Below are 57,671 nucleotides of genomic sequence, written 5' to 3' on the forward strand. Positions count from 1 at the left end.
CTGACTTTCCAGCAGTCGCAGGCTTTGAACCGCGACCTGGGCAACCGCCTGGCGGCCCTGGGCACCCAGGCGCATGACGGCACCGGGTTATGGGTCAGCGCCATCGGCGCTTCAGGCACCTTGCGCGAGAGCGGTTATGCCAGCGGCGACACCTCCTTGTGGGGCGGGCAGTTCGGCGTCGACACCCGGCTCGGTGCCGCCACCATCGTTGGCGCGGCGCTGGCGTATGCGGACAGCAAGGCCAGCTTCGACCGGCTGGGCGGCCAGTCCAAGGGGCACAGCACCGGCGTTTCCCTGTATGGCCGCCATGCATTTGGTGCGGACGGCTGGTATGTAGCGGGACGGGCCGGCGCAGCCAGCATCGACAGCACGGTGACGCGCAGCGCGGTGATCGGCAATAGCGAGCAGAACCTGGGGACCAGCCACAGCGACAGCCTGTGGTCGGCTTATGCGGAAGGCGGTTATGTGCTGCCGTTATCGAGCGACATGCGGCTGACGCCCTACGCTGGCCTGACCTACGACCGTCTCAAGCGCGGCGGCTTTACCGAAAGCGGCGGCGTGTTCGGCTTGACGGCGGAGAGCCAGGCTTACAAACAGACGGCGGGTTTGCTGGGTGTGCGGGGCGACAGCAGTTTCCAATGGGCTGGCGGCTTGAGCGTGCTGCAGGCCTACGCGGCGTGGCAGCATGCGTTCAGCGACGGCAGCCTGGATTTCGGGGCGGCGTATGTGGGAGCGCCGGCGGCGCGTTTCACGGTGCAGGGGATCGGTTTGGCGCGCAGTTCGGGCTGGGCCGGTCTGGGCTTGAGTACGGCGGTCGATAGCCGTTGGGGCTGGTACTTGAACTACGATGCGCAGCTGGGCAGCGGCGGCTTGCGCAACAGTGTGCTGGCGCTGGGGCTGCGCTTCAGGCTTGATTGAGATTGCTGGACTGCGCCCGACGGCAAATGCGGTCGGGCGCAGCGTGTGTTTTACTCCGCCTGCACTGGCGTCAATACTTCGCGGCTGCCATTGGTCGCCACCGAAGAAACAATCCCCGCCGACTCCATCTGCTCCACCAGCCGCGCCGCGCGATTGTAGCCGACGCGGAATTGCCGCTGCACCGATGAAATCGAAGCGCGCCGGGTACGCACCACAAAAGCCACCGCTTCGTCGTAAAGCGGATCGGCTTCGACATCCTGGGTGTCGCCCAGCAGGTCCGCGCTGGCGCCTTCGGCAGGCACGCCGGCCAGGATCGCTTCTTCATATTCCGGCTCGCCGAATTGTTTCAGGTGCTCGACCACGCGGTGCACTTCGGCATCCGAGACAAACGCGCCGTGCACGCGTTGCGGATAACCCGATCCCGGCGGCAGGAACAGCATGTCGCCGTGGCCGAGCAAGGCTTCGGCGCCCATCTGGTCGAGGATGGTCCTGGAATCGATTTTGGACGATACCTGGAACGCGACCCGGGTCGGGATGTTGGCCTTGATCAGCCCGGTGATCACATCCACCGAAGGGCGCTGCGTCGCCAGGATCAGGTGGATGCCGGCGGCGCGGGCTTTTTGCGCCAGGCGCGCGATCAGCTCCTCGATCTTCTTGCCGGTCACCATCATCAGGTCCGCCAGCTCGTCGATGATGACGACGATCAGCGGCAGGGTGGATAGCGGTTCCGGCGCATCAGGGGTGAGCGAGAACGGATTGCTGACTTTCTTGCCGCGCATTTCGCCGTCGCGGATTTTCTGGTTGAAGCCGGCCAGGTTGCGCACCCCGAGCGCGGACATCAGGCGGTAGCGCTTGTCCATCTCGGCCACGCACCAGGTCAACGCATTCGACGCCAGCTTCATGTCGGTGACCACCGGCGCCAGCAGGTGCGGAATGCCTTCGTATACCGACAGTTCCAGCATCTTTGGATCGATCATGATCAGCCGCACTTCTTCCGGCGTGGCTTTGTACAGCAGCGACAGGATCATCGCATTGATCGCCACCGACTTGCCAGAGCCGGTAGTGCCGGCCACCAGCATGTGCGGCGCGCGGGCCAGGTCGGCGACTACCGGAGTGCCGGTAATGTCCTTGCCCAAGGCCAGCGTCAGGTGCGATGCTGAATCCTGGTAGGCCGGCGACTCCAGTATTTCCGACAGCCGGATCATCTGCCGCTTCGGATTGGGCAACTCAAGTCCCATGCAGGTCTTGCCTGGAATGGTTTCCACCACCCGGATCGATGTCAGTCCCAGCGCGCGCGACAAGTCTTTCATCAGGCCGACGATCTGGCTGCCGCGCACGCCCAGCGCCGGCTCCACCTCGAAGCGGGTAATCACCGGCCCGGCGTCGGCGCCCAGCACTGTCACCGGCACCTTGAATTCTTTCAGGCGCTGCTCGATCAGCAAGCCGGTTTCCGCCAGGCGTTCAAGCGGAATGTCGACCTGCTCGTTGACAGCCGGGTCCAGCAAGTCGAGTCCCGGCAAATCAATGCGCAGCTGATGCAGCGGATGAAATGAAAAATCCTCTTCGTTGCTGCCGGCAGGCGGTGCGGAGGCTACGTTCGATACCAGCGGAGCTGGTGCAACTTGCTGAACTGCCGCCCTGTCTGCGGCAGCGTAGGCTGGCGCGGTTTCCGGCGGCACGGGCTGCGCCGGCCGAAGCTGCGGGTTTGTCGGAACAGGATCAGGCAGGACGGCTTCCTGACGGATGATATTGATCGGGGCAATCGGCTCGGCAACCGCAGGTACGGGCGTCGTTGCCAGGGGCGGCGCCGGCGCACGCGCCGGTGAGGAATTTGCCGGTTCGGCCACGGATGCGCCGGACTGCGCTTCGACAGCATGCACATGCTGGTTGACCGGCTTGGGCGCCGCCGGCATCGGGGCTTGTACGGCGATGGGTGCGCGGGCCGGCGCAACAGGAGCGGGGCGGGTGCTGATTGTGGTGGTCAGCGGCGCGGTGCGATGCTGGCCGCGTTCTGCCTGGCGCGTATGCATCGCGTCTTTGCGCGCGTTGCTTGCGGCCCGCACTGTGTCGGCACGCGCGCGCATTGCCGGAGTCGGGATGATTTGTTCGACCGTGGCCCATTCCGCCATGCTTCTGGAGCTGGTTTTCATGTCAGCCGGCTTGGCAAGGGGCTTCTGTTGCTTGCCAAAGATTTCAGCCAGCTCGGAGCTGGAAGGCAATTGCCAGGATTTTCTGCTGCGCGGCGGGATGGCAATGCTTTCGCGCGGCCGCGCCTGCCTGGATACGGATTGGACCGGTGCGGCGGCAGCGCTGATACGCGGCTTGCGCGGCTCGGGCGACGTTTCCGATTGCTGTTTTTTAACCGGGAAGATCCGCTGCAGCAGAGGCAAGGCGACGATTGGTTTCAGCCATGCGCTGCCAAACAGCCACGATAACGCCAGGGCGCCGAGCGCCGCCAGCGCCAGCACGCCGCCGGCTGTGCCCAGCACGCTCATGAAGCCATGGGCCAAGGCATAACCCAGCCGGTCGCCGTCGGGCGGCGTCGATTCGCGCGTGCGCATGACGGCTTCCAGGGCGCTGCTGCTGCAGAGTATCAGGAGCGTGCCTAGCCACAGGCGGATGGAGCCCGGGCCGCGCAACGGATTCGTGCCTGTCCGGCGCGCCTTGAGCACACGTAAAACCATAGGGACAAGCCACAGCAAGGACCATCCGAACCAACTGAAAACTGCTATATGCATACTCAAATTCAACGAAAAATCGACGTCCGGAAATCTAGATGTTTGCGCAAATCATGATGCGGCAGGGCAGGCCTCGCGATTTGCCCGGAGCAAAGAAGGCCTGATCGCGTTTGTGGGACGCCCTTAAATGAAAGTAGGTGATATTAACCGAAAAGCATCAGGCTTTCCCGCCCGGTTTGCCATCCGCGGCTCCGGGTTTCCATGGCCAATTTCACAACAATGTTACAACTGCCGGCGCCAAGGTTTGTAACTTTCCCGCAATCCCTTTGTAACAAATTTTTTCAGCCTTGAAGCGGCGAATCCAGGGCGAATGCTGCAAAGCACAACAAATGCCGGCAAATTACGCGATCGAACTACTATTTCAGTGTATTTATTTATTCGATATTGTGCTTTTACGACATTTCTGGCGTTTTTTGACAACACGCTGTCGTAAATTTGTAACGCAATATGACTATTTGTAACTCGGCCGAATTATTTGTAACAAAAAATATTATGTTTAGGATAGATTAACACCGCAATGTCTTGGTGCATGGCAATAGCCCGTACCGGAAGACATTGCGTTGCCGTTGTCCGCGATGCATACAAGCGAAACGAATGACGGCAATCCCTGGGGAGCCAGATGATGAAAAAGCCGTCGGGTACGTCGGTGGATTCTTAGGTTTGTCTGTCTGTACGGAATCGTGGCAGAGGTCAAAACGCAAGTTACGTCGTCCACAAGGCGATTTAATCAGTCTGGTTTGATTACACAAATAATTAAATTCTCAACTCTAAAATTATCGATAGGGAGTGTTGCTTATGATCAGGGAACGGAAGTTGCCACAGTTGCTGCGCCAGGTGTTTTTTACCGGCGGCGTCGCGATGGGTATCGGGCTGATGGCCCAGGCTGCGCAGGCGCAGGAGACAAACGACGACAAACCGATGGGACGGGTTGAAATCACAGGTTCCAACATCAAGCGTACCCAGCAGGAAGGCGCTGCATCGACGCAGATCCTGACCCGCAAGGATATCCAGCAATCAGGCAAGACATCGGTAGCCGATGTGGTTCGCAGCCTGTCAGCCGACAACAACGGCTCCATCAGCGGCTCATTCACCAACGGCTTCGCCGGCAGCGCCTCGGGCGTCTCGCTGCGCGGGCTGTCAGTCAACTCCACCCTGGTCCTGATCAACGGCCGCCGCACCGCGCCTTATGGCCTGGGCGATGACGGACAACGCAGCTTTGTCGACCTGAACACGATTCCGCTGGGCGCGGTAGACCGCATCGAAGTGTTGAAAGACGGCGCATCCGCGATCTACGGTTCCGATGCGATCGCCGGCGTGGTCAACATCATCTTGCGTGAAACCTACCAGGGTAAAACCATTTCCGGGACGCTGGGCACATCAGGCCACGGCGACGGCACCTTGCGGACGGCGTCGGGAACCTTCGGTTTCGGCGACCTGGATACCGACAAGTACAACTATTTCTTCAGCATCGACGCCAAGCAAAGCAACGCGATCTGGCAAAAAGACCGGCCGGAATACCTTGGCACGGCAGATGCCCGTCCATGGGGCGGCCGCGACCAACGCGCCGGCGGCACCACCAGCAGTAATACCGGCGGCAGCAGCATGGTCGGCACCGTACGTCCGGTCACCGCCGGCGGCGCTACCATTCCTGGCCGAGGCATCCAGAACCTCCCTGGCTGCACCAGCATCGATCGCAGCACCTCGATCAATTCCGGCGGCGGCTGCCTGTGGGATCCGATCAAGGGCGGCTACCAGGCGATTCAGCCGGAAACCCAGAACATCAACCTGTTCGGCCGCGGCACCCTGAAGATCGACAATGACATGCAAGCCTATACCGAACTTGGCTTGTTCAATTCTCAAGCGAAGACGATCACCACGCCGTCCGGCCTGACCAGTGCCGGTTTCGACCTGGTCAACAACCGCGTGATCAACACCGGCACAGGCCCCGGCCAGCTGTTGCTGCCTATCGGCCATCCGGACAATCCGTTTCCCGCCAACCGGGCTCGCCCACGCTGGGTCGATCCGAATCGTCCGCGTGCTTCCGACCTGGACACCACCGTCACCCGCCTGCTGGTTGGCGTGAAGGGTACGAGCTTCGGCTGGGATTACGACAGCGGCATCTTGTACGCACAGAGCAAGACTGAACGTACCCAGAACGGCTACTACCGCGCCAGCAACCTGCAGACGGCGATCAACAACGGTTCTTTCCGCATCGGCCAGGCCGGCGCGCTGAACAGCGCCGACACGCTGGCTTTCGTTTCGCCGGAACTGAAAAACTCGGCGACCACCAAGCTTGCCTTGTGGGATTTCAAGGGAACGCGCGAGTTCGGCCAGCTGCCGGGCGGACCGATCGGCATCGCGGTCGGCGGTGAATTCCGCCACGAATCCACCGACAGCGAAGCAACACCATTCACCGACATCAACGATATCGTCGGCCTCGGTTATGCTGCTGCCAAAGCTTCGCGCAACATCAGTTCCCTGTACACCGAATTGGCGCTGCCGGTCCTCAAGCAGCTGGAATTCCAGCTCGCCTTGCGTACCGACCAGTATTCCGATTTCGGCAACTCCACCACACCGAAGATCGGCTTCAAGTTCACACCGATCCAGCAACTGGCTATCCGCGGTACGTATGCGGAAGGGTTCCGGGCGCCAGGGCCGGCAGAAAGCGGCACCAGTGCGGTTTCGGCTTTCACCACCTTCGCGCGCGACCCGCTGCGTTGCCCTGTGACCGGCCTTTCCGCGGATTGCGCGGATGGCAAGAACGTCGGCGCGGTAACGGTCGGCAACAAGAACCTGAAACCGGAAAAATCGCAGAGCTACAGCCTGGGCTTCATCCTGGAACCGATCAAGAACACCAGCGTTTCGGTGGACTACTGGCGTATCGTCCGCAAGAATGAAATCACTGGCTCTGACGCTGCGTCGATCATTGCAGACCCATCGAAATTCCCTGATGCGACTGTAGTGCGGGGCGAACCGACTTCGGACTTCCCTGGCCTGGCCGGTCCTATCCTGCTGGTCAAGGCGCCGTATATCAATGCCGGCCAGACCCGCACCAGCGGCGTCGATATCGACCTGCGCAGCCGCTTCGACCTGAACTCCTACGGCCGCATGACTGCGGGCCTGACGGTTTCGCAAATGTTCGAGTTCAAGCGGACTACCAATGGCGTGACACAGAACTTCGTCGGCACGCACGGCGATACCAACCTGTCCGGCAACGGCGGCACGCCGCGTACCCGTGCTTCGGCTTCGCTGGCATGGGACCGTGGCCCGTTCAACCTGACTACTTCGGTCAACTATGTCAGCGGTATCGAGGACAAGAACGAAGCAGGCGGCGAATGCCTGGATGTCAATCCAGTCACCGGAGCTCCTTTGAAGAACTGCCGCATCGCATCGTTCACCACAGTCGACCTGTTCGGTCGCTGGAACGTCAGCAAGCAATGGGAAGTGACCGCAGCGATCGCCAACATATTCGATCGCCTGGCGCCGCTTGACGTGCAAACCTACGGCCGTATCAACTACAACCCGTCGCTGCACCAGTCGGGCGCGGTCGGCCGCTACTTCACTTTGGGTGCTCGCTACACCTTCTAAGCCTGGCAGCTAACTGATCGAAGCAAAAAACGCCAAGGAGGTTCGCTTCCCTGGCGTTTTTTTTCGGCCATCGATTGGCTTGCAAACATTTCTGAAGAACCGGATTTCCCGGGATCTTGCTGGCCGTCCTTGCGGCTGCCGGCAGGGCGCCGGCATGACTACAGCGGTCCGCAGGCAATGCTGCGGCCACACCCTGACTGGCAAGGATGACGACATGGATGAGAAAATTTCATCGCGCATGACTTCAGTTGAACCCGAGCGGCAAACAACCACGAATGCATGGATCAGCTTCGCCGCGGACCCGGCGCAGAAGGAGCGTTGCCTGGCCCGCCTGCGTGACGCCCAGCTCGGTCCCGACAACCAGCCGTCCGACTGCGCCGCCGGCGGCAAGCATCGCTTTACCGAGGAGCTAGGCATACCGGGAACGCTAGCCGTGATCATCGATGTGTTGTGCTGGCTGCGCCAGGCGGATGGAAAAACCAGCGCGCGTGAGCAGGCCATCGCATTGCTGGAAGCCATCCCGGTGGGCGCCGACCTCGGCGCCGTTCCCTATCGTTACGCACATTGGCTGCTGCATGACCGGCAATGGGGCATTACGCGCTATTGCCAGGCAGAGCCCTTGCTGGCGCTGGCGGCGCAAATGAAAGCGTTGCACGACAAGGAGCTTGCCGGCCTGGCGGCCGACGACGGCGAATGGCGCGCGCTTGGAGCGGGAGCCGTCGGCGCTGCCGGAGAAGCAGAAGAAGGAGACAGCCAGTACCTGGAGAACCTGCTTGGCTGCGTCGCCACTCCGTTGAGCCGGATCGATGCCGAGCAGATGGGGAAGTTGTGCGGAGGCGCTGCGTATTTTGCCGGAGAGCAGGCCAAGGACAGTTACTGGACAGACAGCGAACAACGCCAGCTGGACAGCCTGTATGACGATTTTCGGGCCAGCGTGGAGCAAACGCTTGGGCCGCGCCCGCCGGTACAGCAGGCTGCCGAGCTGAACGCCTGGCTCAGGCAAGAGCAGGCCATGGACACCGCATGGGAGAAGAAGATGCGGCGCCAGCAGCGGCTGCTATGGCGGCGCTGGGATGCGTGGGGAGAAAAGCAGGCGTCGCTGTATGCGGCGTTTAATGAGGTTGCCGTTGGCTTCTTGCTGGCGCAGTTCAAGCTGGCGCCGCGCAAGACGGTGTTTGCGCCCAGCCAGCAATTGCATTAGGCCGGTCGCCGGTTATCGGCAGGCCTGGAGCACGTGGTGCGCTCCAAGCCCATCGGTTTAGTGCGGGAAAGCGACGAGGCGCGCCTGTATCGATGAGGACAGGCTGAGCTCGAAGCGGCCGCCGCTTGGCAAGCCGCTGATATCGAACGACGCGCTGCCGTTCTGCAGTCCGCTGCCGAGCACGGTTTTAGCGCCGGCAGGCGAGACATACATCAATGACAGGAATGGCTCCAGCGCCGCGTTCCAGGTGATCGCCAGGCGTCCGCCCTGGACGGTCCAGGTGGCCGACGACGCCATCGCCTGGGTATTGGCGGCGGCTGCCTGGCTGGCGATTTTCAGGTTTTGCGCTTGCTTCGGCTGCTGCATGGTCTGCAGCTGGCCGTTGCGCAAGATTTCGATCGATGCAATCTCGCCGGGATTGGGCAGGCTGACCCAGAAATGGCTGGTCTCGCCGGCGGCATCGGCCACACCGACGGGTTCGAACGGCAGCTGGTAAGTCTGGCCGCTGCTGGTGTGCAGGCGCAACGCATAGATCGACCTGGCGGTCGCCGTATCGATTTCCACCTTGGCGGCGGAGGCGGCGGCCGGATGCAGCAGCACGCCTTGCGCAGTCAATTCTCCAGAGATGGTCAGGTAACCGTCCGGCGCCGCGACGCTGGCGGCCGCATTCAGGACCAGGGGCTGCGGGATGGCAGCGGTGCGCGATTCGGCAAACTGCTGGGCCCTGACGTAGCTGAAATCGGAGAACCATGTGCCGCCGCAGTAACCCATGACGTCTTTCATCTGGTTGTTGCTTGGCGTGAGCGGAGCGCTCAATACGCCCACCTGGGTGTCGCTGCTGTATGGACTGTTGTAGACCGCCAGCGAACTCAGGTCGGCTGTGGTGTTAGGGTAGGCCGGATCCGGGCTGGAAGCGCCGCCGCACGGAGCATGGCTCAGCGAATGGTTATGCCCCATTTCGTGCACCATGATAGCCTGCCATTGCGGCCATTTGTTATCGAACGGATCGCCCTGGCCGGCGCTGCTGGTCCAGTCCAGGCCAATCGCGGCGACCGCCGAACTGCTGCCCTGCGTGCGCACTCCGACATAACCCAGGCCTGCGATGAATGAAGAAGGGATCGGGCTGTACATCGGCACAAAGCCGTAATAGAAAGCGTTCGGGTCTTCATTCTTGCGCGCGGTTTCGAGTTGATTCAGTGCGCTCGACCAATCCATTGCAGTGGTGCTGGCGGCGCCGCTGACCACCAGCGGAGCGCGTTTTTGCACAACGATATTGCCGTACGCGTAAGGATAGACGCGCGCCAGCGCCGTCTGCACGTCCGCCAACGCCGGCGGCAAGACGCCGGTGGCGCTGCCGACCGTAAGCGGCACCAGCACCAGGCGCAGGCTGGCAGGCGCGCCGACGGTGGGCGATACGTCCTGGCTGGCCGGGCTGCTGTTGACGCCTGCCGCAACCTTGATGCTGATCTTGACGCCCGGCTGTACCCAGGCTGCGGGCAGGACCGCGTTGAAGCTGTTGTTCAAGCTGTAGTCGTCTTTCGCGGTAGGCAGGTTGGCCGGGCCGTTCATCGCCAGCACGCCCAATGCCGCGCCGGTACTGGTGCTGGCCGACAAATTCACTGACGGGCTCTTGGCGCCGGCTGCCGGTGCGAGCACCGTGGCGCGCACCAGCACAGGACGGCCCGGGGTCAGGCGCAGGGTCGGATCGGTGGAGCTCTTGTCGAACACGTGCGCAAAGTCGACGCTGCTGATCCAGAGCCCGACGCTGCCGGTGCTATCGATGGTGCCGGCATTGACGGCCGCCTGGCCGGGCGCTGTCAGCGTCACGGCGCCGCTGGTGCCAAGGCTCACCTGCAACACCAGCTGCGTGGCGCTGCGGCTGACAATGACAGCATTTGAAGCGCCGACTTTGGCGGCGCTCACGCTATCCAGGTTTGTTCCGGCCACGGTCAGCACAACCGTGCCTGCGCTGGCGGCGCTGAGCAACGAGGTCGCGGTGACTGTCGGCGCCACAGTGAATGCCGTGGCGCTGCGCACTTCCTGGTAACGATCGACCACTGTCAGCAGGCCGGACGCGGCGCCAGGCGGCACTGTAAACGTGACAGCGCTGTTGGAGACAGCCGATGCCGATGCAACAGTGCCATTGGCAAAGCGGACACTGGTCACCGCCGCCAGGCCGCTGCCGCTGATCGTCACGCTGCTGCCCACGATCCCGAGCTGCGGCAACATCGCAACAATCGATGCCTGCTGATAGCCGTTGATCTGGTAGGCGCTGTTGACCGGAGCGCCGCCGACGACCAGCGTCAGCGTCCCGGAAATCGCCTGGGCCGGCATAGTGAGGGTAGCGGCAGTGCTGGAGCTGGCGACGACCGCCAGATTGACGCCAGCTACCTGATAGGCGCTAACCCGGTCAAGGTTCTTGCCCTGAATCGTGAAATTGCTGCCGGCAACGACATTCGTGGCCGATACGCTGGTTACCAGCGGCGACGGCAGGCTGGAGGTGAAGCTGGCCGACGACTGTACCGAGAACCCTGCGCCCGACAGGGTAATGACTCCGCTGACGGCGCCATCAGGAACAGTGATTGCAATTTGCGTGTCGCTGACGATAGAGAAGGTGACCGCGGTCGAGCCGATGGTGACGGTGCTGACTTTCTGAAAGCCGGTGCCGTTGACGATCAGGGTAGCGCCTGCGGCTGCGCTCGAGGCAGACAGCGCGTTGATGCTGACCGCCGATGCCGCAACCGAGGACGGCCCGGTGGCGGCGCTGTCGCCCGATCCGCCGCCACCGCCGCAGCCGGACTGGCTGAGCATGGCGCCGATTAAAACCAGGGCAAGAAGACTTTTATTGATTTTCATTGCAACACACTGCCTTTGAGCTAAAGGGGTAGGACGGTTCAACTACTAGGGATGCCATGGCTCGCGGTGATGCGGGGGGAGCAAATATTGGCTTATGGAAATATCGGACGTGATTGTAGTTGGGAAAGAGGTTGGCCGTAAAGGGCTGCGGGTCAGGAAGCGGGGGAGGGAGTGATTTTTGCGAGACAGGGGGCGGGGAGCTTGCCGGGAATGACTTCGGATATCGTTGCTGGAGTTTGAATGGGAGACAGAGAGGACGTTGATAAAAACAAAAAGGCTCTCATGGTTGAGAACCTTTTTTCCTGCTGCGTTACTGGTGACGCCTCACTAGAGTCGAACCAGGAGCTGACTTCACAAACTCGATATCGTTTTGTGTGCCGTGCCTACAGTTTCCTGGTTGAGACTCGATGGCGAAAAATGGCGCGGAAGAGGCGGATCACTTGAAAAAACAAAAGGGCTCACATTACTGTGAGCCCTTTTGTAAGAATACGCAGAACTTCTTCCCACGATTTGGAGTTGCGTAATCGTGGTCCTAGTTCATTTACACCGTCATAAAGTTGCTTATGGCCGACGTCGAATCGGTTTGTCGTAATGACGATATGGCGTCGTTTGATTTTATCGCTTGGCAGTTCGGTTGACTGCAAGTTTAGTCGTCTCTCTTTCTGCAATTTTAAGCGGTCTCGGAAACGGGAGCGGCTGCTGCAATAGCGACGAAATGAACCCGTTGATCGTCGTGTCACCGCCTCCAAGATTGTTAAACACGCCGACCACTCTTGGCGTTATTAACGTCTTGGGGTCATATATTTTTGCTTTAATTGACGCAAGCGCGAGTATTGCATTTTGAATGGTGGATTCGCTAATTTCACCGGGCATTGGAATCAAACCGGAGATTTCTGGACCACTTACTCCTAGCGTCTGTATGACCAACGTGCCTGAAACTTGCCCCGCCTTAGCGGCCACCCCTAAAGCAAAAAGACTGCCGAGATCGAGGTCGGCCGATACGTTCTTGACCAGAATGTTTGCAGTAAGACGCAGGCCCACGCCGATATAGACTGGCACGACGACGTCAGCCTTTGATGCCTCTGACTCTGGAAGTAGCTTTGCGGTTCGGACTCCGTTATTGTTTGACACCGCGACACCGAAGGAATCGGTCCCGAATTTAATATAATCCAGAATTACCACATAGTTCTTACCTGACGCTCCAATTTTTGCGGGGCCGAAAGTAATTGCACCGTCCAAGGAGACCGTACCAACAGCGATTCGTATTGTTTCATCCGGCAGAGCGTCTAGAACCTTGGATTTCGGAATACGGAGATCTATAGGCAACGGGTCTAAAGGATGATAGCCATAATTGGTGCTGCTCTTTTGATCTTCCTGGGCGCTGTTTGCATTTTTCTTGTCCTTTGGAGGAGCCGCAGAACTAGTAGGAATCTTATCGCCCTGGTTGTCCGATGGGAGAGGGAACGATGTACACCCGCTAACGGCAAACACTACAACAAGCAGAAATAAAGCTCGCATTTCTATCCTCCCCGAGGTGATTGGATATAACGACTAACTTATAAAAGTTATTATTAAATTGATACCAATAAGAAAAATAGCTAAAACGTCATAGTGTTGTTTATACCAAGGTAACATGTTTCATTGGGGAAATGTTTTTTGTAATCGCTATCCAAAGACCGCTCGGAAGTTCTATTGCCGCTGATAGAGGCCAGGATGCGACTGCCCCTGTATTCCGCTAGATGCTTGCCCCTAATGGCGGAGAGAGTAAGGGAGGCTAGAGGATTGCGTAACCAGACCTTGATGCGATTGTTCTCGCTGGGAGCGCCTTTCTTTCTGGGCGTCACCTCCGCCGAATATCGGATAAGTGCGCTGCTGAGGGGCAATCTACCGGCCTCCCTTAGGGCATCCCCCAAACCTTGAAGCAGCAATTGCTCACGCTTGGAAGCCCTGAGGACCGCATCTGCCTTTGATTTGAATGTGCGTACTGCCTCGGGATAGCCTTTGATACGGACCCGCGCTTGATACTGCGAAGGGCCGCGTTTACGGATTTGTGCCATGCTAAAAGTCTCCTGGTTGGAGACCCAATGGCGCAAAAATGGCGCGGAAGTGGGCAAAACTGATAAAAACAAAAGGGCCCACATCGCTGTGAGCCCTTTATTTTCTTCGGTATTACTGGTGGGCCCCCCCAGAGTCGAACTGGGCACCAACGGATTATGAGTCCGCTGCTCTAACCAAGCATGAGCTAGGGGCCCAATTCCTTAGGGCGCTGCAGTGTCGTGCTCGTGGTCTTTGCGGATATCCGCTCAACCGCACTGCAGCATCTTAAAATCAATCCCGTATTATAGAAAAATACGTGGGCGAAAGGTAAAGGAATTATCGTGGATCATTCAAAAAAACACCGAATGATCCACGAATAATCTTAATTACCTTCGAGGAAGCTCTTCAGCTTGTCGGAGCGGGAAGGGTGGCGCAGCTTGCGCAGCGCTTTCGCTTCTATCTGGCGGATCCGCTCACGCGTCACGTCGAACTGCTTGCCGACTTCTTCCAGGGTGTGGTCGGTCGACATTTCGATGCCGAAACGCATCCGCAATACCTTCGCTTCGCGCGGGGTCAGCGAGTCCAGGATGTCCTTCACCACGCCGCGCATCGATGCATGCAGGGCAGCGTCGGCCGGGGCCAGGGTGTTGTTGTCCTCGATGAAATCGCCCAGGTGCGAATCGTCGTCGTCGCCTATCGGTGTTTCCATCGAAATCGGCTCTTTCGCGATCTTCATGATCTTGCGGATTTTATCTTCCGGCATTTCCATCTTGATCGCGAGCGTTGCCGGATCCGGCTCGGCGCCGGTTTCCTGCAGGATCTGGCGCGAGATGCGGTTCATCTTGTTGATCGTTTCGATCATGTGCACCGGGATACGGATGGTGCGCGCCTGGTCGGCGATCGAACGGGTGATGGCCTGGCGGATCCACCATGTCGCGTAGGTCGAGAATTTGTAGCCGCGGCGGTATTCGAATTTGTCGACGGCTTTCATCAGGCCGATATTGCCTTCCTGGATCAGGTCCAGGAATTGCAAACCGCGGTTGGTGTATTTTTTCGCGATCGAGATCACCAGCCGCAAGTTGGCTTCGGTCATTTCACGCTTGGCCATGCGGGCTTTTTTCTCGCCCGCGCCCATCTTCTTGTTGATGCCGCGCAGGTCAGGCAAAGGCAGCACGACGCGCGCCTGCAAGTCGATCAGGCGTTGCTGCAGCTCTTTCACCGCAGGCACGTTACGGCTGAGCACGGTGCTGTAGGCGTGGTTGCCGCTGACTTCGCCGTCGACCCAGTCGAGGTTGGTTTCGTTGCCTGGGAAAACCTTGATGAAATGCGGGCGCGGCATGCCGCACTTGTTCACCGCGACGTCAAGGATCTGGCGTTCGATCTGGCGCACTTCATCGACCTGGCCACGCAGGGTGTCGCACAATTTCTCGACGACCTTGGCGGTGAAGCGGATTCCCAGCAGTTCGTTCGAGATGATCTCTTGCGCCTTGACGTAAGGCTTGGAGTTGTAGCCTTCTTTTTCGAACGCCTTGCGCATCTTGTCGAACTGGGTCGAGATGGTCTCGAACTTGCCGAGCGCGTCGCGCTTCAGCTGTTCGAGCTGTTCCGCCGAGAAGCCGGCCGCGCCCGAGGTCGAGCTGGCGTCGTCTTCTTCCGCATCTTCTTCTTCCTCTTCCTCGTCTTCTTCGCTGTCGTCGTCGGCAGCAGTTGCTGCGGCGCTGGCGGTGGCGGCTTCGTCGGTCTGGTTGGGATCAACCAGGCCATCGACGATTTCGTCAATCTTGATTTCGTCCTTGCCGATCTTGTCGGCGGCCAGCAAGATCTCGGCGATGGTGGTCGGGCAGGCGGAAATTGCCTGGATCATGTCTTTCAGGCCGTCTTCGATACGCTTGGCGATTTCGATTTCGCCTTCGCGCGTCAGCAGTTCGACCGAACCCATTTCACGCATGTACATGCGGACCGGGTCGGTAGTGCGGCCGAAATCGGAATCGACGGTGGACAGCGCGGCTTCGGCCGCGGCTTCTGCGTCGTCGTCACTGGCGACGGTGGCGACGTTGTCCGACAGCAGCAGCGTTTCCGCGTCCGGCGCCTGTTCGTAGACGGCAATCCCCATGTCGCTGAAAGTACCGATGATGCCTTCGATGGCTTCCGGATCGATAATGTTTTCAGGCAGGTGATCGTTGATTTCGGAGAAGGTCAGGAAGCCGCGCTCCTTGCCCATCTTGATCAGGGTCTTGAGCTTTTGACGGCGCGCTTCGAGTTCTTCTTCGCTCGCTTCGGTATCGGACGAGAAGGCGTCTTTCAGCAATGCCTTTTCCTTGGCCTTGCGGTCTTTCGCCTTGGCCTTGTCGACCGCTTTCAGTTCAGCGCGTTCGACAGCATTGAGCGCCGCGACTTCGTCGTTTTCCGGCTGGAATTCTTTTGGCTTGCGACCACGACGTCCTGGCACCTTCACCGACGGCAAGATATAGCCGGAAGTATCAATCGCCGCCAGGGTAGCGGCATCCGTGGTTTGACTTACGCCTGATCCAATCATCACGCTGACGTCCGCCTTGACTGGAGCCGGTGCCGCATTTTTGGATGATTTGACGACTTTGAGTTGTGGTTTCTTGTTTGTCACAGGGGCTTTCGATTTCACAGATACTGGTTTTGCAACAGTTCTTGATGCTTTCGTGGTCGTTGCAGTTGCTTTAGAAACTACTTTCTTGCTAACGGGCTTCGCCGGCGTTTTGGATGAAGCAGCCGTTTTTTTAACGGGGGACTTCGAGCTTGAGGAAGAGGTGCTTACTTTGGCCTTGGCCGCAGCCGGCTTTTTAACGGAAAGTGTCAGGGATTTTGCTGGTCTCTTCATTGCATTCGCCATGGAATCAAATACCTCAAATACCAATTGGTTACACTGATTTGCGCGCCGCAGCTGCCTTTACTCTGTCCGTTTGAATTTTGATAAGCCTAAATCGCTGACAGAATCACTTGAGCGCCTGTTCTCTTGCTGCTGCTGTTGCCTTTGCTGCTTTCTTCACTACGTTCCTGCCCGTCTAAATCAATCTGGTGCTACTATCAATTCAACGCCCAATTCGGCTAAGCCTAAGGTGTTGAATCTAAAGCCTTTAATTATAGCATATGGAGGGCCTTTCCTCCAATGCGGACGGCCTTCCTGCGCAGTCCGATTTACGTGTTTTAGGTCGGCTTGACCATATTTCAAGCAATTTTCTAGCGTAAATTCATTTCGGCCTCGGCTTCGCGCCGCAACTGCTCCTGTTTTTGCATCAATTCCCGGTAGCGGTTGCGCGCATCGTCATTGCCAAGCCCGGTTGCCGCCAGCTGGTCGAGTTCTTCTTTCAATATCTTCATTTTAGTCTGGCGAATTGCACCCGCCAGTTCTAATCGCGCCGCTTCCGTTTCGGATTCCGATTCTGCTGCAATTTCGGCAATCAACGATTCAAAATCCTCGCCGCCTTCCCGCAGATGCTCGGCCAATGTTGCAAAATTGGCTTGTTCGCCCATCACATGGCTGGCGGTGATCAGGCGCGCCAGCATTTCTGCCCGGTCTGGCGCGAAATGCGCCACGGCGTCCAGCGCGGCATCGTCCAGTTCCGACGCGAACGCCGGATGGGCGACCAGCAAACGGATGATTTGCCGTTCCAGCCCGACCGGCGCCGGCCGGTTGCCGCGCGGCGGTGCGCGGCGCGCGCTGGCTATCGGCTTGGCCAGTTCAAACAAGGATTCGATTTCGTTCGGCGTCGATTGCGTCAGCTGCGCCAGGCCGCGCACGATTTGCAGCCGCAACGACGACGGCGGCATCAGCTGCAATAGCGGTTTGGCGTCGTATTGCGCCCGCGCGCGTCCTTCGGATGTGCTCAAATCGGCTTCGGCCGTGACTTCGTTCAGTAAAAACTGCGATAGCGGCATGGCGTCGTGGATCTGGCGCTCAAACGCTTCCGCTCCCATTTCCCGCACAAAGCTGTCTGGATCGTGTTCCTGCGGCAGGAACAGGAATTTGATGACCTTGTTGTCGGTCGCATGCGGCAGGCAGGCGTCCAGCGCGCGCCGTGCAGCTTTGCGGCCGGCGCGGTCGCCATCGAAACTGAAGACGACATGGTCGGTCTGGCGCAGCAATTTATGCACGTGGGTCGGCGTACAGGCGGTTCCCAGCGTGGCTACCGCTTGCGGGAACCCGAGTTGCGCCAATGCCACCACGTCCATATAACCTTCGGTCACCAGCACGTAACCCGCATCGCGGATCGCCTGGCGCGCCTCGAACAGGCCATACAGCTCGCTACCCTTCTGAAATAGGGGTGTTTCCGGCGAATTCAAGTACTTCGGCTCGCCGCTGTCCAGTACGCGGCCGCCGAAACCGATAACCTGGCCCTTGGTGTTGCGTATGGGAAACATGATGCGGTCACGGAAGCGGTCGTAGCGCTTGCGGTTGTTGCCTTCCTCATCCGTGCGGTCGATCACCAGGCCGGATTCGACCAGGGCGGTGGCTTCATAGTCGGGAAACACCTGGCGCAGGCTGTCCCAGTTGTCGGGCGAATAACCTAATCCGAACTTTGCCGCCACTTCGCCGGTCAGGCCGCGGCGTTTCAGGTAGTCGACGGCATTTGGCGCGCTGCGCAGGTGCTGCCGGTAAAAATCGCAGGCGGCGCTCATCGCATCCGACAGGGCCATGCTCTTGGCCTGGTATTCGGCGCGTTGCGCCGGCGGGATCTTGTCGTCGTTGTCCGGCACCGTCATGCCGACGCCTTGCGCCAGGTCTTTCACCGCCTCGACAAAACCGAGGCCCGAGTATTCGATCAGGAAACCGATCGCCGTGCCATGCGCGCCGCAACCGAAGCAATGGTAAAACTGCTTGGTCGGGCTGACCGTGAAGCTGGGCGATTTCTCGTTATGGAAAGGGCACAAGCCCATCAAGTTTGCGCCGCCCTTTTTCAGCTGGACGTATTTGCCCACCACGTCAACGATGTCGACGCGGTTGAGGAGGTCCTGGATAAAGGATTGAGGAATCACGCGGATTCGTCGGCAGGCGGCGCTTTTATCAGGCTATCGGACAATCAGGCTTTGCTCAGCGCGACTTTCACCAGCGCCGAAACCGCCGTCATGTCGGCGCGGCCGGCAAGCTTGGGTTTCAGTATCGCCATGACCTTGCCCATGTCCTGGGGGCCGCTGGCGCCGCTGGCTGCGACGGCAGCCGCTACTTCAGCCTGGATTTCCGCTTCTGTCAGGCCGGCCGGCATGTAGGCCGATAGGATAAGCAGCTCCGCTTTCTCGATGTCGGCCAGGTCCTGGCGGCCGCCGGCTTCAAACTGGCTGATGGAGTCTTTGCGCTGCTTGATCATTTTTTCGATGATGGCCAGCACGTGGGTGTCGCCCAGCTCGATGCGTTCGTCTACTTCTTTTTGCTTGATTGCCGCGGTGATCAGGCGGATGGCGCCGAGTTTCGCGGTTTCTTTGGCGCGCATCGCGGCCTTCATGTCTTCGGTGATCTGTTCTTTCAAGCCCATGCGGTTCTCCATTCGGTGGTGTTTTTCATCGGGAATCAGAAAAACAAAAATGCTGGATGGTGGTGCCGGCTGTGCGACGCTACCTGTGCGAAAAACGGCAAAACCCGCTGCGGAGCAACACCGGAGCGGGTTTGTAACGCAATTCAATCAGCCGCACTAAGTGCGATGAAGAATTAGTGCAAATATTAGTACAGTTTTTTCGGCAATTGCTGGCTGCGAATGCGCTTGTAATGACGTTTCACAGCAGCTGCCAGCTTGCGCTTGCGCTCAGCAGTTGGCTTTTCGTAAAATTCACGTGCACGCAACTCAGTCAGCAGACCTGTTTTTTCAATAGTGCGCTTGAAGCGACGCATCGCAACTTCGAAGGGCTCATTTTCTTTAAGACGAATTGTGGTCATGTAAATTCAAACCAAGTTTGTATAGGGAAGAACGAGATTATAGCCGGGAAAATGGATAAATGGAAGTGTTATCCCGGACCGGTTAAATACATTGCCGCTTATTTGCAACATCCCCGCTTGATTCCGTCATGCAGCCGGCGCGTTGCTGCCGTCGCCGGATAGCCGCATGGCGTTATTGCTAAATGGCAAGTCCTGCCGCGGTTGCCGACGCCCAGGCCCACTGGAAGTTGTAGCCGCCGAGCCAGCCCGTGACGTCGACCGCTTCGCCGACGAAATACAAGCCGGCTACCTGGCTGGACATCATGCTCTGCTGCGACAGTTCCCTGGTATCGATGCCGCCCAAGGTAACTTCGGCCTTGCGATAGCCTTCGGAGCCGCTGGGCCGGATCGCCCAGCGGTTGACGGCGTTGCCCAGTTCCTTCAGCAAGCGGTCGGGCGTGTCTGCCAGGCGCGCTCCCGGATCCAGCTTGCTGGCTTCGATGATGCCGTGCGCCAGCCGTGCCGGCAGCCATTGCGCGAATATGTTGCCAAGGTTTTTCTTGATCGACGTCTTGCCGTCAAGCAGCGCCTGCGTGACATCGATTTCCGGCAAGAGGTTCAGCTGCAGCGGCGCACCGCTTCTCCAGAAACTGGAAATCTGCAGGATCGCCGGCCCGGACAGGCCGCGATGGGTGAACAGCAGGTCTTCCTTGAATTCGCCGCGGGTCTTCTTGTCGCCGGTTTCCACCTCGACCGGCAAGGCAATCCCGGCCAGCGGCAGGAACGGCTGCCAGGCGGCGGCGTCGAAGGTCAGCGGCACCAGGCCCGGCTGCGGTTCGACCACCCGCAAGCCGAATTGACGGGCGATGCGATAGGCAAAGTCGGTGGCGCCGATTTTCGGGATAGACAGGCCGCCGGTAGCAATGACCACATTGCTGGCAAGTATTTCGCCGGCGCTGCTGTCGATCCGGAACAGGTCGCCGTTCTTGCCGATACCGGCGACGCTGCAAGGCATGCGCCAGCTGACGTTGCCCAGGTCGCACTCGGCTTTCAGCATGGCGATGACCTGTTCCGAAGAGTCGTCGCAAAACAGCTGGCCCTTGTGCTTTTCGTGATACGCGATCCGGTAGCGCTTCATCAGGCTGAGGAAATCCTGCGGGGTGTAGCGCGACAGGGCGCTTTTGCAGAAATGCGGATTCTGCGACAGGAAATTCTGCGGCCCGGCGTTGATATTGGTGAAGTTGCAGCGGCCGCCGCCCGAAATGCGGATTTTTTCCGCGAGCCTGGCGGCATGATCGATCAGAACAACTTTTTTCCCACGTTGTCCGGCTACCGCGGCGCACATCATGCCCGCGGCGCCTGCGCCGATGACGGCGACATCAAATTGTTTTTGCATCGATCTTGATTAAATAGATATTGAAAGCTATTGGAAGTACGGCGGGGGCGCTTGCCCCATCCACAGTTCCGAAGACAGCCGCATCATGTCATTGAGCGAACCGCGCTCGGTAAAAGTCTGCCGCAGCCAGGCGGCATCGCTGAGGCGATCTTCCGCCATGTGGCGCAAGCGCTTGATGGTCAGCTGCTCGGCTTCGTTCTGAGTATACCGCTGTAAATCCTGCAGGTGGTCCAGCAGGTGCTGGTAGATCGGCAGTTTCGACGAGGTGGCCGGGGTGTTGCCGTGCAACGCCATGGAGCCGTTCAGGCCGTAACGGCTGGCTTCGAAGCGATTGTACTGGTACAGCAGGTAAAAATCGTTGGTGATGACATACGGTCTTTCAGTCAGGATCCAGCGCGCCAGCAGTTGCGCATAGCATCCCAGGTGCGCCGCGTGTTCGATCGTCAGCGGGGTGTCGCAGACGCGGATCTCAACGGTGCCGTATTCCGGCTTGGGGCGGATGTCCCAGTAAAAATCCTTCATGCTGGCGACGATTCCCATGCGCAGCAATTCATCGTAATACGATTCGAAATCGCTCCAGCGGGTCAGCGTAGGGGCGGTTCCCGACAGCGGAAACGCGCGCACCACGTTGCTGCGCGAGGATTCGAACTTGGTGTCGGCGCCTTGGTAAAACGGCGAGGCGGCCGACAGCGCAATGAAATGCGGCACGAAACGCGAGAACGCGTGGGTCAGGTACAGGGCGTCGTCGCCGTTCGGCACGCCGACATGGATATGCTGGCCGAAGACGGTGAATGTCTTGGCCAGGTAGCCGTATTTTTCATGCAGGTGGTAGAAGCGTTCGCTCGGCGTAATCCGTTGTTCGTTCCAGTGCTGGAACGGATGGGCGCCGCCGCCGGAGACGTCGATGTTCAGGTATTGCGCGCCGCGGTTCAGCGCCGCGCGCAGGCCTTTCAGCTCCTCGACCAGGTGGTCGACCCGGGTGTGCACGTCGGAATTGAGCTCGATCATGCCTTGCGTCATTTCCAGCTTGATCTGCTTTTGCAGGTCGCGCGGTTCGATCCAGGTCAGCAGGTCGACCGCATCGCTGGCCAGGTTGTAGTTGCGGCGGTTCACCAGCTGCAGTTCCAGCTCGATTCCCATCGTAAACGGGGCCGAACTGGTAAACGGCAAGATCTCCGCTGTTGCTGCGCCGCTCGGTGCAATGCCGCCTTGGGTGTTTTCGGTCATGGGTTCACCTTTAATTCATAGCCTTATTCGCGTCCGCTTTCGCCCGACCTGATCAGGGCGAACTGGGTCGCTATCGGCCCCAGCAATTCCAGGACGATCAGGCAGCCGGCCAGCAACGGCAAGACTTCGGCAGTGGTATTGGGATAGAGGTAGGCGGTGGTTTGCATCAGCCCCAGTCCGGCCTCCGTCATGGGCAAGGTGCCGAGGGTGATCAGCGCCGCCTGTTTCCATTTCATCTTGGCAAAGTGCGCAAACGAAAAGACGCCGCAGGCCATGGCCAGGAAGCGGGCCGCGATGAGCACTGCGACCGAGGCGCCCACCATCGACAGGTCGGACAGGCGGATCGAAGCGCCCATCGTGACAAACAGCATCACGATGAACAATTCGTTGGCGACGCCGAACTCCAGTTCCATCAGGTCATACTGGTGATCGAGGTTCTTCGACATGATCGCGAAAATCAGCATGGTAAGCAATATCGGCAGCTGCAGTGCGTGCGCGGCGCCGATCGCCAGGGTGATGACGGCGATCACCAGCACGAACTGGCGGCTCGGCTGGCGGCCCAGCAGGCGCGCCAGAGGGATCATCAGGCGGTAGGTCAGGTACGCCAGCACCAGCGAGCCGCACAGCGAATACAAGGTGTGGGCCAGCAGCGTGCCGAAGGGCGCGGCGCTTTCATGGGCGACGACAGGCAGCAAGGCATATGCCGCCAGCAGGGCGACAAAATTATTCAGCGCCGTCATGGCGGCAAGGCGGCGCGTCACCTGGCCTTCGGCCTGGAGTTCGCGCACCACCACCATGACTACCGCCGGCGCGGTGGCGATGGCAAGCACGCCGCCCAGCAGCGCCGGCACGCGCGCAGTGCCGAACCAGATCAATGCGCCGCTGACGAAGGTGAAACACAATACGGCGCTAAGGACGACGGTCGCCAGCAGCCATTTTTCGCGGCGCAGCCAGCCGATGTCGACATAGCGGCCCAGCTGATATACAACCAGCGCCATCGCCATGTCGGCAAAGATGTTCGCCAGCTTGAGCACGTCGCCGGAAAGCAGGTCGAGTCCGCCCACGCCAAGCAGGAAGCCGACGATCAGGTAGCCGGTAATGCGTGGAAACCAAGGGTTTTTCGTTACTATATGGCCGCCCACTAGCCCGAACAGCAGCAAGCTGCCGAACAGTAACAGCGCATTCCATTGGATGGGCTGTGCTAGCGCAAAGGGCGGAAGAGTCCAATCCATGGATCCTCCAGAAAATTAGTCTTGCAGCAAAAGACGCTACGCTGGACAAGATGCCGTACAGGCAGATGAATGGGTATAGCTGAAATACTGACTTGCGTGGTTTTAAGCGCACTCTCCTTGCGATGATTATATTTGCGTTGCGCTATCCGATTTGTTTAAGGTATTGCCTAAGCTAAGAATAGACTGCAATTTGGCTGCAATTCTCTATGGCAATGTTTTGACGACTGCCACATAGTACATGCATCCGGCTTTTATCTTGAATCAGTCTGGTTTGTTCGCTGCCGCAAAAATTAGTTCCATTAGGAAATTACTATCGCCGGCCGATATCCGCAGGATTGTATTGCGCGTGCAGGGCTCGGCAGACGGCCAGGCATTGTTCGACTTGTTCGGCAATCGGTTTCGGGATCAATTCCTTTTGCTCCAAGGCTAGCCGTATCCAGTTTGCGGTGCTGGCGGCGTCGCGCTGCCCGGGCAAAGCCGGCATGTCGTCGGCAATGCTTTGTTTTTCCACCAGCGTGGTCTGCCGGCCGCCATGCAGCCAGTCGATTTTTTGCGCCTTCCTGGCATTGGCTACCGTTTCGCCTTCCGTGCCCCGCATTAAAAACACGTCTCCGCGTTCGGCCGCGGCGGTCGTCGTGAAATATGCCGTCAGCATGGCCAGGTATTCCGGGTGGGTGTATGAGCTCAGGCGCAAGGCCGGCGCCACGAACGGCTGCATGATTTTGACCAGGGTGTGGGTGGAATTGCGCACCCCGAGAATGCGCCGCATGGCCAGCAGCCTCGCCATTTTCGGCGCCAGCGCGTCGATCGGCATGAAGGCCGGCAAGCGCTGTACGAAGCATTGTTGCGCCTGCCCGATGCTGGTGCAGGCCGGATGGCCCAGCGCCTGGAAAATTTCCGCGCTGGTGACGCGGCCCGGATCCGTCAATACGCCATGCAGCAATACCGGCACGCCCTCGCGCGCCAGCAGCATGGCCAGCAAGGGCGTCAGGTTGGCCATGTGGCGCGCGCCGTTATAGCTGGGGATGACAATCGGCGCATATTGCCAGGCGGCACTGCCGGCTTGGGCGGGCAGCGCTATTTGCGTAAACGATGCTTCCGCCGCCTGCAGGAAGCCGGCGATTTCTTCTACCGATTCACCCTTGATGCGCATCGCCAGCAGGATTCCTCCCATTTCCAGGTCGGAGACGCGGCCATCCAGCATGGCGGCATACAAATCGTGCGCATCGTTGCGCGACAGGCTGCGCGCGCCGTCCTTGCCGCGCCCGATCTCCTTGATGAAGCGGGCGGCGGGGAACGGTTCGGCGGGCTGGATATTATTCATGTGCGGATAACGGTCTGGGTTTGCAAACGGGGAATGGCGCGGTGCCTGTCCGCAGCGATTTTACTTTAACAGGTCCTGGTCCATGGGCATCGGGTAAAATCGTCGCCATTCAGCCAGCTTGTCCAGCGGACTGCCTGGCGCCTGTTCTTGGTTTTTCTTATCTGGGCTTATATGGCATTCGATCCTCGCCAGCTTGAAATACTGCGGCCGCAGCTGGTGCGGTTTGCCGCGCTGCAGCTGCGCAATGACGCCCTGGCCGAGGATGCCGTCTCGGAAACCGTGCTTGCGGTGCTTGAGCATCCCGACCGTTTCCAGGAGCAGTCCTCGTTCAAGACTTATGTCATCGGCATCCTCAAGCACAAATTGCTGGACCAGCTGCGGCGCGGCAAGCGCGAGGTGCAGCTGAGCACGGATGAGGACGCGGACCGCAGCGATGCTGACATGATCGACGCCCTGTTTACCTCGTCAGGGCATGCGGTGGAAGCCGCCCCCAGCTGGGGCAATCCGGACCAGGCGCTGGAGCGCAAGGAATTCTTCGATATCTTGCAGTTATGCATAGACAAATTGCCGGCCAAGACCGGCCGCATTTTCATGATGCGGGAATGGCTGGAGCTGGATACCGACGCAATCTGCAAAGAGCTCGACATTACCGCCGCCAATGCCTGGGTGCTGCTGTACCGGGCGCGCACGCGGCTGCGCGAATGCTTGCAGTTAAACTGGTTCGGCACGCAGGCTTGAATTGGCGGTTTTCGTACACAATGTAAAGCTAATCCAGGTCTTATTGTAAGTATTGCATTCATGGCGCGACTAACCATGAATGCCAGAATGTTCGCACAGCCGGTAAATTTATTTTATGCCATATAAACGCCTGATCCCACATTGCCGAGATACCCAGCTGCTCCTGTCCCAGGCGCAGGACAGCAATCTGTCGCCGCTGACCCGGGCGCGGGTACGCGTGCACCTGTGGACTTGCACGGCTTGCACCAGGTTCTCGCAACAGCTGGCGTTCATGCGGCAGGCGATGCGGCAGCTCGGCAAGGATTAATCGAAACCTGCCGCGGGCGCCGTCCGCGCTTTCCTTTACAATGCCGCATTCCTTACCTATTGCCCCACCCATGATTGTTCTCGGCGTTGAATCTTCCTGTGACGAAACCGGCCTTGCGCTCTACGATACCGAGCGCGGCTTGCTCGCGCACGCCCTCTATTCGCAAGTGGCGATGCATGAGCAATACGGCGGCGTGGTGCCGGAACTAGCTTCGCGCGACCATATCCGGCGCGCCATTCCTTTATTGCAACAAGTATTGGCGGAAAGCGGCATCGCGCGGCAGGACATCGATGCCATCGCTTACACCCAGGGACCGGGACTGGCGGGAGCGCTGCTGGTGGGCGCATCGATTGCCTGCGGCCTCGGCCTGGCGCTGGACAAGCCGATGCTGGGTGTGCATCACCTGGAAGGGCATTTGCTGTCGCCGCTGCTGGCCAGCGATCCTCCCGAATTTCCGTTTGTCGCCTTGCTGGTGTCGGGCGGCCACACCCAGCTGATGCGGGTCGACGGCGTCGGCCGATACAGCTTGCTGGGCGAGACGCTGGATGACGCCGCCGGCGAGGCGTTCGACAAATCGGCCAAGCTGCTTGGGCTCGGTTATCCCGGCGGACCGGCGATTTCGCGCCTGGCCGAATTCGGCGATCCTTCGGTGTATCAGTTGCCGCGGCCCATGTTGCATTCGAAAAACCTGGATTTCAGCTTCTCCGGCCTGAAAACGGCGGTGCTGACGCTTGTCAAAAACCATACGGCCAATATTTGCGACCAGGACAAGGCCAATATCGCGCGCGCTTTTGTCGATGCACTGGTCGACGTGCTGCTGGCCAAATGCCTGGCCGCGCTGAAACAGACCGGCCTCAAGCGCCTGGTGATCGCGGGCGGAGTAGGCGCCAACCAGCAATTGCGCAGCGCCCTGGATGCCGCGGCAGAGAAGCGGCGCTTCCGGGTGTATTACCCGGAACTGGAGTTTTGCACCGACAATGGCGCGATGATTGCCTTTGCCGGCGCCATGCGCCTGCAGATCAATCCGCAGGCGGCGCAGCGTACCTATGGGTTCAATGTACGGCCGCGCTGGCCGCTGAATGAACTGGGTATCTGAGCAAATTCCCAGCTAGGCGTATAATGCGCGACTGTGGTACAAAACATGTCGGCAATGATGTCAAAGTGGTAATCCGGCTTGCGGTGCCTGTTATGGCACTTCCACAATCATTTGGTTCGCATGCTGGCGCTGCGGCTTGCCTCGGCAAGTACCGGTCGCCAGCAATGGGCCGACACGAAATTCACGATTCAATTGAGAGCAAATAGTGCCTTTGTTCGAGTGCATCTTGCACCAAAGGCCGCCAACTACCATGTCCGACATCCAGTCCGAGATTCAAGCTGATCCAGCAGTGCCAACCACGCCCACCGTCCGTTTCGCAGATTTCGGGCTATCCCCGGATATCCTGCGCGCACTGAGCGACCAGGGTTATGTCCATCCAACCCCGATCCAGGCGGAAGCGATTCCGGTGGTGCTGCAAGGGCGCGACGTCATGGGAGCGGCACAGACAGGAACCGGCAAGACTGCCGGTTTTTCCTTGCCGATCATCCAGCTGCTGCTGGCGCATGCCAACACCAGCGCTTCGCCGGCGCGGCATCCGGTACGCGCCCTGATCCTGACGCCGACGCGTGAACTGGCCGACCAGGTTGCGGAAAACGTCAAGGCTTATTGCCGGCATACGCCGCTGCGTTCCACCGTGGTGTTCGGCGGCGTCGATATCGCCCCGCAAACCGCTGCCCTGCGTTCCGGCATCGAGATCGTGATTGCGACTCCCGGCCGCTTGCTGGACCACGTGCAGCAAAAGACGCTGAACCTGTCGCAGACGCAAATCCTGGTGATGGACGAAGCCGACCGCATGCTGGACATGGGTTTCCTGCCTGATTTGCAGCGCATCATCAACCTGTTGCCGAAAGAGCGCCAGAACCTGATGTTTTCAGCCACGTTCTCGGGCGAGATCAAGAAGCTGGCGGCGACTTTCCTGAAGAACCCGGTAACGATCGAAGTGGCGCGCAGCAACGCCACCGCCGACAACGTGACGCAAACCATGTATCACGTCAATGAACAAACCAAGGCTGAGGCGGTGTCGCACATCATCCGCGAACGCAAGCTGAAGCAGGTCATCGTTTTCTCCAATACCAAGATCGGCGCCTCGAAACTGGCGCGCCACCTGGAAAACGAAGGCGTCAATGCATCGGCGATCCACGGCGACAAGACCCAGAACGAGCGCATGGCGGCGCTGGAAGCATTCAAGCGCGGCGAGATCGAAGTGCTGGTGGCGACCGATGTCGCCGCACGCGGCCTGGATATCGCCGAACTGCCATGCGTGATCAATTTTGATTTGCCGTACAACGCCGAAGATTACGTGCACCGTATCGGCCGTACCGGCCGCGCCGGCGCTTCCGGCGATGCGATTTCCCTGTACGCCGACAAGGATGAACGCTTGCTGGTCGACATCGAAAAGATGATCAAGTACAAGTTTGTGCGCGCCGAGCTGACCGGGTTTGTCGCCAAGCCGGCCAGCGCCGAACGCGAGCGCTCTTCCGGACGCGGCGCCGATGCGCGCAACGGCCGTGGCGACAGCCGCGGCGCTCCGTCTTCTGACCGCAGCACCCAGCACACACGCAGCGCCTACACGTCGACGCCGACTTCGCGCAAGGAAAAAATCGACCCGTGGTTCCTCAAGCCATACGAACCGACGCTCGCAGCCGAAGTGGATTCAGCCAGCAGCGTAGCGCCGGCAGGCGGCTCGATCAAGCCGTCGAAGGTGAAGCTGGCCGCTTTGCTGGGCGGCCTGCCAAAGAACTGATCAAGCGCGGCGGCTCGTTTCCAGATTGGCCCAGGCGGTGGTAGCCAGCGGCCAGAACGCCGCTACGCTATCGACTTGTCCAATATCCAAACCCAGGAACCAGGCCGCCTTGCTTAGCGCATGCAGCGGCTGCTTGATGTCGATGGCTTGCGCGCCGTTTTGCTTGGATAGCTTTTCACCGTCGGCATTGGTGATGACCGGGACATGCAAGTAGTACGGTGTCGCCAGTTTTAATTGGCGCTGCAGGTAAATCTGGCGCGCGGTTGAATCGAGCAGGTCCGCGCCGCGCACCACATGGGTAACGCCCTGGTCGGCATCGTCGACCACCACCGCCAGCTGGTAAGCCCAGAAGCCATCCGCCCGTTTCAGCACAAAATCCCCGACTTCTATCGCCAGGTGCTGCTGTACGCGGCCCAGCCAGCGATCGTCAAAAATGATCAGTTCATCGATATGCCCAGGATCCGGCACGCGCAGGCGGTAAGCGCGGGCCGGCTTGCCGACCGGCAGGCCGGTGCGGCAAGTGCCGGGATAGACCGCCGCACCGTCGGCGGCTACGCAGATGCGGGAGTCGACAATTTCGCGGCGGGTGCAGCCGCACGGATAGGCCAGCCGCCCGAGACGGTCGAAAGCCGCTTCGTATAGCGCGGTGCGCTGGCTTTGGAACACCACTTCGCCATCCCAGTGCATGCCCAGCACATCCAGGTCCGCCAGGATCGATTCCGCCGCGCCTGCTGCGGTACGCGCTTCATCCACGTCTTCCATGCGCAACAGCCAGCGCCCGTGGTTGGCCTTGGCATCCAGGTAACTGGCCATCGCCGCCACCAGGGATCCGGCGTGCAGAGGTCCGGTGGGCGAGGGGGCGAAACGGCCGATATAGCTTGCTTCATTAGACATGGCTGATCGATTCGTGATGATGCGGCGCCGGCGAGCCAAGCAGGGTGTGCTGGATCGCAGGTTCGCTAAGTTGCGTGATGAACCATTTAAGAGATTTTCCCACGACTGGCGTGCGCCAGGCGATTTGTGTCTTGTCGGTGGGTTTGGCTTCGATGGTCTGCTTTTCAATCAATGCGCCGGAGGCAAAATGAGGGGCCGCCATCCAGCGCGGCAAATGGCCGCAGCCGAGGCCGCGGAGCTGGGCCTGCAGCTTCGCGGCGATGGAGGGCACGGTCAAGATGTCCTGGCCGCTCAGCAAGCCCGACGTGATGCCGGGCAAGCTGCGGCTGGTGTCGCCCACCGCTACCGCCCGATATTGCTGTATCAGGCCGGCAGTGAGCGGTTCCGGCGCATTGGCCAGCGGGTGGCCGGGGGCAACCGCGAAAACCCATTCAATCGTCCCCAGCTGGCGGGTCTGGAAGCCGCCGCTCATGCGGATGCTGTCGGGGCCGCCATGGGGCGCGCCGATAACCAGGTCGGCGCGGTCCGACAGCAATGCTTCCCATACGCCCGACAATGTCTCATGCGAAATGCGCAGGCGGGTGCCGGCATTTTCACGGTCGAAAGCTTCAATCAGCGGCAGCAGGCTGTCAAACGGGATGATGCTGTCGAGGACGATGCGCAGTTCCACTTCCCAGCCGGTCGCCGCGCGCTTGACGCGCCGTTCCAGTTCCTGCGCCGCCAGCAGCAGGCGCCGGCCCTCGGTCAGCAGCTCCAGGCCGGCGCCGGTCAGCTTGGCGCGGTGGCCGCGGCGGTCGAACAGCAGCACGTCCAGGTCTTCTTCCAGCTTGCGCACGCTGTAGGTGAGCGCGGACGGCACACGGTCCAGCTCCACTGCCGCCGCGGCAAAGCTGCCTTTGCGGGCGATCGTATCGAGGATCTGCAGGGCTTCCAGCGTCAGGTTCATTGTTGCCATGCGAATGGGAATGTTGTGAAAATTTCATTCAGATAATTTGAATGATATATTGGAATTTGGCGTCTGTCTTAAGTCATTTCTTAAGGCTATAGTGCCAAGTAATCCAATAGATTCATATAGCGGATTTCTATAGCGAAATAAATTTTCGGATATACCAGGATCGAATAGCGGCTCAATGCAGGCCGGTCATGGTTGGCTTGACTCTGGATTTGGTTTTAGGTTCGCCAGCTATCGTGATCCGTGGCAAAGCAGCTGGCCTGACTATTGCGCTGATGCTGTCTGATTTATTGCGTTGCTTGTTCATTTTTCAAACGGATTCCCACACCAAAAGGGCATTGCCATGACTAAAGTTGCTATTGTTTATCATTCCGGCTACGGCCATACCAAAAACCAGGCGGAAGCCGTGCACGCTGGCGTGCTGCGGGCCGAGGGCGCTGTACCTGAGCTGATCGCCATCGATGCCGAAGGCAATCTCAGCGACGCTGCCTGGGCTTCGCTGGAAGCGGCCGACGCCATCATCTTTGGCACGCCGACCTACATGGGCACGGTTTCCTGGCAGTTCAAGAAATTTGCCGATACATCGTCGAAGCAATGGTTCGGACAGAAATGGAAGGACAAGGTAGCTGCCGGTTTCACCAATTCCGCGACCATGAATGGCGACAAGGGCACCACCATGAGCTATCTGATTACATTCGCGATGCAGCACAGCATGGTCTGGGTCGGCACCGGCCTGATGCCGGCCAACAGCAAGGCCGCGCAACGTAACGACGTGAACTTCGTCGGCGGTTTCTCCGGCGCCCTGGCGCAAAGCCCGTCGGACTCTTCCCCGGAAGAAGGCCCTGCGGCCGGCGATCTTGAAACCGCCAAGCAGTTTGGCAAGCGTGTCGCAGAGACTGCGCAGAAATTCAAGAAGTAATCTGATTGCAGGAGGGCGAACCGAGGTTCGCTCCAGAAAGTAAAAAGCCCGCTGGCGATTGCAAGCGGGCTTTTTTTCTGGTCCAGGCCGTTGCGTTCAGTACGCGCCGGTGGCTTCGGCTGGCGCCGCCGCGGCTTCCGGCTGGCAATGCGGGCAGGACTTGCCGGCCACGTATTGCGGCGACAGCTGCTGGCGCGGCGTTACCACTGCGCGGCAAGCGTAGCATTGCACGGTGGCGGTTTCCTGCAGCTGCGGATTGAGCGCGGTGCGATAGTCGAACACGAAACAGTCGCCGTCATAGTGGGCGCCGCCGCATTCTTCGAAATACTTGAGAATCCCGCCTTCCAGCTGGTAGACGCTGTCGTAGCCGATATTCTGCATGTGGATCGCCGCCTTCTCGCAGCGGATGCCGCCGGTACAGAAAGTGACGACGGTCTTGTCGGCCAGCTCATCCTTGTGGGCAGCGATCACCGCCGGAAATTCGCTGAACTTCTCGATCCGGTAGTCAATGGTGTTTTCAAAGGTGCCGACATCGACTTCAAATGCATTGCGGGTATCGAGCATGACCACCGGCCGGCCGGTGTCATCGTAGCCCTGGTCCAGCCAGCGTTTCAGCGTCTGCGCTTGCACCGCCGGGGCGCGGCCCAGTTCCGGCTTGATCAGGGGGTGTTTCATCGTGATGATTTCGGCCTTCAGCTTGACCAGCATCCGGGTGAAAGGCTGTTTTTCGGAATAACTTTCCTTTACTTCGAGGTCGGCAAACCGTTCGTCCGCGCGCAGCCAGGCCAGGAACTGGTCGATTTGCTCGCGCAGCCCGGCCAGGAACAGGTTGATGCCTTCCGGTGTAAGTAAAATCGTTCCTTTTAGTTGCAATTGTTTGCAAATTGCAAGGAATTCCGGACGCTTTTGCTCGGTGTCCGTAAACGTGATGAATTTATAGGCGGCGATGTTGACGTAGGGATGACTGGACTGCATGGTGAAATTCTCGGTAAGTCGTTGATTTATCAGTATTATAAACGCCGGCCGCAGGATTGCCCAATTTTGCCGGTGGGCGGCAGGGCCTCAGGGTAAAATACCGGCCATGACGACACCGCAATTTATCCATCTCCGCCTCCATTCCGAGTACTCCATTGTCGACGGCCTGGTGCGCATCGACGATGTAGTGAAAGCAGCTGCCGGCGACAAGCAGGCAGCGCTTGGCATCTCCGACCTCGCCAATCTGTTCGGCATGGTCAAATTCTACAAGGCGGCGCGCGGCAAAGGCATCAAGCCGATCATCGGCTGCGATGTCTGGATCACCAATGACGACGATCGCGACAAGCCGTCGCGTTTGCTGCTGCTGGTCAAGAACCGCGGCGGTTACCTGCAGCTGTGCGAACTGCTGTCCCGGGCCTGGCTGGAAAACCTGCACCGCGGCCGCGCCGAAATCCGCGCCGAATGGCTGGCCGAACTGGCGGCGCAGGGCGGCGGCAACGGCCTGATCGCCTTGTCCGGCGCCCACTTCGGCGATATCGGCATTGCGATCGACAATGGCAATACAGGATTGGCGGAGCGCTGCATCGCGCGTTGGGCGGAGATTTTCCCGGACAATTTCTATGTCGAGATCCAGCGCGCCGACCAGCCCAACATGGAAACGCATGTGCGCCAGGCGGTGGCGCTGGCGGCCAAATTCAACGTGCCGGTGGTGGCTACCCATCCGATCCAGTTCCTGGACAAGGAAGAATTCATCGCGCATGAAGCGCGCACCTGTATCGCCGAAGGCGAAATGCTGGCCAATGCGCGCCGCGTACGCCGCTTCAATGACCAGCAATCGTTCAAGACCCAGGCCGAGATGGCCGCACTGTTCGCCGACATGCCGGCGGCGCTGCAAAACTCCATCGAAATCGCCAAGCGCTGCAACCTGACGCTGCAGCTGGGCAAACCGCAATTGCCGGATTTCCCGACGCCGGACGGCATGACCATCGGCGAGTTCCTGATACAGCAATCGCAAGAGGGACTGGAGCTGCGCCTGCTGCACCTGTTCCCGGATGAAACCAGGCGCGAGCAGCAGCGCCAGCGTTATCAGGACCGGTTGAAATTTGAAACCGACACCATCATCAAGATGGGTTTCCCCGGCTACTTCCTGATCGTTGCCGAGTTTATCCGCTGGGCCAAGCAGAATGGCGTGCCGGTAGGCCCGGGGCGGGGTTCGGGCGCCGGTTCGCTGGTGGCGTATTCGTTGCAGATCACTGACCTGGATCCGCTCAAATACAACCTGCTGTTCGAACGCTTCCTCAATCCTGAGCGGGTATCGATGCCCGACTTCGATATCGACTTTTGCCAGGAAGGCCGCGACCGCGTCATCCAGCACGTCAAGGATTTATACGGCAAGGACGCGGTATCGCAGATTGCGACCTTCGGTACGATGGCAGCCAAGGGCGCGATCCGCGACGTCGGCCGGGTGCTCGATTTCGGCTACAACTTCTGCGACGGCATTTCCAAGCTGATTCCGTTCAAGCCGGGCAAGCACGTCACGATTGCCGATGCGATCCAGGAAGAGCCGATGCTGGCCGAACGCCTGGAGAACGAAGAAGAGGTCAAGCAGCTGCTCAACCTGGCGCAGCAAGTCGAAGGCATCGCCCGCAATATCGGCATGCATGCCGGTGGCGTGCTGATCGCGCCGGGCAAGCTGACCGATTTCTGCCCGCTGTATACCCAAGGCGGCGACGCCGGCGTGGTGTCGCAGTACGACAAGGACGACGTGGAAGCCGTCGGCCTGGTCAAGTTCGACTTTTTGGGTTTGACCACGCTGACGATCCTTGACCGCGCAGTGCGCTACATCAAGCAGCTCGATCCGGCCATGGCCGATTTCAGCCTGGAGAAGCTGCCGCTCAACGACCGGCCGTCATACGAATTGCTGACCGCGGCCAAAACGGTCGCCGTGTTCCAGCTGGAAAGCCGCGGCATGCAAGGCATGCTGAAAGACGCGCGGCCCGACCGTTTCGAAGACATTATCGCGCTGGTGGCGTTGTATCGGCCGGGTCCGATGGACCTGATCCCGGATTTCTGCAAACGCAAGCACGGCGAGCGCTTCGACTATCCCGACCCGCGTACCGAAGGCATCTTGTCGGAAACCTACGGTATCATGGTGTACCAGGAGCAGGTGATGCAGATGGCGCAGGTGGTCGGCGGCTACTCGCTCGGCGGCGCGGATTTGCTGCGGCGGGCGATGGGTAAGAAAAAAGCGGAAGAGATGGCCGAGCACCGCCAGATTTTCCGCGACGGCGCCGCCAAGGACGGCTTGAGCGAAGCCAAGGCCGACGAGATTTTCGACCTGATGGAAAAATTCGCGGGCTACGGCTTCAACAAGTCGCATGCCGCCGCTTACGCCTTGCTGTCCTATCACACCGCATACCTGAAGGCGCATCATCCCGCCGCGTTCATGGCCGCCAACTTGTCGCTGGCGATGGACGACACCGAAAAGATCAAGATCCTGGTGGAAGATTCGCTGACGGTGTGCAAGCTGACCTTGCTGCCGCCGGACATCAATCTCTCGGATTACCGTTTTACGCCGGAAGGCGAACCGGGCAAGAAAGCCACCTTCATCCGTTACGGCCTCGGTGCGGTAAAAGGCTCGGGCCAGAACGCGATTGAAGCCATCATCGCCGCCCGCCAGGAAAAACCGTTTGCCGACCTGTTCGATTTCTGCCTGCGGGTGGACAAGCGCCAGATCAATCGCCGCACCATCGAGTCGCTGATACGCGCCGGCGCCTTCGATTGTTTCAAGGTCGACCGCGGCATCCTGCTGGCGTCGGTGCCGCGGGCGATGGAAGCGGCAGACCAGAAGCTGGCCTCGGCCAACCAGGTCAGCCTGTTTGGCGGCGACGACAGCGACCTGGAAGCGCCGATCGAATATGTGCAGGCCGCGCCATGGACCGACAAACAAAAACTGACCGAAGAGAAAAGCGCGCTGGGCTTCTATCTGTCAGGCCATCTGTTCCATGCCTACGCCGCCGAAGCGCGCCGCTTCGCGCGCACGCCGCTGGGCAGCCTGGAACCGTCGCGCGAACCGCGCGTCCTGGCGGGCATCATCTCCGGCCTGCGGGCGCAAATGACGCAGCGTGGAAAAATGATGATCGTCACGCTCGACGACGGCAGCGCGACTGTCGACGTTACCGTCTATAACGAACAGTTCGAGCCCAACAAGGCGTTTTTCAAGGAAGACGAATTCCTGGTGGTGCATGGCAAGGTCTCTGAAGACCGTTTCAACGGCGGCTTGCGGGTGTCCGCTGAACGGGTGATGGATATCGCTACTGCGCGGATTCAATACGGCCGTCAAATCGTGCTGTCCCTATCGTCGCCGTCACAGAAAATCGATGCGGCGCAGCTGAGGGAAATGCTGTCGTCGCACCGGTCCGACAGCGGCTTGCCGATGACGCTGCGCTACACCGGCGACGGCGTAGCTTGCGAAATAGTGCTGGGCGATGCATGGCGAGTGTCCCCCAGCGACGGCTTGCAGCTGGCGCTGGTGGAAAAAGTAGGGAAGGAAGCTGTCGCCGTGGAATACTAGGGCCTGTAAACAAGGCCCCCAAGGGCACAGCTGCCGCGCTTTGCCAATTGGCTCTGCATTCCCATATTACCCAGCACTACTTTCAGGGAAGATTTTTTCATGACGGTAAAGCGCAAAAAAGAACTTAAAGCAGACTGACTTATGAGCGCATTTTCCTATACAACAATTTTCAAGCGCCTTGCACTATTGCATCGCCCATACAAAAGAAGACTGATCCTTGGGCTTCTTGGAATGGTGGTGACCGCGGCGACGGAGCCGCTGGTAGCTTACATTTTCAAAATCCTGCTGGACAACGGTTTTGTCGAAAAACCTACGTTCCCGCTGTGGCTGGTGCCGGTCGCCGTGATTGGCGCATTCGTGGCGCGCGGCGCTTCGACCTTTTTGACAACCTACATGACTAACTGGGTGTCGACCCGGGTGCTGACGACATTGCGGCAGCAGATGTTCAATCGGATCTTGAATGTGTCGATTGATTTCCACGCTACGCATACGGTAGGGCGCGTGATCAATTCGATCATGTTTGAAGTGCAGCAGATCATAGAAATGATCAGCAAGCTGTTTACCTCGATCGTGCGCTGCGTGCTGACCGTAGCGGGTTTGCTGGGCTACATGCTGTTCATCAGCTGGAAACTGACGATCGTGGCGCTGGTGCTGATGCCGCTGATGATCCTGGTAGTGCGCACCACCGCCAAGCGCTTGAAACGGCTGAATAAGGATTCTCTCGACGTCAATGCGCAGTTGACCCAGGTAATTGAAGAAACCGCGCGCGCGCAGCAGGTCATCAAGGTGTTTGGCGGCGAGACTTACGAGCGGAAGCGGTTCGAAGAATCGGCCGAACATATCCGTCACTACAGCATGCGCATGACCAGCACCTTTGCCGCTACCGTGCCGGTCACGCAAATCATGATGGCCTGCGCAATGTCGGCGATGATCACGATGGGGCTGGTGCAGGCAAGCCACGGCCAGCTTACCGCGGGCGATTTCGTGTCGTTCCTGGCGGCGATGATCGCCTTGCAGGTGCCACTCAAACAGCTGGCTGAAGTGAACGGCCCGCTGCAGCGCGGCATGGCTGCGGCAGAAGCGGTGTTCAAGCTGATCGACAGTCCGGTCGAGCGCACCGGGGGAATACAGCTGGACAAGCGTGCAAACGGGAAAATCGCATTTTCCAATGTCGGCTTTTCATATCCGGGCCAGGAAAAGCCTGCGCTAAAGAACATCAACCTGAACGTCGAACCGGGCGAAACCATCGCTTTCGTGGGGATGTCGGGCGGCGGCAAATCGACGCTGGTGAACCTGATTCCCGGATTCTATTCGGTGACCGAAGGCCGTATCCTGCTGGATGACTTGCCTATCGAGGACATATCCTTGAACAGCCTGCGGGCGCAGATAGCCATGGTCAGCCAGAATGTGGTGCTGTTCAACGACACGATCGCTGCCAATATCGCCTATGGCGACCGGGCGCCGGACCGCGTACGGATTGAAGCCGCTGCCAAGGCAGCTTACCTGGCCGACATGATTGCCGCTTTGCCCGAAGGGTACGAAACGCAGATCGGCGATAACGGTTCGCGCCTGTCCGGCGGCCAGCGCCAGCGCCTGGCAATGGCGCGCGCCATCTACAAGGATGCTCCCATCCTGATCCTGGACGAGGCGACTTCGGCGCTCGATACCGAGTCGGAACGGGCAGTGCAGGCGGCGCTCGACCAGCTGATGCAGGGCCGCACCACCTTCGTGATTGCGCACCGGCTTTCAACTATCGAGCGCGCCAGCCGCATCGTCGTGCTCTCGAACGGCAGCATTGTCGAAATCGGCACCCACGATGAATTGCTCGGCAAGCAGGGTGCATACGCAAATTTGTATCATCTCCAGTTTTCCAAGGATGCGGTGAATATAGAGATGTAATGTGCGGGATCTCAGGCTTGGTGCTTGAGATCGCCGGCCTGCTCCCTCTGGAAATGTCGCCTGAAAAAAATCAAAAGAAAATCTCATGACAGCACAACTCGTTCCAGCCGAACTGTTAAAAAAAACGGATAAGATCCTGTTCATCGCCCACCTTGCCCTCGGCGATTTCACTTATCTGCAGAATTGTTTCCAAGCCTTTGCGCAAGCCTTCCCGCATATCAAGATCCATATATGGGTGGATGAGGTGCGCCGCACCAAGAACACCGCGGCCTGGCCTTTCCTGAAGAAATACGCCTTGTATGACTGGCTGGCCGAATGTCCTTTCGTCGCCAAGGTCTATCAGCAAACATACAGCCCCGCCTTGTTTGAAGAATCGATTGCCGAGGCGCAAAAGCAGCAATACCCGCTGGTGGTGTCGCTGTCGACCTTGAGGCCGCCCATGTATGCAACGCTGGCGCGCCAAATCAGTGCGCAAGGTTTTGTGGCCGGGATGAAAAAGCCGGCTGGAGTCCTTGCTTTGCACAAGCGCCTGGCTTACCGCAAACTGGATGCCGCTTTCGACCCTGACCGCGTAGCGCTGCCGGGAGTGCACATCAGCGAGGTGTATGCTGCCTGGTTCAACCGCTTGTTCGGCATGGACAGCGCGGCGTCGTCACGCCAGCCTTTCGTGCGCATTCCAGAGCAATGGGGCCGGTACGCACAGGAGCAGCTGAAAAAGTGGGGCTTCGATCGCGACCGCCGGCAATCCGCCAATCCAGCCAAGCTGGTTTTCGTCAATCCGTACGCCAAGACCCACAAACGCTGCTGGCCGCTGGAACGGGTGGTGGAACTGGTGGCAGCGATCAGGACGCAGGATGCCTGGAAAGATACCCGGTTTATCGTGAATGTCGTGCCGGAAGAAATGGCGCAGGCCAGGACGTTTTTCGACGGTCATGCGGTTGAACGCTTGCAGCTGTTCAGCGCCCAGGAGAATTTTTTCCAGCTGCCGGCGATGCTGCGCGAATGCGACCTGATCATCTCGGTTGAAACCGCGGTGATGCACCTGGCGAACGCGGTACAGGTGCCCGTGATTGCGTTGATGCGTCAGAAAAATCCCGAATGGGCGCCGATCGATAAAGAGAACAGCATCGTCATTACCACCGCAAATCGTCGGGACTGGGTGAAGGCGATTACGGTTGCGCAGGTTATTGCAGTTCTGAAGCGCTGATAGCAGGGGCGGGGGCTTTTTCTGCCCGCGCTTCTTGCCGCCATCCCAAAACGATCTCGGCGACGCTTTCAGGCGTGATGTTTTCCATGCAGGCGCAAGTGGCCGCCTGGCTATCCTTGCAACCGGTGCAGCTGACCGGCAAGGACAAGGCTTGGGCCCGTCGCCCGAGCGGCGCCCAGCGCCCCGGATGCATCGGCCGCGTCGGCGGGAACAGGCCGAGCGTGCGCTGGCCCAGCGCGGCGGAAATGTGGAGCGGACCGGTGCCGCTTGCAATCAAGCCGTCGGCTGCGTTAATCAGCGAGCTGAGCTGATCCAGGCTGAACTTGCCGCACACGTTGCTCACATTCTCCAATTCCAGCAGTTCCTCCGCATGTTCGGCCAGCCATTGTCCTTCGGCGGGACTGCCCGTCAGCCACAGGCGGACGTCAGGATATTTGCTCAACTGCCGGGCAAGCGCCGCGTAATGGCTGACCGGCCATTCGCGCCCATGCCCATTCGATTTTGTATGAAGGATGAGGTTGAACGGATAGGGCTGAAGCAGCCGGTTTATTTCCGGATTCTGCGGGACATCGAAATCGTAAAGAGCTGGAATGGCCGAAGGTTCGGGAATGGTCGTGAGGCCGAAAGGGCGCAGGAATTCAAAATTGAACTGCGCTTCGTGGTATTCCGAGTTCCCTTTCTTGAACCGCACCCGGCGGTTGCAATACAGCATCTGGTAAAGCTTATGGCGAGCGTTGCCGATGCGGTTGCGGATGCGGGCTTTGAAAGCGATGACCGCCAGGCGTTTGTTCGGTTGCGCCAATATGATCGTATCGACGTTAGCGTGGGCAAAATAGGCCGCGGGATCCAGCAGGAAACTTTCCAGTTCCACCACCTCATCGATGCTGCGGCACTGCCTGACGACCGGCGCGGCATAACCCCGGCACAGGAAACTGATTTTCAGGTCCGGATAGTGCTGCTTCAGGAAAGCGGCGATGGGTAATGTCAGGATGACGTCGCCGATGTTGTCGGTGCGGCATATCAAGAGATGGGAGCTGGTTATTGCCATTATTGGATCGGTTAAGGCTGTATAGACGATAAGTTGCAGAAATTATAGCTGGCGGCCAGGGCCGCCGGCCAGGTTCTCACTTTTTGTTACCCTTCATGCATGTTTACCTGGCGGAAAGGTATTTCATGTACCACTTGAAACTGTCCAGCACCTGGCCGCGTTTCATCAGGAAGCGGGAATACATCCGCATCTCTTTATAGTTTCTTGGCGCCGGATCGAGCGGCAGGTCAGCCCACGGCGACAACGCCTGGTACTTGACGAACATGTCCCGCGACGCATGCAGGCACCAGTCGTTCCAGGGTTTCACGGCGCCTGCGAAGTGAATGAATACCACCTCGCCGATATCGCGCATCTGGCGCTTGTCCTTTTCCAGGTCATGGATCAGGTCGTACAGGAAATTCCATTTCCTCGGGATATATCGGATTTTCCCTTCCAGCACCACATTCAGCGCGTCCTGGTCCGGGAACCTGTAGTCCTTGCCGTTTTCGAGGATCGCAAGGATGGTTTTTTCGGTGATTTCCTGGGCCATCCAGTTATCGACATGCATGTACATCACGCCGGAATTGAAATACTTCTGCGATGCCAGTTGCAGGGCCGCACAGCGCCTCCTGGTGGTCTCGTCGGCGTCCGGCACGACAATCGCCGCGCTGTCGCCGAAATCCATGTCCAGCAGTTCGGCCATGCTGCCGGCGCACAGGATATCGGCGTCGAGGTACAGGACCTTGTCGCAGATGCCGCGCAAAGTGGACGGGATCAGCAGGCGCGTGAAGATGGTGGGCGAATAGTAGGAGAACTGCGAAATGTGCGCGAACGGCTTGAATACCGCCGGATCGATGATATGCACATGCGTCTTCAGCTGGTACATCTGTTCCAGTTCCTTGAAGCGCCGGCGGTTGTCTTCAGAAAGGGCAAAGGCAAACACATGGAAGGTGAACGTCACGCCCGGGCTGTTGGCAATGATGGAGGCGATGGTCGCCCCCATGCTGCGGCAATAGTGGTCGTCGACGCAAAACGCGATATGGAAAGAACCGTCGGCGGCTGCAGGAGAAATCGGTAAAGGGCTATTCATGGATGCCTTACATAAGGATGATGTCGTACTGCTCCTGCGGATAAACCGTTTCCACCTGCAGGGAAATCGGCTTATGGATGAAGTCGCCCAGCATGGCAAGGTGCTGGGATTCTTCCTCGAGGAACATGTCGACCACCACCTGCGACGCCAGGATGCGGAATTCGCGTGGGTTGAACTGCTTGGCTTCGCGCAGCACTTCGCGCAGGATTTCGTAGCAGATGGTGCGCGCGGTCTTGACCTGGCCCTTGCCGTTGCAGGCGGGGCACGGTTCGCACAAGATGTGCGCCAGCGATTCGCGGGTGCGCTTGCGGGTCATTTCCACCAGGCCCAGGGCGGAGAATTCGGATACCGATTTTTTGGTGCGGTCGCGCAGCAGGGCCTTGTGCAGCTCGGCCAGCACGGCGCTCTTGTGCTCGCTGTTCTCCATGTCGATGAAATCGAGGATGATGATGCCGCCCAGGTTGCGCAGCCTGAGCTGGCGCGCTATGGCGTGCGCCGCTTCCAGGTTGGTCTTGAAAATCGTGTCGTCGAAATTGCGGCCGTTGACGAAGCTGCCGGTATTGACGTCGATGGTGGTCATGGCTTCGGTCTGGTCGACGATCAGGTAGCCGCCCGACTTGAGCGGCACGCGACGGCTCAATGCTTCCTGGATTTCTTCTTCCACGCCGTACAGGTCGAACAGGGGCCGTTCGCCGGTGTAGTGCATCAGCCGCGCGGTCACCGACGGCGTGTAGCTGGCGGCGAATTCTTGCAGCTTCTGGAAATTCTCGCGCGAGTCGACCTGGATGGTGGTGGTCTCGTCGTTGACGAAATCGCGCAGCACGCGCTGCGCCAGGCTCAGGTCCTGGTGCAGCAAGGTCGGCGCCGGCTTGCTTTTTGCCAGCTGGGTGATCGACGACCAGGTCTTGCGCAGGTACTCGATGTCCATCTGCAGGTCGGCCTCGGAAGCGTCTTCGGCCATGGTGCGGATGATGAAGCCGCCTTTTTCCTCGGGCGGCAGCAGCTTTTGCACTTTATCCTTCAGCAGTTCGCGCTCGGCTTCATTTTCGATCCGCTGCGAGATGCCGATGTGCCGGTCTTGCGGCAAATACACCAGCATCCGGCCGGCAATCGAAATCTGGGTCGACAGCCTGGCGCCCTTGGTGCCGATCGGGTCTTTCACCACTTGCACGGTCAGCGACTGGCCGTCGAACAGCAGTTTTTCAATCGGCGTCTGCTGCGCCGCCTGGCCGTCGTGCGCGCGGGTCTCCCAGATGTCGGCGACGTGCAGGAAAGCCGCACGCTCGAGGCCGATATCGATGAATGCCGATTGCATGCCGGGCAGCACGCGGACTACTTTGCCCAGGTAGATATTGCCGGCCAGGCCGCGCGACAAGGTGCGCTCGATGTGCAGCTCTTGCACCGCGCCCTGGAAAATCAGGGCGACGCGGGTTTCCTGGGGGGTGATATTGACGAGGATGTCTTCGCTCATAAAATGCGGATGCCTGCCTGTTGTAGTAGTTGCGCGGTTTCAAAAAGTGGTAAACCCATGATGCCTGAATGGCTGCCGCGTATGCTTTCGATGAAAATCGCCGCCGGCCCCTGGATGCCATAAGCGCCGGCCTTGTCGTAAGGCTCGCTGGTATCGCAGTAGGCTTCGATCATGGCTTCCGGCAGCTCCTGGAACAAGACATCGGAAACCTGCGTGAGTTGCCAGGATTGCTCGCCATGGATGACGACAACGCTGGTCAGGACCTGGTGGCTGCGTCCCGACAGCAGGCGCAGCATGGCGCTCGCCTCGGCTTTGCTGGCCGGTTTGCCGAGGATCCGGCCGTCGATCGTGACGGTGGTGTCGGCGGCCAGGATAGGGCGCACCGGCAGGCTGCGCCAGATCATCATCTGCTGCGCGGCGTGAGCTTTCTCCATGGTCACCCGGGCGACATACGCCTGCGGCGCCTCGCCCTGCAAGACTTCCTCGCTGACGTCGGGGCCGCGCGGGGTCTGGTCGCGCAGCAGCAGCAATTCGAATGCGACGCCGATCTGTCGCAGCAATTCCCGCCGGCGCGGGCTTTTCGAGGCAAGGTAGATTTTCTGGTAAGGATTTTTCATTGCTGGCGGCTACGGCGGGTGCGTGGTCTCATGATTCCAGCGATTATTACAGAGTTACCTGCGTATCGGGGGCTTATTGAGGGGCTCAGACGCGGTGATAAGGATGATTCTGGGTAATCGACCAGGCCCGGTAGAGCTGTTCCGCTAGCAGCACCCTGACCATGCCGTGCGGCAGCGTCAGGCTGGAGATGCGCAGCAGGCTGTCGGCGCCGGCCTTGAATTCAGGATCGAGGCCGTCGGCGCCGCCGATGATGAAGGCGACATCGCGCCCATCGCGCTGCCATTGGGTCAGCTGCTGCGACAACTGGACGCTGGTGAGGTCTTTGCCGCGTTCATCGAGGGCGACGATGCGCACGCCTTTCGGCAGCACCGCCTCGATCCGGCTGCGTTCCAGCGCCATGGCTGTTTCCGCGGTCTTGCTGCCGGAACGTTCGACCGGCTTGATTTCCTTGAGGACGATGCGGCAGTCCGGCGGCATGCGTTTCGCATACTCGCCGAATCCGCTTTCTATCCATGCCGGCATTTTATGGCCGACCGCAGCGATGATGAGCTGCATGGGGATGCTATGGCCGCGGCAGCTTATTCAGCTGCCTTGGTTTTTGCCGGAGCGCGCTTGACAGCGGGTTTCTTGGCTGGCGCTTTCTTTGGCGCCGCAGTCTTCTTCGGCGGGATCGAGCTCTTCGACGGCGCTACCTTGATGGTTTTGCCGACCGCCTTCTTGGCGCCGTCAGTCTTGACCGGTTTCTTGCGCGCAGGCGCTTTTTTCGGTGTGTCGTCTTCCGGCTTCAATGCCTGCGAAGTCGTCAGGTGGCGCGAAATCTTCTTCGGCGCTTCTTCTTCGGCTGCGGTGCGGGTGGAAATCCGCTTGGCGGCGCCGAACTTGACTTCCTTGTCGCCCCAGATTTCTTCCAGACGGTAATACGCGCGGATCGCCGGCTGCATGATGTGCACCACCATGTCGCCCATGTCGACCAGTACCCATTCGCCGGTGTCTTCGCCCTCGACGCTGAGGATGGTGCCGCCGTTTTCCTTGACCTTGTCGCGTACCGAGGCGGCCAGCGCCTTGGTCTGGCGGTTGGAGGTGCCGGAAGCGATCGCGATGCGGTCGAACAGGCCGGTCAGGTGGACCGTGTCGTAGACGCGGATGTCTTGTGCTTTGACGTCTTCGAGTGCATCGATGACGAGACTTTGTAGTTTTTTGATATCCATTTAATTCTTATAGAGATGATGTTGTTCAATATAGTCCAGTACTGCGGCCGGGACCAGCGTGTCGGGTCTTTTTGCGTTGTGCAGCGCGGCACGAATTTCCGTTGCCGAAATGTCTACAGCCAGGTTCTGCGCCAGGTAGGTCAAACCGTGCGCGCTCTGGCGAATCTGTTCCGGGGTGGCGGCGCGGCGTGTGAATTCGCGCGTGACCTCGGCTGGAACCTGCGATGCATCCATGGCGAACCCCGGCCGCGAAGCAACGCCCAGGTGGGCATAGTCAAACAGGCGGTCCCAGCCTTGCCAGGTATTCAAGTGCTGCAACTGGTCTGCGCCCATCAGGAATACGATAGACGCCTGCGGTCCAAGTTCGGACCGCAAGGCTTGCAGCGTATCTATCGTATACGTCGCGGTGTGCCGCCGGATTTCCTGCTGGTCGATCACCAAAGGCACGCTTTGCCGGCTGAATGCACGCTCTACCATCGCCACCCGCTGTTCCGGCGTGGCTTCCAGCCCGTGCTTTTGCCATGGGTTGCCGGCAGGAATCACCCGCAATTCATCCGGCGCCAGCAAGGTCACGAAGTACTTCGCCAGCGCGACATGGCCATTATGGACCGGATCGAAGCTGCCGCCGAGAACCGCAATGCATGGCCGGAGCTGGGCCGCGGGATGAACAGGCTGGCTGGATGTCACAGGGGAGCTGCCCATCACACCCACTCGCGATGGATCAGAAAATCGGTGTACAGCTTGGCTTCCGGGCTTCCTGCCGCCGGTTGCCAGTCGTAACGCCACTTGACCACGGGCGGCATCGACATCAGGATGGACTCGGTACGTCCCCCGGATTGCAGACCGAACAAAGTGCCGCGATCATACACTAAATTGAACTCGACATAGCGGCCGCGGCGATATGCCTGGAAATCCCGCTCGGTTTCGCCGTAGGCAATATCCTTGCGGCGCGCCAGGATCGGGGCATATGCAGGGATGAAGGCATTGCCCACGCTTTGCATCATGGCGAAGCTGCGGTCGAAGCCCAGCTGGTTGAAATCGTCGAAGAAGATGCCGCCGACGCCGCGCGGTTCCTTGCGGTGTTTCAGGTAGAAGTAGTCGTCGCACCATTGCTTGAAGCGCGGATACAGCTGCTGGCCGGCCTCGCTGTCAAAAGGGGCAAGGGCGTCGCGGCAGCTGCGGTGGAAGTGTTCGACGTCTTCGGTAAAACCGTAATACGGGGTCAGGTCGATGCCGCCGCCGAACCACCAGACCGGTTCCTGGCCTTCTGCGCTGGCGATAAAGAAACGCACGTTCATGTGCACGGTGGGGGCAAACGGATTGCGCGGATGCATCACCAGCGACACGCCCATGGCTTCCCACTGGCGGCCGGCCAGTTCAGGCCGGTTGGCGGCGGCCGACGGCGGCAGGCTCTTGCCCATCACGTGCGAAAAGCCGACGCCGCCGCGTTCCAGCACATTGCCTTCTTCGATGATGCGCGAATTGCCGCCGCCGCCTTCGGCGCGCTGCCATTGGTCGCTGCCGAACTGCTTGCCGTCGATCTGCTCCAGCGCCGCGACGATGCGCGCCTGCAGGTCGAGCAGATAGGATTTGACGGCGCTGGCCGGATTGCCGGCGGTGATGTGTGAGCTCATCGTGGAGTGATGTAGTGAATCTTGTTTAATCAATTGGGGCCAGGGTTGTCCGTCCTTGCCTGACGAAAACCACTGGCCCCAACTTCTTGATGCAGCAGAAAATGCTAGTAGCCCGCCCGATCAGGCATGTTTCTTCAATGCCCGCCAGCCGATATCGCGGCGGAACTGGGCGCCGTTGAAATGAATTGCGTCGACCACGTTGTATGCCTGTTTCTGCGCCATCTTGACGCTGTCGCCCAGGCCGACCACGCACAGGACGCGGCCGCCGGAAGTGGTCAGGCGCTCGCCGCTGAGGGTGGTGCCGGCATGGAAGGTGACCGCGTCGGCGGTCTCGGCGGGAATCCCGGAAATCAGGTCGTCCTTGCGCGGCGCGTCGGGATAACCGGCCGCGGCCATCACCACGCCGAGCGCGGTGCGGCGGTCCCATTCCAGCTCGATCGTATCCAGCGTGCCGTTGACGGCGTGTTCCATCACCGCCAGCAGGTCGGTTTTCAGGCGCGCCATGATCGGCTGGGTTTCCGGATCGCCCATGCGGCAATTGAATTCCAGCGTCTTCGGATTGCCCTTGTCGTCGATCATCAGGCCGGCATACAGGAAGCCGCTGAACGGAATGCCGTCCTTGGCCATGCCTTGCACGGTGGGCGTGATGATTTCGCGCATGACGCGGGCGTGCAGCGCCGGCGTCACGATAGGCGCCGGCGAATAAGCGCCCATGCCGCCGGTGTTCGGGCCCTGGTCGTCATCCTTGAGGCGCTTGTGGTCCTGGCTGGTGGCCAGCGGCAAGATGTGCTTGCCGTCGACCATGACGATGAAGCTGGCTTCTTCGCCTGCCAGGAATTCTTCGATCACCACGCGCGCGCCGGCATCGCCGAGGCGGTTATCGGACAGCATCATGTCGACCGCGCCATGCGCTTCGTCGATGGTCATCGCAACCACTACGCCTTTGCCGGCAGCCAGGCCGTCGGCCTTGATGACGATCGGCGCGCCTTTCTGGTCGATGTAGCGGTGGGCGGCGCCGACATCGGAGAAGGTCTGGTATTCGGCGGTCGGGATGTGGTGCCGCTGCATGAACGACTTGGCGAAATCCTTGGAGCTTTCCAGCTGCGCCGCTTCCCGCGTCGGTCCGAAAATCTTCAAGCCGCGGTCGCGGAAAACGTTCACGATGCCGGCCGCCAGCGGCGTCTCCGGCCCGACCACGGTGAGCGCGACATGTTCGCGCTCGACGAAATCGGCCAGCGCCGAAGGATCGGTGATGTTGATGTTTTCCAGGCGCTGGTCCAGCGCGGTGCCGCCGTTGCCGGGCGCCACGAAGACGGTTTGGATACGCGGTGATTGGGCGATTTTCCACGCCAGGGCATGCTCACGGCCGCCAGAGCCCACTACCAGAATTTTCATATAAACGATCCGAGTCAGTCTTCGATTACTGCGTTGCTGTAAATTTCCTGCACGTCGTCCAGGTTTTCCAGGGCGTCGAGCAGCTTTTGCATCTTGACCGCGTCGTCGCCCGAGAATACGGTTTCGGTCGCCGGCTTCATGATGATTTCCGCCATTTCGGCCTTGAAGCCGGATTTTTCCAAGGCGCCTTTGAGCGCGGCAAAATCATGCGGTGCGGAAATGACTTCGATCCCGCCTTCGTCGTCGGTGATGACATCCTCGGCGCCGGCTTCCAGCGCGGCTTCCATCAGGGCATCTTCATTGGTGCCCGGCGCGAACAGCAGCTGGCCGCAATGCTTGAACATGAAAGCCACCGAACCTTCGGTGCCCATGTTGCCGCCGAACTTGGAAAACGCGTGGCGCACTTCGGCCACGGTGCGGATTCTGTTGTCAGTCATGCAATCGACAATGATCGCGGCGCCGTTGATGCCGTAGCCTTCGTAGCGCACTTCCTCATAGTTGACGCCTTCCAGGCCGCCGCTGCCGCGCTGGATGGCGCGGGTGACGTTATCCTTCGGCATATTGGCGTCGGACGCCTTGTCAACCGCCAGCCGCAGGCGCGGATTGGCGTCGATGTCGCCGCCGCCCATGCGGGCCGCAACCGTGATTTCCTTGATCAGCCGCGTCCAGATCTTGCCGCGCTTGGCGTCGGTGGCGGCCTTCTTGTGCTTGATATTGGCCCATTTGCTGTGTCCAGCCATGTTGATTCTTTCTTGCTTGAGTTAGCTATAATCAAAGCGCAATTTTACCATAATGCACTTTCGTGAAATCCATTGAAATCCACTTAAAACGTCCGCCAAACCATGTCAAATCCCCTCCCGATCGCCAAAAACGCCCAGCATGACCTGGCGCTCCTGCCCGCACTGGTGAACCGCCATGGCTGCATCACCGGCGCCACCGGCACCGGCAAGACCGTCACCCTGCAGGTGATTGCGCAAGCGTTGTCGGATAGCGGGGTGCCGGTTTTCATGGCGGACGTCAAAGGCGACCTGTCCGGCATGGCCAAGGCCGGCGCGGCCTCGGACAAGCTCAAGCAGCGCCTGCAGGCGCTCGGCATGGCCGAGCCGCAGTGGGCCGCCACGCCCGTGACTTTCTGGGATGTGTACGGCGTGCAGGGGCATCCGGTGCGGGCCACCATCTCCGACATGGGGCCGCTGCTGCTGGCGCGCATGCTCAACCTGAACGATACCCAGCAGGGCGTATTGCAGCTGGTGTTCAAGATTGCCGACGACAATGGCTTGCTGCTGCTGGACCTGAAGGACCTGCGGGCAATGCTGCAGCACGTCGGCGACAACGCCGCCAGCTTCCAGACCGAATACGGCAATATTTCCGCTGCCAGCATCGGCGCCATCCAGCGCGGCCTGATCGGCATCGGCGAACAGGGCGGCGAGCAGTTCTTCGGCGAACCGATGCTGAACATCGACGACCTGATCCAGACCGACGGCCGCGGCAAGGGCGTGGTCAACATCCTGGCGGCGGACAAGCTGATGAACGCACCGCTCCTGTATTCGACCTTCCTGCTGTGGATGCTGTCGGAACTGTTCGAGCGCCTGCCGGAAGTCGGCGACCTGGAAAAGCCGAAGCTGGTGTTTTTCTTCGACGAAGCCCATCTGCTGTTCAGCGAAGCGCCCAAGCCCCTGCTGCAAAAGATCGAGCAGGTGGTGCGCCTGATCCGCTCCAAGGGCGTCGGCGTGTTCTTCGTCACGCAAAACCCGCTGGATATTCCCGATACCGTGCTGGGCCAGCTAGGCAACCGGGTGCAGCATGCGCTGCGGGCGTATACGCCGCGCGACCAGAAAGCGGTGCAGGCGGCCGCCGAGACCTTCCGCGCCAATCCTGACTTGAATACCGCGCAAGTCATCAGCGAGCTCGGCGTCGGCGAAGCGCTGGTGTCTTTCCTCGATGAGAAGGGGCGGCCGAGCATCGTCGAGCGCGCCTTCATCCTGCCGCCGGCATCGCAGATCGGGCCGATCAGCGACGACGAACGCAAGCAGCTGATTGCATCGTCGATCGTCGCCGGGGTGTATGAAACTGCGGTCGACCGTGAATCCGCGTACGAAAAGCTGAAAGGGCGGGTGGCGGCCGCTCCGGCCGGCAAGGACAGCGCCGGTGCGGGTGCGGACTCTGCCGGCAGCTCGTGGGGCAGCGTGCTGGGCGGCCTGCTCGGCGGCGGTTCCGGGCGCAAGGACAGCGTGGTGCAGGCGGTGGTCAAGTCCGCTGCGCGCACCATCGGATCGCAGGTCGGGCGCGAATTGATACGCGGTGTGCTGGGATCTCTGCTGAAGAAGAAGTGAAGAATAAGTGAGATTGACCATCACCAATGATCGCGTTTGCGGGCCGCGGCAGGAGGCAGTTTTTTTCCTAACCATTGCCTTAGCAACGCGATCTTCACATACCCATTACAATTCCACCATGGGCAAACAATGAGCGGCAAGTTGCAGCCTGGCGGCCGCCAGGCTTTTCTTGGCGGCTTGGCAATTGCAATTGCCGGCGCCATCCTGTTTTCTGCCAAGGCCATTGTCGCCAAGCTGATTTACCGTTATCCGGTCGACGCCGTATTGCTGATCACGTTTCGCATGCTGTTCGCCTTGCCCCTGTTCGCCGCGGTGGCATTGTGGAAGGCGCGCAGCGAAGCGCCGCTGGCGAACCAGGACCGGGTGCGGATCGTGGTGCTGGGATTGATCGGGTATTACCTGTCGAGTTTTCTCGATTTTCTCGGCTTGCAGTATATTTCTGCCGGGCTGGAGCGCCTGATACTGTTCTTGACGCCCTCGTTCGTGCTGCTGATGTCGTTCCTGTTTTATGGGCGCCGGGTGACCTGGCTGGAGTGGGGGGCTTTGCTGATTTCCTACCTGGGGACGGTGCTGGTGTTCCTGCACGATGTGCGCCTGGGAGGAGCGAACGTCGGCCTCGGCAGTGCGCTGGTGCTGGGGGCGGCGATCAGTTACGCGCTGTACCTGATGCTCTCCGGGGAACTGGTGAGCCGGGTCGGGGCGATGCGGCTGGTGGCGTATGCAATGTGCGTATCGTGCGCCGCCTGCATCTTGCAGTTCTTGCTGTTGCGGCCGTGGCAGGTCCTGTTGCAGCAGCAGCCGGCGGTGTATGGCTTGTCGGTCATCAATGCCGTGTTTTGCACGGTGCTGCCGGTATTCCTGACCATGGTCGCGGTGGCCCGCATCGGCCCTGCGACTGCGGCGCAGGCAGGCATGGTGGGGCCGGTCTCCACCTTGTTCCTGGGGGCACTGATTTTGGCGGAACCGGTTACGGCGATCCAGCTGACCGGGACCGGGCTGGTGTTGGCGGGTATTTACCTGATTTCGAAAAAGAAATCATAGGGATCTAAAACAGCAACGACAATTAAAAAAGCGGCGATTTGGCGCATATTTGGAGGTGAGAGCAATCATGGTAAAAGCAATCAGGATGTCGCGGACCGGTGGCCCGGAAGTGATGGAATATGTCGACGTGGAAGTCGGTGACCCGGGACCGGGCGAAGTGCGGATACGGCATGTCGCTTGCGGCCTGAATTTTATCGACGTCTACTTCCGCAGCGGCCTGTATCCGCAGCCGTTGCCAGGCGCCCTGGGACAGGAAGCCGCCGGCGTGATCGAAGCAGTCGGTCCGGGCGTGCAGCATGTCAAGGTGGGCGACCGCGTGTCATACGCCACGCGCCCGAATGGCGCCTATTCCGAGGCGCGCGTGATGCCTGCCGCGTTCCTGGTCAAATTGCCGGATTCCATCAGTTTCGATACCGCCGCCGCGATGACGTTGCAAGGCTTGACGGTGCAGTACCTGTTCCGCCGCACGTTTCCCTTGCGCGGCGGCGAAACCATCCTGTTCCACGCCGCCGCCGGCGGCGTCGGCCTGATCGCCAGCCAATGGGCCAAGGCATTGGGCGTGACCATGATAGGCACGGTCAGCTCCGATGAAAAAGCGGCGCTGGCGAAGGCAGCCGGCTGCGCCCATGTGATCAACTACAAGACCGAGAATTTCGTCGAGCGGGTGCGTGAAATCACCGGCGGCAAAGGCGTGCCCGTGGTCTACGATTCGATCGGCAAGGATACTTTCATCGGTTCGCTGGACAGCCTGGCGCCGCTCGGCACCATGGTCAGTTTCGGCAACGCTTCCGGTGCGGTGCCGCCGTTCAGCCTGAACGAACTGGCGTCGCGCGGCTCGCTGACCATTACCCGGCCGTCGCTGCCGAGCTATATCGCCAGCCGCGCCGACCTGGATACGGCAGCGGCCGACCTGTTCCAGATGGTGGACAGCAAAAAAATCACGATTGAAATCAATCAGCGCTATGCCTTGAAAGACGTGGCGCAAGCGCATATCGACCTGGAGTCGCGCAAGACCACGGGCTCCACCATCCTGATCCCCTGAGGCATGCATGAACGACCCCTTGAAACAGCAGCCGGATGCGCAAAATCCGATGAACCACCCGGAGGAGCAGGCCAGCGGCAGCGAGGGTTCGCCCAAGTTCGGCCGCCTGCTGATCGTACTGGTGCTGGCGGTCATCCTGATCGGTTTCATCACGTTTGCCAGCGAATGGTTTTATAGCTGACTCCGCGCCCCATGAAAAACGGCCTGTGGTCCCTGGGAAAAGGGAGCACAGGCCGTTTTGCCGCCGACAGGCTTCTATCTATTTCTGGTCTTCGACTTTCAATTCAACCTGGTGCGGCACGCCGCTCTTGCCAGGGAAGTCGGTGAATGCGCTGCGCACCATGTACGGCATCACGGCCGGCAAGGAATTCACCTTGCCTTCGCTGGAGACCGTGACGTCATACAGTTTCTGGCCGTTGCCGGCGCGCGTGATGGCGATGTTCAGGTGGCGCTGGAACAGCTGGTAGTTGTATTCGCGCTGGCCGATCACCTGCGGTGCGTACCAGAACGGATCGTAATACGGGCTGTAGAACCTTGGGCCGCCCCAGGCATAGGGCCCGTAAGGGCCGTACCACATGGGGTCCGCCACTACCGGCTCGACCACATGGACATCGCGCGCGGCAATGCCGTAGTTCAGCGCGACCTTCAGCTGCGGCGAGGCGCTGCCGGCTGGCACGAATCCCAGGCGCTGCAGCTCCTGCCGCACCAGGTTTTCGTAATTGCGATATTCCAGGTCATTGTTTTGCGCCGCCGTAGTGTCGAACACATAGGACTTGTCCGGCAAATCGGCCGGCCATTCGTTGAAGGCGGTGACGTCGCTGCGGATGACCGTGGCGCAACCGCCCAGCAGCAATGCACATGCGGCCAGACAGAGACTGATGATACGTTTCATTGTGATTCCTCTTGGTGGGGGATTGCAGGCCGGTCCAGTGGTTTGCCCGATTGGCGGTATCCGGTAGCGGCGGCTGCGGTGACCATTTTAGCCAAGTCTTCATGGTGCTGCTCTATGGCATTGCCACTATCTGTCAGCTGAGAAATGGCGTTTGCTGTCTGATCCATGAAAATCATGTATTTATATTAATTTTAAACGAATTCCCTGGCCAGGGCGATCTTTGCAGTTTGCTATCGATGAATCGCCGGCGGGTCGGCAATCCGCAGCAAATTGCATGATGCTTTGCGCTTTGATTGGTAGAATCACTGTCTGCCCGAATTATTGAGACTGACCAGCCACGTTATTAAGCAGGCCGCCAGGCGATCCCTGGCAGGCCTGCTTAGTTGCCGACTGTAGTTACCAACCATAGTTATCAACCGTAGTCATCGATATTAACCGTCACTCCACTACTTCCTATGCGCACAGATACCTCCGCCACGCCACCAACCATCCTTCGTAAGGATTACACCGTTCCTGCCTTCCTGGTCGACACGGTCGACATGGGCTTTGACCTTGATCCTGCCGCTACCCGCATCGCCACCCGCATCTCGATGCGGCGCAACCCGGCCAGCAGCAGCAAGGAAATCGTCCTGTTCGGCGAAGAGCTGGAGCTGGTGCAGCTGCGCCTGAACGGCAAACAATTGAAACCCGGCCAGTACCAGCTGGAGGCCGGCAAGCTGCGCATCGCTTCGGCGCCGGCCAAGGTAGTGCTGGAAATCGAAACGCTGACCAGCCCGGAAAAAAATACTTCGCTGATGGGTTTGTATGTATCCAACGGCAATTTCTTCACCCAATGCGAAGCCGAAGGTTTCCGCAAGATCACCTATTTCCCTGACCGTCCCGATGTGATGGCCAAGTACACCGTCATGCTGCGCGCCGACAAGAAAAAATATCCGGTGCTGCTGTCGAACGGCAACCTGATCGAGGAAGGCGACCTGGCGGACGGCCGCCACTACGCCAAGTGGGAAGATCCGTTCAAGAAACCTTCCTACCTGTTCGCGCTGGTAGCCGGCAAGCTGGTCTGCCAGGAGCAAAAGCACACGCTGAAATCCGGCCGCGAAGTATTGCTGCAAGTATGGGTCGAAGACGGCAACCTGGACAAGACCCAGCACGCCATGGATTCCCTGGTCAACAGCATCCGATGGGATGAAGAGCGCTTCGGCCTGGAGCTCGACCTCGACCGCTTCATGATCGTCGCCGTCGGCGACTTCAACATGGGAGCGATGGAAAACAAGGGCTTGAACATTTTCAACACCAAGTATGTGCTGGCCAATTCGCGTATCGCCACCGATGTCGACTACGCCAATATCGAAGCGGTGGTCGGCCACGAATATTTCCACAACTGGACCGGCAACCGCGTCACCTGCCGCGACTGGTTCCAGCTGTCGCTGAAAGAGGGCCTGACCGTATTCCGCGACCAGGAGTTTTCGGCGGACATGGTCGGCACCGACAGCGGCCGCGCCGTCAAGCGCATCGACGACGTGCGTGTCTTGCGCCAGGCCCAGTTCCCGGAAGATGCCGGCCCGATGGCGCACTCGGTGCGGCCTGACTCCTATGTCGAAATCAATAATTTCTACACCGTCACGATTTATGAAAAAGGCGCCGAAGTGGTACGCATGTACCAGACCTTGTTCGGCCGCGACGGTTTCCGCAAAGGCATGGACTTGTATTTCGAGCGGCATGACGGCCAGGCGGTAGAGTGCGACGATTTCCGCGCCGCGATGGTCGACGCCAACGGCCGCGACCTGAGCCAGTTCGAGCGCTGGTACAGCCAGGCCGGCACGCCGCGGGTGCAGGTACAGAGCAAGTACGACGCCGTCAAGAAAACCTACGAGCTGACGCTGACGCAGACCTGCGCACCGACCTCGGGCCAGGCCAAGAAGCTGCCGTTCCATATTCCGGTTGCCGTCGGCCTGCTCGACAGCAAGGGCAAGGACATGCCGCTGCGTTTGCAGGCCGACGGCAAGGGCCAGGGCGGCGCCGCAACCACCCGCGTGCTGGAATTGACCAAGGCGCAGCAGACCTTCCGTTTTGTCGACGTGGCGGAACAGCCGGTGCCGTCGATCTTGCGCAGTTTTTCGGCGCCGGTGGTGCTGGATGTCGAATACAGCGATGCCGAACTGGCTTTCCTGCTGGCGCACGACAGCGATCCGTTCAACCGCTGGGAAGCCGGCCAGCGTCTCGCTACGCGCAGCTTGCTGGCGCTGACTGCAGCGGTGCAGGATGCAGGGCAAGCCGGCCATGTGGCGGCGCTGCAGGATATCTTGGACAATGCGGCCTCCAATAGCGCAGCGTTGGGCACGGCGTTCGGCCTGATCCTCAACGATGCGAAGCTTGACGCGGCTTTCCGCGAACTGGCCCTGACCTTGCCGTCGGAAGTCTTGCTGGCAGAGCAGACCGAAGTGATCGATCCGCAAGCGATCCACCAGTCGCGCCAATACCTGCGCGGCAAGCTGGGACAGGCGCTCAAGGATGACCTGCTGGCGGCTTACCACGCCAATCAGACGCCTGGCGCATACAGCCCGGATGCCGAAGCATCCGGCAAACGCGCATTGAAGAATGCCGCCTTGTCGTACCTGATCCAGGCCGACGACGAAGCTGCGCATGCGCTGGCCCAGCAGCAGTACGACAACGCCAACAACATGACCGACCGCCTCGCCGCACTGGTGGCGCTGACTAACAGCAGCGCGCCAGGCAAGGCTGCCGCCCTGGAAAAATTCTATAAGGATTTCGAGCAGGAAGCGTTGGTCATCGACAAATGGTTCGCCTTGCAAGCGACGGCTTACACGGCCGATGTCGCGGCGATCCGCGCCTTGTTGGAGCATCCGGCGTTCACGCTGAAAAACCCGAACCGCGCGCGCAGCCTGATTTTCAGTTTCTGCAGCGGCAACCCGGCCAATTTCCACGCGGCCGACGGCAGCGGCTACGCATTCTGGGCCGACCAGGTGATCGCACTCAACGGCGTCAATCCGCAAGTAGCGGCGCGGCTGGCGCGCAGCCTGGACCGCTGGCGCAAATATGCGCCGGCGCTGCAGGAAAAGATGCGTGCGGCCTTGCAGCGCGTCGCCGCGGCGCCTGACTTGTCGAAAGACGTACTGGAAGTCGTCGGCAAAGCGCTCGCCAACTGATTTTTTACCGTTTCCCAACCGGCAGCGGGAAGGTTTCCGCCGCCGGCCGGGGACGGCTACAACAAAGAAAGAGCAATATGAAACGTATTAGTCTTACCCAGCACCTGATAGAGCAACAACGCTTGCACAACAGCATCCCGGCCGAACTGCGGCTGCTGATCGAAGTGGTCGGGCGCGCCTGCAAGACCATCAGCCACGCCGTCGGCAAGGGCGCGCTGGGCGAAGTCCTGGGCAGCGCCGACAGCGAGAACGTGCAAGGCGAAGTGCAGAAGAAACTGGACATCATTTCCAACGAAATCCTGCTGGAAGCCAATGAGTGGGGCGGCCACCTGGCGGCCATGGCTTCGGAAGAAATGGAATCGATACACCCGATTCCCAACCGCTATCCGCAAGGCGAATACATGCTGCTGTTCGATCCGCTCGACGGTTCCAGCAACATCGACGTCAATGTCTCGATCGGCACCATCTTCTCCGTGCTGAAAGCACCGGACGGCATGAAATCGCCGACCGAACAGGATTTCATGCAGTCTGGCCGCAAGCAGGTCGCCGCCGGCTACGCCGTCTACGGCCCGCAGACCATGCTGGTGCTGACCACCGGCAATGGCGTGGATTGCTTTACCCTGGACCGTGAAATGGGTTCGTGGGTCCTGACCCAGCGCGGCATGCAAATCCCGGCCGAGACCAAGGAATTTGCGATCAACGCTTCCAACGCGCGCCACTGGCACCCGCCGGTCACGCGTTATGTCAACGAAATGCTGGCAGGCAGCAGCGGGCCGCGTCAGAAAGATTTCAACATGCGCTGGATCGCATCGATGGTGGCCGACGTCCACCGCATCCTGAACCGCGGCGGCATCTTCATGTACCCGGCCGATGCGCGTGAACCGGACAAGCCAGGCAAGCTGCGCCTGATGTACGAAGCCAACCCGATGGCCTTCATCGTCGAGCAGGCCGGCGGCGCCGCCACCGACGGCAAGCAGGCGATCATGGATATCCAGCCCGAGAAGCTGCACCAGCGCGTGCCGGTCTTCCTCGGTTCGAAGAGCGAAGTCGAACTGGTGACCCGCTACCACCAGGAATAAGCAGGAAGGTTCTCCGCGAAGCCCGGCGCAGATGCAGCGCCCAGGCGCTTCGCGGAGCGCCATGACGGCAAAACGCCAGACTTAGTGTAGTACTTTGCAAATAATGGAGCTTCAGAAACGGCGTCTTTTCGCGCCATGCGTCGTTGCAAATCCTCGCGATAGCACTGCTATCGCTCCGGTTCTGAAGCTCCATTACTTACAAAGCACTACACTGATAAAATCGCACACTTGCGGCAAAATTTATCCATAAAGACAAGAGGAACAGATTGAAAACAGCACTAATCGGAGATAAAGACATCCCCGAGTTCGACCACGACATCATGGCCAACCTGCTGATCACGTCGACAGAACTGAACGTCGTCAGGCAAGAACAGATATTGCTCGGCATCCGCAATGCGAAACAGGAAATCTACCGTGTCATCGGCGCCTCCAGCAGCAAGCAGTTCAACAATGCCGCGGAAGAGCTGGAAGACCTGGGTTTGAGCAATGAACTGGAAGAAGCAGATCGCGCCAAGAATGGCTACGATGCGATTTTCGGGCTGACCGAGTAATTCCGGCCTGTAAATACAGCCAGCTGCTGTCGGCTCTGCGAGCTGGCAGGGTTGGACGGACAAGATGTCCACCGCCCTTTGTCCTCCATCCTGTGCCGCTTTTCTCGCGGCGCGTCGATATCTGCCGGCCTTTCCCGGCCAGTTTTTCTCCAAGATCCTGATGGCCCCGCTGCCTCGATCGCGATAAACAATCCAGAAGTACTGCATTTTTGACTTCATTATATTTCCATATAGAAATATAATGGCCGCTGCGCTCAACTAGAGGAACTGAATAATGAAAGCAGTCATTGCACTCACGGTGCTAACGCTCATTATCATGGCTGTGATTGCTGTGGTTACCAGGGAGAAGCAGGCGAAGCTGCAAAAGCGGCGCGAATACGTCAAGAAAAAGCCGATGTCGAACAATGAACAGATCATGTACTG

Annotated in this window: 46 protein-coding genes and 1 tRNA gene (1 of these 47 running past the window's edge); 20 read left to right on the forward strand and 27 right to left on the reverse strand. The window is 59.6% G+C overall.

Annotated elements, in window-relative coordinates:
* On the forward strand, nucleotides 1–918 hold a 918-nt coding region (locus AC07RZ_RS02605), incomplete at its 5' end, for an autotransporter outer membrane beta-barrel domain-containing protein (RefSeq protein WP_494666785.1).
* Between the two features lie 50 nt (nucleotides 919–968).
* On the opposite strand, the gene AC07RZ_RS02610 is transcribed toward AC07RZ_RS02605, so the two are convergent.
* Nucleotides 969–3,656, reverse strand: a complete 2,688-nt coding sequence (locus AC07RZ_RS02610) for a DNA translocase FtsK (protein WP_494666786.1) — start codon at nucleotides 3,654–3,656, stop codon at nucleotides 969–971.
* 795 nt (nucleotides 3,657–4,451) lie between these two features.
* Here AC07RZ_RS02610 and AC07RZ_RS02615 point away from each other — a divergent pair.
* Both AC07RZ_RS02615 and AC07RZ_RS02620 read left to right on the forward strand, forming a co-directional pair.
* Nucleotides 4,452–7,244 carry a TonB-dependent receptor gene (locus AC07RZ_RS02615; protein ID WP_494666787.1) on the forward strand — a complete coding sequence of 931 codons (2,793 nt, stop codon included), beginning with the start codon at nucleotides 4,452–4,454 and terminating at the stop codon, nucleotides 7,242–7,244.
* Nucleotides 7,245–7,398: 154 nt separating this feature from the next.
* The gene (locus tag AC07RZ_RS02620; protein WP_494666788.1) at nucleotides 7,399–8,445 is read left to right on the forward strand and encodes a hypothetical protein; all 1,047 of its coding nucleotides are present in this window, start codon (nucleotides 7,399–7,401) and stop codon (nucleotides 8,443–8,445) included.
* 57 nt (nucleotides 8,446–8,502) lie between these two features.
* Here the strand turns inward: AC07RZ_RS02620 and AC07RZ_RS02625 are convergent, their stop codons facing one another.
* The 5 genes from AC07RZ_RS02625 to rpoD form a co-directional block, all read right to left on the reverse strand.
* Entirely contained in the window at nucleotides 8,503–11,301 is a 2,799-nt protein-coding gene (locus AC07RZ_RS02625) for an IPT/TIG domain-containing protein (protein WP_494666789.1), read from the reverse strand.
* Nucleotides 11,302–11,916: 615 nt separating this feature from the next.
* A complete protein-coding gene (locus AC07RZ_RS02630) occupies nucleotides 11,917–12,819 on the reverse strand; it encodes a hypothetical protein (protein WP_494666790.1) in 903 nt (300 codons plus the stop codon).
* 80 nt (nucleotides 12,820–12,899) lie between these two features.
* Nucleotides 12,900–13,358, reverse strand: coding sequence for a hypothetical protein (locus AC07RZ_RS02635; RefSeq protein WP_494666791.1), 459 nt, complete (start codon nucleotides 13,356–13,358; stop codon nucleotides 12,900–12,902).
* A gap of 116 nt (nucleotides 13,359–13,474) precedes the next feature.
* A tRNA-Ile gene (locus AC07RZ_RS02640) sits at nucleotides 13,475–13,553 on the reverse strand.
* Nucleotides 13,554–13,720: 167 nt separating this feature from the next.
* Nucleotides 13,721–15,958, reverse strand: coding sequence for an RNA polymerase sigma factor RpoD (gene rpoD / locus AC07RZ_RS02645; protein ID WP_092397702.1), 2,238 nt, complete (start codon nucleotides 15,956–15,958; stop codon nucleotides 13,721–13,723).
* Here rpoD and AC07RZ_RS02650 point away from each other — a divergent pair.
* Entirely contained in the window at nucleotides 15,891–16,238 is a 348-nt protein-coding gene (locus tag AC07RZ_RS02650) for a hypothetical protein (protein WP_175500993.1), read from the forward strand. The two genes, rpoD and AC07RZ_RS02650, sit on opposite strands and share 68 nt — an antisense overlap.
* A 310-nt stretch (nucleotides 16,239–16,548) precedes the next feature.
* Here AC07RZ_RS02650 and dnaG read toward each other — a convergent pair whose 3' ends face one another.
* The 7 genes from dnaG to ybiB all read right to left on the reverse strand — a co-directional run bounded on the left by dnaG (nucleotide 16,549) and on the right by ybiB (nucleotide 24,395).
* Nucleotides 16,549–18,345, reverse strand: a complete 1,797-nt coding sequence (gene dnaG, locus AC07RZ_RS02655; RefSeq protein ID WP_494666792.1) for a DNA primase — start codon at nucleotides 18,343–18,345, stop codon at nucleotides 16,549–16,551.
* 44 nt (nucleotides 18,346–18,389) lie between these two features.
* Nucleotides 18,390–18,839 (reverse strand): GatB/YqeY domain-containing protein, encoded by a 450-nt coding sequence (locus AC07RZ_RS02660; RefSeq protein ID WP_092397768.1) that lies wholly within the window; start codon nucleotides 18,837–18,839, stop codon nucleotides 18,390–18,392.
* Nucleotides 18,840–19,024: 185 nt separating this feature from the next.
* A complete protein-coding gene (rpsU, locus tag AC07RZ_RS02665; RefSeq protein WP_005665410.1) occupies nucleotides 19,025–19,237 on the reverse strand; it encodes a 30S ribosomal protein S21 in 213 nt (70 codons plus the stop codon).
* Nucleotides 19,238–19,415: 178 nt separating this feature from the next.
* Nucleotides 19,416–20,612, reverse strand: a complete 1,197-nt coding sequence (locus AC07RZ_RS02670) for a BaiN/RdsA family NAD(P)/FAD-dependent oxidoreductase (protein WP_494666793.1) — start codon at nucleotides 20,610–20,612, stop codon at nucleotides 19,416–19,418.
* A gap of 27 nt (nucleotides 20,613–20,639) precedes the next feature.
* Nucleotides 20,640–21,839: a YbdK family carboxylate-amine ligase gene (locus AC07RZ_RS02675; RefSeq protein ID WP_494666794.1), complete on the reverse strand. Its 1,200-nt coding sequence runs from the start codon at nucleotides 21,837–21,839 to the stop codon at nucleotides 20,640–20,642.
* A 23-nt stretch (nucleotides 21,840–21,862) separates the two neighbouring features.
* Entirely contained in the window at nucleotides 21,863–23,071 is a 1,209-nt protein-coding gene (locus AC07RZ_RS02680; RefSeq protein WP_092397692.1) for a cation:proton antiporter, read from the reverse strand.
* 310 nt (nucleotides 23,072–23,381) lie between these two features.
* Nucleotides 23,382–24,395, reverse strand: a complete 1,014-nt coding sequence (gene ybiB, locus AC07RZ_RS02685) for a DNA-binding protein YbiB (RefSeq protein WP_494666795.1) — start codon at nucleotides 24,393–24,395, stop codon at nucleotides 23,382–23,384.
* 171 nt (nucleotides 24,396–24,566) lie between these two features.
* Here ybiB and AC07RZ_RS02690 point away from each other — a divergent pair, with 171 nt between their 5' ends.
* The 4 genes from AC07RZ_RS02690 (at nucleotide 24,567) to AC07RZ_RS02705 (ending at nucleotide 28,280) form a co-directional block, all read left to right on the forward strand.
* Nucleotides 24,567–25,133, forward strand: coding sequence for a sigma-70 family RNA polymerase sigma factor (locus AC07RZ_RS02690; RefSeq protein WP_494666796.1), 567 nt, complete (start codon nucleotides 24,567–24,569; stop codon nucleotides 25,131–25,133).
* A 115-nt stretch (nucleotides 25,134–25,248) separates the two neighbouring features.
* A complete protein-coding gene (locus AC07RZ_RS02695; RefSeq protein WP_092397686.1) occupies nucleotides 25,249–25,440 on the forward strand; it encodes a zf-HC2 domain-containing protein in 192 nt (63 codons plus the stop codon).
* Between the two features lie 70 nt (nucleotides 25,441–25,510).
* Nucleotides 25,511–26,536 (forward strand): tRNA (adenosine(37)-N6)-threonylcarbamoyltransferase complex transferase subunit TsaD, encoded by a 1,026-nt coding sequence (gene tsaD, locus AC07RZ_RS02700; RefSeq protein WP_144739607.1) that lies wholly within the window; start codon nucleotides 25,511–25,513, stop codon nucleotides 26,534–26,536.
* Between the two features lie 250 nt (nucleotides 26,537–26,786).
* Nucleotides 26,787–28,280: a DEAD/DEAH box helicase gene (locus tag AC07RZ_RS02705; protein ID WP_494666797.1), complete on the forward strand. Its 1,494-nt coding sequence runs from the start codon at nucleotides 26,787–26,789 to the stop codon at nucleotides 28,278–28,280.
* Here the strand turns inward: AC07RZ_RS02705 and gluQRS are convergent, their stop codons facing one another.
* Both gluQRS and AC07RZ_RS02715 read right to left on the reverse strand, forming a co-directional pair.
* Complete coding sequence (gene gluQRS, locus AC07RZ_RS02710; protein WP_494666798.1) at nucleotides 28,281–29,174, reverse strand: tRNA glutamyl-Q(34) synthetase GluQRS; 894 nt, start codon at nucleotides 29,172–29,174, stop codon at nucleotides 28,281–28,283.
* Nucleotides 29,167–30,120, reverse strand: coding sequence for a LysR family transcriptional regulator (locus AC07RZ_RS02715; protein ID WP_494667035.1), 954 nt, complete (start codon nucleotides 30,118–30,120; stop codon nucleotides 29,167–29,169). The genes gluQRS and AC07RZ_RS02715 overlap by 8 nt, the downstream gene beginning before the upstream one ends.
* A 349-nt stretch (nucleotides 30,121–30,469) precedes the next feature.
* Between AC07RZ_RS02715 and AC07RZ_RS02720 the strand changes: the two genes are divergently transcribed.
* Nucleotides 30,470–31,045, forward strand: coding sequence for a flavodoxin family protein (locus AC07RZ_RS02720; RefSeq protein ID WP_144739615.1), 576 nt, complete (start codon nucleotides 30,470–30,472; stop codon nucleotides 31,043–31,045).
* A 96-nt stretch (nucleotides 31,046–31,141) separates the two neighbouring features.
* On the opposite strand, the gene AC07RZ_RS02725 is transcribed toward AC07RZ_RS02720, so the two are convergent.
* Nucleotides 31,142–32,020: a sulfurtransferase gene (locus AC07RZ_RS02725; RefSeq protein ID WP_494666799.1), complete on the reverse strand. Its 879-nt coding sequence runs from the start codon at nucleotides 32,018–32,020 to the stop codon at nucleotides 31,142–31,144.
* 106 nt (nucleotides 32,021–32,126) lie between these two features.
* Between AC07RZ_RS02725 and dnaE the strand changes: the two genes are divergently transcribed.
* The 3 genes from dnaE (at nucleotide 32,127) to AC07RZ_RS02740 (ending at nucleotide 38,700) form a co-directional block, all read left to right on the forward strand.
* A complete protein-coding gene (dnaE, locus tag AC07RZ_RS02730; protein ID WP_494666800.1) occupies nucleotides 32,127–35,594 on the forward strand; it encodes a DNA polymerase III subunit alpha in 3,468 nt (1,155 codons plus the stop codon).
* A 141-nt stretch (nucleotides 35,595–35,735) separates the two neighbouring features.
* The gene (msbA, locus tag AC07RZ_RS02735) at nucleotides 35,736–37,493 is read left to right on the forward strand and encodes a lipid A export permease/ATP-binding protein MsbA (RefSeq protein ID WP_494666801.1); all 1,758 of its coding nucleotides are present in this window, start codon (nucleotides 35,736–35,738) and stop codon (nucleotides 37,491–37,493) included.
* A gap of 85 nt (nucleotides 37,494–37,578) precedes the next feature.
* Nucleotides 37,579–38,700 (forward strand): glycosyltransferase family 9 protein, encoded by a 1,122-nt coding sequence (locus AC07RZ_RS02740; RefSeq protein ID WP_494666802.1) that lies wholly within the window; start codon nucleotides 37,579–37,581, stop codon nucleotides 38,698–38,700.
* Here AC07RZ_RS02740 and AC07RZ_RS02745 read toward each other — a convergent pair.
* The 10 genes from AC07RZ_RS02745 to AC07RZ_RS02790 form a co-directional block, all read right to left on the reverse strand.
* Nucleotides 38,678–39,574: a glycosyltransferase family 9 protein gene (locus tag AC07RZ_RS02745; protein ID WP_494666803.1), complete on the reverse strand. Its 897-nt coding sequence runs from the start codon at nucleotides 39,572–39,574 to the stop codon at nucleotides 38,678–38,680. The two genes, AC07RZ_RS02740 and AC07RZ_RS02745, sit on opposite strands and share 23 nt — an antisense overlap.
* Before the next feature lie 277 nt (nucleotides 39,575–39,851).
* Nucleotides 39,852–40,817 (reverse strand): glycosyltransferase family 8 protein, encoded by a 966-nt coding sequence (locus AC07RZ_RS02750; RefSeq protein WP_494666804.1) that lies wholly within the window; start codon nucleotides 40,815–40,817, stop codon nucleotides 39,852–39,854.
* Nucleotides 40,818–40,824: 7 nt separating this feature from the next.
* Nucleotides 40,825–42,288: a ribonuclease G gene (rng, locus tag AC07RZ_RS02755; protein WP_494666805.1), complete on the reverse strand. Its 1,464-nt coding sequence runs from the start codon at nucleotides 42,286–42,288 to the stop codon at nucleotides 40,825–40,827.
* Nucleotides 42,285–42,905: a Maf family protein gene (locus AC07RZ_RS02760; RefSeq protein WP_494666806.1), complete on the reverse strand. Its 621-nt coding sequence runs from the start codon at nucleotides 42,903–42,905 to the stop codon at nucleotides 42,285–42,287. The genes rng and AC07RZ_RS02760 overlap by 4 nt, the downstream gene beginning before the upstream one ends.
* A gap of 85 nt (nucleotides 42,906–42,990) precedes the next feature.
* Nucleotides 42,991–43,461, reverse strand: a complete 471-nt coding sequence (gene rlmH, locus AC07RZ_RS02765) for a 23S rRNA (pseudouridine(1915)-N(3))-methyltransferase RlmH (RefSeq protein WP_014005034.1) — start codon at nucleotides 43,459–43,461, stop codon at nucleotides 42,991–42,993.
* A 23-nt stretch (nucleotides 43,462–43,484) separates the two neighbouring features.
* The gene (gene rsfS, locus AC07RZ_RS02770) at nucleotides 43,485–44,114 is read right to left on the reverse strand and encodes a ribosome silencing factor (RefSeq protein ID WP_092397659.1); all 630 of its coding nucleotides are present in this window, start codon (nucleotides 44,112–44,114) and stop codon (nucleotides 43,485–43,487) included.
* Nucleotides 44,115–44,816 carry a nicotinate-nucleotide adenylyltransferase gene (locus AC07RZ_RS02775; RefSeq protein WP_494666807.1) on the reverse strand — a complete coding sequence of 234 codons (702 nt, stop codon included), beginning with the start codon at nucleotides 44,814–44,816 and terminating at the stop codon, nucleotides 44,115–44,117. It abuts the gene before it with no gap.
* Nucleotides 44,816–45,748, reverse strand: coding sequence for an oxygen-dependent coproporphyrinogen oxidase (gene hemF, locus AC07RZ_RS02780; RefSeq protein WP_494666808.1), 933 nt, complete (start codon nucleotides 45,746–45,748; stop codon nucleotides 44,816–44,818). The genes AC07RZ_RS02775 and hemF overlap by 1 nt, the downstream gene beginning before the upstream one ends.
* A gap of 120 nt (nucleotides 45,749–45,868) precedes the next feature.
* Complete coding sequence (purD, locus tag AC07RZ_RS02785) at nucleotides 45,869–47,143, reverse strand: phosphoribosylamine--glycine ligase (protein WP_494666809.1); 1,275 nt, start codon at nucleotides 47,141–47,143, stop codon at nucleotides 45,869–45,871.
* Nucleotides 47,144–47,157: 14 nt separating this feature from the next.
* Complete coding sequence (locus AC07RZ_RS02790; protein WP_494666810.1) at nucleotides 47,158–47,883, reverse strand: YebC/PmpR family DNA-binding transcriptional regulator; 726 nt, start codon at nucleotides 47,881–47,883, stop codon at nucleotides 47,158–47,160.
* Between the two features lie 102 nt (nucleotides 47,884–47,985).
* Between AC07RZ_RS02790 and AC07RZ_RS02795 the strand changes: the two genes are divergently transcribed.
* The 4 genes from AC07RZ_RS02795 to AC07RZ_RS02810 all read left to right on the forward strand — a co-directional run bounded on the left by AC07RZ_RS02795 (nucleotide 47,986) and on the right by AC07RZ_RS02810 (nucleotide 51,740).
* Nucleotides 47,986–49,476: a helicase HerA-like C-terminal domain-containing protein gene (locus AC07RZ_RS02795; protein WP_494666811.1), complete on the forward strand. Its 1,491-nt coding sequence runs from the start codon at nucleotides 47,986–47,988 to the stop codon at nucleotides 49,474–49,476.
* A 129-nt stretch (nucleotides 49,477–49,605) separates the two neighbouring features.
* On the forward strand, nucleotides 49,606–50,517 hold the full coding sequence (locus AC07RZ_RS02800; RefSeq protein WP_494666812.1) for a DMT family transporter: 912 nt from the start codon (nucleotides 49,606–49,608) through the stop codon (nucleotides 50,515–50,517).
* Between the two features lie 67 nt (nucleotides 50,518–50,584).
* Nucleotides 50,585–51,559: a quinone oxidoreductase family protein gene (locus tag AC07RZ_RS02805; RefSeq protein ID WP_494666813.1), complete on the forward strand. Its 975-nt coding sequence runs from the start codon at nucleotides 50,585–50,587 to the stop codon at nucleotides 51,557–51,559.
* 7 nt (nucleotides 51,560–51,566) lie between these two features.
* Entirely contained in the window at nucleotides 51,567–51,740 is a 174-nt protein-coding gene (locus AC07RZ_RS02810; RefSeq protein ID WP_186450575.1) for a hypothetical protein, read from the forward strand.
* A gap of 78 nt (nucleotides 51,741–51,818) precedes the next feature.
* Here the strand turns inward: AC07RZ_RS02810 and AC07RZ_RS02815 are convergent, their stop codons facing one another.
* Entirely contained in the window at nucleotides 51,819–52,451 is a 633-nt protein-coding gene (locus AC07RZ_RS02815; protein WP_494666814.1) for a DUF4136 domain-containing protein, read from the reverse strand.
* A gap of 455 nt (nucleotides 52,452–52,906) precedes the next feature.
* Between AC07RZ_RS02815 and pepN the strand changes: the two genes are divergently transcribed.
* The 4 genes from pepN to AC07RZ_RS02835 all read left to right on the forward strand — a co-directional run.
* Nucleotides 52,907–55,618, forward strand: a complete 2,712-nt coding sequence (gene pepN, locus AC07RZ_RS02820) for an aminopeptidase N (RefSeq protein ID WP_494666815.1) — start codon at nucleotides 52,907–52,909, stop codon at nucleotides 55,616–55,618.
* A 77-nt stretch (nucleotides 55,619–55,695) separates the two neighbouring features.
* Nucleotides 55,696–56,697: a class 1 fructose-bisphosphatase gene (locus AC07RZ_RS02825; protein WP_092397640.1), complete on the forward strand. Its 1,002-nt coding sequence runs from the start codon at nucleotides 55,696–55,698 to the stop codon at nucleotides 56,695–56,697.
* 266 nt (nucleotides 56,698–56,963) lie between these two features.
* On the forward strand, nucleotides 56,964–57,248 hold the full coding sequence (locus AC07RZ_RS02830) for a hypothetical protein (RefSeq protein WP_139220048.1): 285 nt from the start codon (nucleotides 56,964–56,966) through the stop codon (nucleotides 57,246–57,248).
* A gap of 274 nt (nucleotides 57,249–57,522) precedes the next feature.
* Nucleotides 57,523–57,671, forward strand: partial view of a DUF2726 domain-containing protein gene (locus AC07RZ_RS02835; RefSeq protein ID WP_342830562.1) — the 5' end (the start) only. 409 nt of this gene lie beyond the right edge of the window; the window shows 149 of its 558 coding nt (coding positions 1–149); it begins with the start codon at nucleotides 57,523–57,525; the stop codon falls past the right edge of the window.

This window comes from Collimonas sp. GW821-FHT07E08 (assembly GCF_059418905.1).

Coding starts and splice junctions, on each gene's coding strand:
- AC07RZ_RS02725 (WP_494666799.1), bottom strand. CDS start 32,020: ATGCAGTCCAGTCATCCCTACGTCAACATCGCCGCCTATAAATTCATC.
- AC07RZ_RS02800 (WP_494666812.1), top strand. CDS start 49,606: ATGAGCGGCAAGTTGCAGCCTGGCGGCCGCCAGGCTTTTCTTGGCGGC.
- AC07RZ_RS02620 (WP_494666788.1), top strand. CDS start 7,399: ATGACTACAGCGGTCCGCAGGCAATGCTGCGGCCACACCCTGACTGGC.
- AC07RZ_RS02740 (WP_494666802.1), top strand. CDS start 37,579: ATGACAGCACAACTCGTTCCAGCCGAACTGTTAAAAAAAACGGATAAG.
- msbA (WP_494666801.1), top strand. CDS start 35,736: ATGAGCGCATTTTCCTATACAACAATTTTCAAGCGCCTTGCACTATTG.
- rpsU (WP_005665410.1), bottom strand. CDS start 19,237: ATGACCACAATTCGTCTTAAAGAAAATGAGCCCTTCGAAGTTGCGATG.
- hemF (WP_494666808.1), bottom strand. CDS start 45,748: ATGAGCTCACACATCACCGCCGGCAATCCGGCCAGCGCCGTCAAATCC.
- AC07RZ_RS02825 (WP_092397640.1), top strand. CDS start 55,696: ATGAAACGTATTAGTCTTACCCAGCACCTGATAGAGCAACAACGCTTG.
- AC07RZ_RS02680 (WP_092397692.1), bottom strand. CDS start 23,071: ATGGATTGGACTCTTCCGCCCTTTGCGCTAGCACAGCCCATCCAATGG.
- AC07RZ_RS02675 (WP_494666794.1), bottom strand. CDS start 21,839: ATGACCGAAAACACCCAAGGCGGCATTGCACCGAGCGGCGCAGCAACA.
- AC07RZ_RS02660 (WP_092397768.1), bottom strand. CDS start 18,839: ATGGGCTTGAAAGAACAGATCACCGAAGACATGAAGGCCGCGATGCGC.
- AC07RZ_RS02705 (WP_494666797.1), top strand. CDS start 26,787: ATGTCCGACATCCAGTCCGAGATTCAAGCTGATCCAGCAGTGCCAACC.
- rsfS (WP_092397659.1), bottom strand. CDS start 44,114: ATGGATATCAAAAAACTACAAAGTCTCGTCATCGATGCACTCGAAGAC.
- AC07RZ_RS02630 (WP_494666790.1), bottom strand. CDS start 12,819: ATGCGAGCTTTATTTCTGCTTGTTGTAGTGTTTGCCGTTAGCGGGTGT.
- AC07RZ_RS02720 (WP_144739615.1), top strand. CDS start 30,470: ATGACTAAAGTTGCTATTGTTTATCATTCCGGCTACGGCCATACCAAA.
- purD (WP_494666809.1), bottom strand. CDS start 47,143: ATGAAAATTCTGGTAGTGGGCTCTGGCGGCCGTGAGCATGCCCTGGCG.
- pepN (WP_494666815.1), top strand. CDS start 52,907: ATGCGCACAGATACCTCCGCCACGCCACCAACCATCCTTCGTAAGGAT.
- gluQRS (WP_494666798.1), bottom strand. CDS start 29,174: ATGTCTAATGAAGCAAGCTATATCGGCCGTTTCGCCCCCTCGCCCACC.
- AC07RZ_RS02760 (WP_494666806.1), bottom strand. CDS start 42,905: ATGAAAAATCCTTACCAGAAAATCTACCTTGCCTCGAAAAGCCCGCGC.
- AC07RZ_RS02790 (WP_494666810.1), bottom strand. CDS start 47,883: ATGGCTGGACACAGCAAATGGGCCAATATCAAGCACAAGAAGGCCGCC.
- rng (WP_494666805.1), bottom strand. CDS start 42,288: ATGAGCGAAGACATCCTCGTCAATATCACCCCCCAGGAAACCCGCGTC.
- rlmH (WP_014005034.1), bottom strand. CDS start 43,461: ATGCAGCTCATCATCGCTGCGGTCGGCCATAAAATGCCGGCATGGATA.
- AC07RZ_RS02810 (WP_186450575.1), top strand. CDS start 51,567: ATGAACGACCCCTTGAAACAGCAGCCGGATGCGCAAAATCCGATGAAC.
- AC07RZ_RS02670 (WP_494666793.1), bottom strand. CDS start 20,612: ATGCAAAAACAATTTGATGTCGCCGTCATCGGCGCAGGCGCCGCGGGC.
- AC07RZ_RS02615 (WP_494666787.1), top strand. CDS start 4,452: ATGATCAGGGAACGGAAGTTGCCACAGTTGCTGCGCCAGGTGTTTTTT.
- AC07RZ_RS02610 (WP_494666786.1), bottom strand. CDS start 3,656: ATGCATATAGCAGTTTTCAGTTGGTTCGGATGGTCCTTGCTGTGGCTT.
- AC07RZ_RS02635 (WP_494666791.1), bottom strand. CDS start 13,358: ATGGCACAAATCCGTAAACGCGGCCCTTCGCAGTATCAAGCGCGGGTC.
- ybiB (WP_494666795.1), bottom strand. CDS start 24,395: ATGAATAATATCCAGCCCGCCGAACCGTTCCCCGCCGCCCGCTTCATC.
- AC07RZ_RS02715 (WP_494667035.1), bottom strand. CDS start 30,120: ATGAACCTGACGCTGGAAGCCCTGCAGATCCTCGATACGATCGCCCGC.
- AC07RZ_RS02795 (WP_494666811.1), top strand. CDS start 47,986: ATGTCAAATCCCCTCCCGATCGCCAAAAACGCCCAGCATGACCTGGCG.
- AC07RZ_RS02815 (WP_494666814.1), bottom strand. CDS start 52,451: ATGAAACGTATCATCAGTCTCTGTCTGGCCGCATGTGCATTGCTGCTG.
- AC07RZ_RS02695 (WP_092397686.1), top strand. CDS start 25,249: ATGCCATATAAACGCCTGATCCCACATTGCCGAGATACCCAGCTGCTC.
- tsaD (WP_144739607.1), top strand. CDS start 25,511: ATGATTGTTCTCGGCGTTGAATCTTCCTGTGACGAAACCGGCCTTGCG.
- AC07RZ_RS02690 (WP_494666796.1), top strand. CDS start 24,567: ATGGCATTCGATCCTCGCCAGCTTGAAATACTGCGGCCGCAGCTGGTG.
- AC07RZ_RS02750 (WP_494666804.1), bottom strand. CDS start 40,817: ATGAATAGCCCTTTACCGATTTCTCCTGCAGCCGCCGACGGTTCTTTC.
- AC07RZ_RS02625 (WP_494666789.1), bottom strand. CDS start 11,301: ATGAAAATCAATAAAAGTCTTCTTGCCCTGGTTTTAATCGGCGCCATG.
- AC07RZ_RS02775 (WP_494666807.1), bottom strand. CDS start 44,816: ATGGGCAGCTCCCCTGTGACATCCAGCCAGCCTGTTCATCCCGCGGCC.
- dnaE (WP_494666800.1), top strand. CDS start 32,127: ATGACGACACCGCAATTTATCCATCTCCGCCTCCATTCCGAGTACTCC.
- AC07RZ_RS02805 (WP_494666813.1), top strand. CDS start 50,585: ATGGTAAAAGCAATCAGGATGTCGCGGACCGGTGGCCCGGAAGTGATG.